This window comes from Asaia sp. VD9 (genome assembly GCF_037150015.1).
GTDB lineage: Bacteria > Pseudomonadota > Alphaproteobacteria > Acetobacterales > Acetobacteraceae > Asaia.
Genome location: NZ_JBBCQM010000002.1, coordinates 1 through 57,671, shown reverse-complemented (window position 1 = coordinate 57,671; position 57,671 = coordinate 1). Strand labels below are relative to the sequence as shown.

The 57,671-nt window shown below is 60.3% G+C and carries 42 protein-coding genes and 1 riboswitch (1 of these 43 running past the window's edge); of the genes, 22 read left to right on the top strand and 20 right to left on the bottom strand.

Annotated features, from left to right (window positions below):
* Both cls and WFJ47_RS02670 read right to left on the bottom strand, forming a co-directional pair.
* Nucleotides 1-909, bottom strand: the 5' portion of a protein-coding gene (gene cls / locus WFJ47_RS02675; protein WP_127102041.1) for a cardiolipin synthase. Its footprint begins 540 nt before the window's first position; only the first 909 of its 1,449 coding nucleotides appear in the window; it begins with the start codon at nt 907-909; its stop codon lies beyond the left edge, outside the window.
* A 61-nt stretch (nt 910-970) separates the two neighbouring features.
* Nucleotides 971-1,492, bottom strand: a complete 522-nt coding sequence (locus WFJ47_RS02670; RefSeq protein ID WP_127102040.1) for a hypothetical protein — start codon at nt 1,490-1,492, stop codon at nt 971-973.
* 242 nt (nt 1,493-1,734) lie between these two features.
* Between WFJ47_RS02670 and WFJ47_RS02665 the strand changes: the two genes are divergently transcribed.
* From WFJ47_RS02665 to cyoD, 4 genes are read left to right on the top strand one after another with little or no spacing between them, the layout of a single operon-like run.
* Complete coding sequence (locus WFJ47_RS02665; RefSeq protein ID WP_336760722.1) at nt 1,735-2,700, top strand: cytochrome ubiquinol oxidase subunit II; 966 nt, start codon at nt 1,735-1,737, stop codon at nt 2,698-2,700.
* Nucleotides 2,701-2,737: 37 nt separating this feature from the next.
* Nucleotides 2,738-4,801, top strand: a complete 2,064-nt coding sequence (locus tag WFJ47_RS02660) for a cbb3-type cytochrome c oxidase subunit I (RefSeq protein WP_336760720.1) — start codon at nt 2,738-2,740, stop codon at nt 4,799-4,801.
* Entirely contained in the window at nt 4,801-5,454 is a 654-nt protein-coding gene (locus WFJ47_RS02655; RefSeq protein WP_336760718.1) for a cytochrome (ubi)quinol oxidase subunit III, read from the top strand. Before WFJ47_RS02660 ends, WFJ47_RS02655 begins: the two co-directional genes overlap by 1 nt.
* Nucleotides 5,451-5,768 (top strand): cytochrome o ubiquinol oxidase subunit IV, encoded by a 318-nt coding sequence (cyoD, locus tag WFJ47_RS02650; protein WP_127102037.1) that lies wholly within the window; start codon nt 5,451-5,453, stop codon nt 5,766-5,768. The genes WFJ47_RS02655 and cyoD overlap by 4 nt, the downstream gene beginning before the upstream one ends.
* Here cyoD and WFJ47_RS02645 read toward each other — a convergent pair.
* From WFJ47_RS02645 to WFJ47_RS02630, 4 genes are all read right to left on the bottom strand, one after another.
* Nucleotides 5,753-7,849 carry a Hint domain-containing protein gene (locus WFJ47_RS02645; protein WP_336760717.1) on the bottom strand — a complete coding sequence of 699 codons (2,097 nt, stop codon included), beginning with the start codon at nt 7,847-7,849 and terminating at the stop codon, nt 5,753-5,755. The genes cyoD and WFJ47_RS02645 overlap by 16 nt on opposite strands.
* Before the next feature lie 433 nt (nt 7,850-8,282).
* Nucleotides 8,283-9,161 carry an SDR family oxidoreductase gene (locus tag WFJ47_RS02640; protein WP_336760716.1) on the bottom strand — a complete coding sequence of 293 codons (879 nt, stop codon included), beginning with the start codon at nt 9,159-9,161 and terminating at the stop codon, nt 8,283-8,285.
* A 174-nt stretch (nt 9,162-9,335) separates the two neighbouring features.
* Nucleotides 9,336-10,952: an FAD-dependent protein gene (locus tag WFJ47_RS02635; protein WP_336760714.1), complete on the bottom strand. Its 1,617-nt coding sequence runs from the start codon at nt 10,950-10,952 to the stop codon at nt 9,336-9,338.
* Nucleotides 10,953-11,052: 100 nt separating this feature from the next.
* Nucleotides 11,053-12,741, bottom strand: a complete 1,689-nt coding sequence (locus WFJ47_RS02630) for a M20/M25/M40 family metallo-hydrolase (protein WP_408868605.1) — start codon at nt 12,739-12,741, stop codon at nt 11,053-11,055.
* 643 nt (nt 12,742-13,384) lie between these two features.
* Here WFJ47_RS02630 and WFJ47_RS02625 point away from each other — a divergent pair.
* From WFJ47_RS02625 to WFJ47_RS02610, 4 genes are all read left to right on the top strand, one after another.
* Entirely contained in the window at nt 13,385-14,530 is a 1,146-nt protein-coding gene (locus WFJ47_RS02625; protein WP_408868604.1) for a cation diffusion facilitator family transporter, read from the top strand.
* Nucleotides 14,524-15,423: a cation diffusion facilitator family transporter gene (locus WFJ47_RS02620; protein ID WP_127102032.1), complete on the top strand. Its 900-nt coding sequence runs from the start codon at nt 14,524-14,526 to the stop codon at nt 15,421-15,423. Before WFJ47_RS02625 ends, WFJ47_RS02620 begins: the two co-directional genes overlap by 7 nt.
* 153 nt (nt 15,424-15,576) lie before the next feature.
* Nucleotides 15,577-17,055 carry a chloride channel protein gene (locus WFJ47_RS02615; protein ID WP_336760712.1) on the top strand — a complete coding sequence of 493 codons (1,479 nt, stop codon included), beginning with the start codon at nt 15,577-15,579 and terminating at the stop codon, nt 17,053-17,055.
* A 166-nt stretch (nt 17,056-17,221) separates the two neighbouring features.
* On the top strand, nt 17,222-18,217 hold the full coding sequence (locus WFJ47_RS02610; RefSeq protein WP_336760711.1) for an LLM class flavin-dependent oxidoreductase: 996 nt from the start codon (nt 17,222-17,224) through the stop codon (nt 18,215-18,217).
* 284 nt (nt 18,218-18,501) lie between these two features.
* On the opposite strand, the gene WFJ47_RS02605 is transcribed toward WFJ47_RS02610, so the two are convergent.
* Both WFJ47_RS02605 and WFJ47_RS02600 read right to left on the bottom strand, forming a co-directional pair.
* Nucleotides 18,502-20,334, bottom strand: a complete 1,833-nt coding sequence (locus tag WFJ47_RS02605) for a glycoside hydrolase family 15 protein (protein ID WP_336760710.1) — start codon at nt 20,332-20,334, stop codon at nt 18,502-18,504.
* Nucleotides 20,335-20,421: 87 nt separating this feature from the next.
* Nucleotides 20,422-21,933 carry a carbohydrate porin gene (locus WFJ47_RS02600; RefSeq protein ID WP_127102028.1) on the bottom strand — a complete coding sequence of 504 codons (1,512 nt, stop codon included), beginning with the start codon at nt 21,931-21,933 and terminating at the stop codon, nt 20,422-20,424.
* Nucleotides 21,934-22,782: 849 nt separating this feature from the next.
* Between WFJ47_RS02600 and WFJ47_RS02595 the strand changes: the two genes are divergently transcribed.
* On the top strand, nt 22,783-24,981 hold the full coding sequence (locus WFJ47_RS02595; RefSeq protein WP_336760707.1) for a Hint domain-containing protein: 2,199 nt from the start codon (nt 22,783-22,785) through the stop codon (nt 24,979-24,981).
* Between the two features lie 86 nt (nt 24,982-25,067).
* Here the strand turns inward: WFJ47_RS02595 and WFJ47_RS02590 are convergent, their stop codons facing one another.
* From WFJ47_RS02590 to WFJ47_RS02565, 6 genes are all read right to left on the bottom strand, one after another.
* A complete protein-coding gene (locus WFJ47_RS02590; RefSeq protein ID WP_408868612.1) occupies nt 25,068-27,551 on the bottom strand; it encodes a TonB-dependent receptor plug domain-containing protein in 2,484 nt (827 codons plus the stop codon).
* Between the two features lie 136 nt (nt 27,552-27,687).
* Nucleotides 27,688-28,311 (bottom strand): histidine phosphatase family protein, encoded by a 624-nt coding sequence (locus WFJ47_RS02585; RefSeq protein ID WP_336760703.1) that lies wholly within the window; start codon nt 28,309-28,311, stop codon nt 27,688-27,690.
* On the bottom strand, nt 28,308-29,621 hold the full coding sequence (locus WFJ47_RS02580; protein ID WP_336760701.1) for a cobyrinate a,c-diamide synthase: 1,314 nt from the start codon (nt 29,619-29,621) through the stop codon (nt 28,308-28,310). Before WFJ47_RS02580 ends, WFJ47_RS02585 begins: the two co-directional genes overlap by 4 nt.
* Before the next feature lie 37 nt (nt 29,622-29,658).
* Nucleotides 29,659-32,937: a cobaltochelatase subunit CobN gene (gene cobN, locus WFJ47_RS02575; protein WP_336760699.1), complete on the bottom strand. Its 3,279-nt coding sequence runs from the start codon at nt 32,935-32,937 to the stop codon at nt 29,659-29,661.
* A gap of 3 nt (nt 32,938-32,940) precedes the next feature.
* Nucleotides 32,941-33,954 carry a cobalamin biosynthesis protein CobW gene (gene cobW, locus WFJ47_RS02570; protein WP_336760697.1) on the bottom strand — a complete coding sequence of 338 codons (1,014 nt, stop codon included), beginning with the start codon at nt 33,952-33,954 and terminating at the stop codon, nt 32,941-32,943.
* On the bottom strand, nt 33,951-34,559 hold the full coding sequence (locus WFJ47_RS02565) for a DUF1636 domain-containing protein (RefSeq protein WP_336760695.1): 609 nt from the start codon (nt 34,557-34,559) through the stop codon (nt 33,951-33,953). Before WFJ47_RS02565 ends, cobW begins: the two co-directional genes overlap by 4 nt.
* A riboswitch (cobalamin riboswitch) is annotated at nt 34,523-34,729 on the bottom strand. (Overlaps the previous gene by 37 nt.)
* A gap of 118 nt (nt 34,730-34,847) precedes the next feature.
* On the opposite strand from WFJ47_RS02565, the gene WFJ47_RS02560 reads away from it, so the two are divergent.
* The 10 genes from WFJ47_RS02560 to WFJ47_RS02515 all read left to right on the top strand — a co-directional run bounded on the left by WFJ47_RS02560 (nt 34,848) and on the right by WFJ47_RS02515 (nt 45,199).
* On the top strand, nt 34,848-35,564 hold the full coding sequence (locus WFJ47_RS02560; RefSeq protein WP_336760694.1) for a response regulator transcription factor: 717 nt from the start codon (nt 34,848-34,850) through the stop codon (nt 35,562-35,564).
* On the top strand, nt 35,561-36,940 hold the full coding sequence (locus WFJ47_RS02555; RefSeq protein ID WP_336760692.1) for an ATP-binding protein: 1,380 nt from the start codon (nt 35,561-35,563) through the stop codon (nt 36,938-36,940). The genes WFJ47_RS02560 and WFJ47_RS02555 overlap by 4 nt, the downstream gene beginning before the upstream one ends.
* A 133-nt stretch (nt 36,941-37,073) precedes the next feature.
* The gene (locus WFJ47_RS02550) at nt 37,074-37,814 is read left to right on the top strand and encodes a DUF3313 family protein (protein WP_336760690.1); all 741 of its coding nucleotides are present in this window, start codon (nt 37,074-37,076) and stop codon (nt 37,812-37,814) included.
* An 80-nt stretch (nt 37,815-37,894) separates the two neighbouring features.
* On the top strand, nt 37,895-38,044 hold the full coding sequence (locus WFJ47_RS02545) for a hypothetical protein (protein WP_199751961.1): 150 nt from the start codon (nt 37,895-37,897) through the stop codon (nt 38,042-38,044).
* Between the two features lie 689 nt (nt 38,045-38,733).
* Nucleotides 38,734-39,813, top strand: coding sequence for a multiple monosaccharide ABC transporter substrate-binding protein (gene chvE, locus WFJ47_RS02540; protein ID WP_127103616.1), 1,080 nt, complete (start codon nt 38,734-38,736; stop codon nt 39,811-39,813).
* Nucleotides 39,814-39,817: 4 nt separating this feature from the next.
* Complete coding sequence (gene mmsA / locus WFJ47_RS02535; RefSeq protein WP_336760688.1) at nt 39,818-41,419, top strand: multiple monosaccharide ABC transporter ATP-binding protein; 1,602 nt, start codon at nt 39,818-39,820, stop codon at nt 41,417-41,419.
* Nucleotides 41,420-41,421: 2 nt separating this feature from the next.
* Nucleotides 41,422-42,678, top strand: coding sequence for a multiple monosaccharide ABC transporter permease (gene mmsB / locus WFJ47_RS02530; RefSeq protein ID WP_336760686.1), 1,257 nt, complete (start codon nt 41,422-41,424; stop codon nt 42,676-42,678).
* Between the two features lie 142 nt (nt 42,679-42,820).
* Nucleotides 42,821-43,111, top strand: coding sequence for a hypothetical protein (locus WFJ47_RS02525; RefSeq protein ID WP_336760684.1), 291 nt, complete (start codon nt 42,821-42,823; stop codon nt 43,109-43,111).
* Between the two features lie 5 nt (nt 43,112-43,116).
* The gene (locus WFJ47_RS02520) at nt 43,117-44,301 is read left to right on the top strand and encodes a glutathionylspermidine synthase family protein (RefSeq protein WP_336760683.1); all 1,185 of its coding nucleotides are present in this window, start codon (nt 43,117-43,119) and stop codon (nt 44,299-44,301) included.
* A gap of 523 nt (nt 44,302-44,824) precedes the next feature.
* Entirely contained in the window at nt 44,825-45,199 is a 375-nt protein-coding gene (locus tag WFJ47_RS02515) for a hypothetical protein (RefSeq protein WP_336760682.1), read from the top strand.
* Nucleotides 45,200-45,507: 308 nt separating this feature from the next.
* Here WFJ47_RS02515 and WFJ47_RS02510 read toward each other — a convergent pair whose 3' ends face one another.
* Entirely contained in the window at nt 45,508-46,383 is an 876-nt protein-coding gene (locus WFJ47_RS02510) for a peptidylprolyl isomerase (protein ID WP_336760681.1), read from the bottom strand.
* 242 nt (nt 46,384-46,625) lie between these two features.
* Between WFJ47_RS02510 and WFJ47_RS02505 the strand changes: the two genes are divergently transcribed.
* On the top strand, nt 46,626-47,609 hold the full coding sequence (locus tag WFJ47_RS02505) for a hypothetical protein (protein ID WP_336760679.1): 984 nt from the start codon (nt 46,626-46,628) through the stop codon (nt 47,607-47,609).
* 148 nt (nt 47,610-47,757) lie between these two features.
* On the opposite strand, the gene WFJ47_RS02500 is transcribed toward WFJ47_RS02505, so the two are convergent.
* From WFJ47_RS02500 to WFJ47_RS02480, 5 genes are all read right to left on the bottom strand, one after another.
* The gene (locus WFJ47_RS02500; protein WP_336760677.1) at nt 47,758-48,102 is read right to left on the bottom strand and encodes a TfoX/Sxy family protein; all 345 of its coding nucleotides are present in this window, start codon (nt 48,100-48,102) and stop codon (nt 47,758-47,760) included.
* A gap of 95 nt (nt 48,103-48,197) precedes the next feature.
* Entirely contained in the window at nt 48,198-51,353 is a 3,156-nt protein-coding gene (locus WFJ47_RS02495) for an error-prone DNA polymerase (RefSeq protein WP_336760675.1), read from the bottom strand.
* Complete coding sequence (locus WFJ47_RS02490; protein ID WP_233582230.1) at nt 51,350-51,616, bottom strand: hypothetical protein; 267 nt, start codon at nt 51,614-51,616, stop codon at nt 51,350-51,352. Before WFJ47_RS02490 ends, WFJ47_RS02495 begins: the two co-directional genes overlap by 4 nt.
* Nucleotides 51,616-53,199: a DUF6504 family protein gene (locus WFJ47_RS02485; RefSeq protein WP_336760673.1), complete on the bottom strand. Its 1,584-nt coding sequence runs from the start codon at nt 53,197-53,199 to the stop codon at nt 51,616-51,618. Before WFJ47_RS02485 ends, WFJ47_RS02490 begins: the two co-directional genes overlap by 1 nt.
* Nucleotides 53,090-53,875 (bottom strand): hypothetical protein, encoded by a 786-nt coding sequence (locus WFJ47_RS02480; RefSeq protein WP_336760672.1) that lies wholly within the window; start codon nt 53,873-53,875, stop codon nt 53,090-53,092. Before WFJ47_RS02480 ends, WFJ47_RS02485 begins: the two co-directional genes overlap by 110 nt.
* A gap of 402 nt (nt 53,876-54,277) precedes the next feature.
* Between WFJ47_RS02480 and WFJ47_RS02475 the strand changes: the two genes are divergently transcribed.
* On the top strand, nt 54,278-54,949 hold the full coding sequence (locus WFJ47_RS02475; RefSeq protein ID WP_336760670.1) for a YetF domain-containing protein: 672 nt from the start codon (nt 54,278-54,280) through the stop codon (nt 54,947-54,949).
* 138 nt (nt 54,950-55,087) lie between these two features.
* A complete protein-coding gene (locus WFJ47_RS02470) occupies nt 55,088-57,253 on the top strand; it encodes a TonB-dependent siderophore receptor (RefSeq protein ID WP_336760668.1) in 2,166 nt (721 codons plus the stop codon).
* Nucleotides 57,254-57,671: the final 418 nt, after the last annotated feature.

Below are 57,671 nucleotides of genomic sequence, written 5' to 3'. Positions count from 1 at the left end.
TACGAAGCCTTCCCCCTCTACCAGGGTGGCAGAGGCAAGGAGCGGTCCCAGATCCTCATCCGTGTGCGCCATCCAGTCCGTTGCGAAGAGATGCTGGTTCTGCAGTACTACCGGCCCTTCGAAACGGGTCATCAGGTCCACCCATGGCGCAAAACGCGCCTTGGGGCGGAATTCGGGGTCGGCGCAGTTCTGGCTGCCGCAATAGGTCAAACGATTATCGATCACCACGATCTTGCGATGATTGCGCATATCCATGCGCCCATGCAGTGGCCAGGTTACGATGTTACCGAGCGGCATGGCACGCACTACATGAGCACCAGCGCGCTCCATTTTCTTCCATGCTTCATGATGGATGAGATGACGCGAGCCAAGATCATCGGCCATGATCCGGCACCGGACGCCGCGGGAAGCCGCGCGGCACACGGCTTCGACGATCTGCATCCCGTTATGATCGGTGAGCCAGATATAGAAGCAGATATGCACGTGGTCCCGGGCGGCGTCGATATCCCTCACCATTGAGGCGATCGCAGCGTTCGAGTCAGGCAGGAGACTGGCCTTGTTACCCCCTTCCGGCGGATAACCGCTGGCGGACTGGCCCACCCGGAAAAGCGGTGCGAGACGGGGTGGAAGGCGGTATTTCTCCTCCGCGTCGATAAGGGCTTCATCGGCTTTACCGGGCACGCGCAAGGTCTTGCGGGCCTCGGTTATCCGGCTGACGAGGCGCGATCCCATATTGGTTTCACCAAGCATGAGATAGGCGAGCGTTCCGAGCACAGGCAGGGCCGCGATGATCGCGACCCATGCGACACGCGAGGCTGGCTGCCGATGCGGCCTCATGAGTGCACGGCCAATGAAGATCAGCTGGATGATGAAGCTCAGCGCCGCGCCCGTGACGCGCCAGCCGGTCATTTCCATTCCGGGTCACCCTTGCTTGTCAGTGAATGCGTTCAAATCTCTGCCTGGGGGAAGCCTACTGAGCAGCGAGCTTCTCGGTCTTGTCCGGCAGCAGACGAAAACGCAACCGCATGACCGAGGCACCGACATGAGCGCCCTTGATCGACATCCTTAGGTCAAGCTTCACACCGTACTGGTTCTCCAGTACTGCGGCCCCTACGCCAGAGCCAATCGCCGCATCGGCCTTCACTGTCCAGTAAGTGCCATCGAATTGATCGAGACGGGTGAGATCCTTGACCGTGCCCGTGCCCTTGACCGCGATATAGCCGATGGAGGCAATACCACCGCCCCCGATCTCGAACGCGTAATCCTTGCCATTATGATGCAGCGTGCCTTTTCCCCACTCATAACCGAGCCCACCACCCACTTCTTGCAACGTGAAGTTGATGGCCGAATCCTCGGCCGGCGTCGCATTGCTGGCAGGCGCGGAGGCCTGAGGCGTGATGGGCGTTGTGGCACCCGGTACCGCATAGGCGGAAACCGCAAGAAGGCAGAGCGGGACTGAAGCGGCAAAAGCCGCAAAAGAACGTGGGAACATGACCTTCGCCTCCTTCTTGTTCGACCAGGCTTGGTGTTCAGACGCGGGAGTCCGGTCCGGGTTGCCTCAGCGCCATCTTAGCCCCGAAATCCCCCTCTGCAAATCAGTCCTGCGTCAGGACAGGCGCGCCTTCCGCGTTCATGGGTGCTGACATGAAAAGACATTTTAAGATGGGAACGGGGAAACGCTGATCACGATCGCGAGTTACTCTGGGCGAACCCTTGCGATGGAACCCAGAGCACGTGCCGAGACCGATACAGACCACGTCGGCCCTGCGTCAGGGCCTCCACGCCCTTCGCCTGACCCTGACCATGGCTGTACCTTTGTGCCTGCTCGCCGGGTGCCAGACTGACCATATCTCCTTCCTCGACCCGGCCGGTCCCATTGCCGCCTTGCAACGTTACTGGTTCGGACTGCTGGTGGGGGGGCTCACTCTGGTCATCCTGCCTGTACTGATCGGTGTACCTTTCTGCCTCTGGCATTATCGTGCCAGTAACAGCAAGGCCACCTTTCGTCCGGACTGGGATTTCGCACTCCCCCTCGAGTTTCTGGTCTGGGGCTTCCCGGCCATCGTGGTCATCGCCTTCTCCCTGCTGGTCTGGGGGCCGGAACGTCGCTACAGCCCCGACCGCGCCATTCACGACGAGCCGGCCATGACCATCGATGTGGTCGCCCTCAACTGGAAATGGCTGTTCATCTATCCTGACGCCCATGTGGCGAGCCTGGATCATCTGGTGCTACCTCAGGGACGCGAGGTCCTGTTTCGCCTGACCTCTGACGCGACCATGCAGTCCTTTCTCATTCCTTCGCTCGGCAGCCAGATCTACGCCATGGCAGGAATGGTCACGCGATTGCATCTGCTGGCAGATCGCCCCGGGCGATATCTGGGCGAAAACACCCAGTTTAACGGGATGGGATTTCAGGACCAGAAATTTGCCGTCGATGTGGTGGCTCCTGATCATTTCGAGCAGTGGTTATCCCAGGCGCGTGCCAGCACCCTGCATCTGGATTCCGCCACCTATGCTCTCCTGAGACGTCAGGAAAACGGGCGCCAATCCGCGCAGACATTGATGCATGACCCGCGCGCAGCCACGCCGAGCTTTTCGGAAGTGCCGGTTCACTTCTTCCATGACATCGTCAGTCGGTACGATCCCTCCATGACTGTCACCTCGGAACCCCTCACTTCCGTCCCCCATACTCCTGGCTGATCGAGCCTGACCCTCGCGCTGCCCACACAGCGCTTCCATGACCGGAGATCAGCATTTGCGCCATTTTCTGTTCGGCAATCTTGGCTATGACGCCCTGCCCTTCTACAGCGCCATCGCCACGGGAGCCGCCTCGGTGGTAATGCTCGGCGCTCTGGCCGTGCTGGTCTTCGTAACCTGGATCAAGGGATGGAGATCGCTCTGGACCGACTGGCTGACCAGTGTCGACCATAAACGCATCGGCATCATGTATGTAGTGGTGTCATTCGTGATGCTGGCGCGCGCTGTGGTCGAGGCAGCCGTCATGCGCTCGCAACAGGCCGTCGCCTATAACAACCCCGGTTTCATACCGCCCGAGCATTTTGCGCAGCTTTTCACCACGCATGGCACGATCATGATCTTCTTCATGGCCATGCCGTTCCTGATCGGCATCTACAATTTTGCCATGCCACTTCAGATCGGCGCGCGAGACGTCTCCTTTCCGGCCATGAATTCCATCAGCCTCGGCCTGACCAGTGCGGGCGCGGTGCTGATGATGATCTCACTGTGCATTGGCAAGTTCTCGACCGGTGGCTGGACTGGGTATCCCCCCTATACCGAGCTCTCTTTCAGCCCCGGTGTCGGAGTTGATTACTGGATCTGGGCTCTGACACTGAGTTCGATCGGCAACACGATGACGGGCATCAATTTTGCCGTCACCATCTACAAGAAGCGCGCGCCGGGCATGACCCTGTTCCGCATGCCGCTTTTTGCATGGACGGCTCTGTGTATTTCCATCCTGATGATTTTTGCCATGCCGCCGCTGACGGTCGCCACGCTCATGCTGGCGATGGACCGCTATCTGGGGATGCATTTCTTCACCAATGAACTGGGCGGGAACATGATGAATTACATCAACATGTTCTGGCTGTTCGGTCATCCGGAAGTCTACATCCTGATCCTGCCCGCCTTTGGCGTCTATTCGGAAACCATCGCCACGTTCTCGAACAAGCGGCTCTATGGCTACACTTCACTGGTCTGGGCCACGATCTCCATCGCCGTGCTGTCCTTTACGGTATGGCTGCATCATTTCTTCACCATGGGGCAGGACGGGAATGTCAACGCGATCTTCGGCATCGCCACCATGCTCATCGCCATTCCGACCGGTGTGAAAGTCTATGACTGGCTTCTGACCATGGTGCGCGGGCGCATCCGCATCAGCGTGCCCATGCTCTATGCCTGCGCCTTCATGGTGCTGTTCGTCGTCGGTGGCGCCACGGGCGTCATGCTGGCCAATCCGGGTTTCGATTATCAGGTGCACAACACGCTCTTTCTCGTGGCCCATTTTCACAACATGCTGATCCCCGGTCTGCTTTTCGGGATGCTGAGCGCCTATCATTACTGGTTTCCCAAGGCCTTCGGTTTCCGCCTGCACGAGGGCTGGGGACGGATCATCTTCGGCTGCTGGGTTGGAGGCTTCATCCTGGCGTTCATGCCGCTCTATATCGTTGGGGCGCTGGGGATGCCCCGTCGTAGCCAGGAATTTTTCGAGGCCGTCTATCGGCCTTATCTCTGGGTCGCCCTCTTCGGCGCGCTGCTCGTGCTTTGTGCACTGGCCAGTATGGTGATCCAGCTCTGGACCAGCATACGTGACCGCCAAAGCCTTGCCGTACCGGCGGGCGATCCATGGAACGGGCGTACTCTGGAATGGTCGATTGCCGCCCCACCCCCAGAGTATAATTTCGCGCTCATTCCGCAGATCGACAGTGTCGATGCGTTCCATCAGGCCAAAAAGCAGCATACGGCCTGGCGTGCACCGGAACATTATTACGATATCGAACTCCCCTCGAACACACCGGTTGGCTTTGTGTGCTGTGTGGCAAGTGGGATCTTCGGCTTTGCCCTGACATGGCATGTCTGGTGGGCTGTGCTGTTGGGCGCAGGGGTGTTTTTCGGAGCGATCATCGCTCGCAGCTTCAACCGCGATACGTTCCGGATCATCCCCGCCGCCGACATACGTGAGACAGAAGAACGCTGGCTGCTGACGCTGCGTGAGAGCCCAGCCATCGCCAATGACGCGATGTTCACTGCCGCCAATCGCGGCCTGGTCAGGGAGCCCGTGTGATGGCGCAGGCAATACACGGCAAGGGTCCGAGCCATATCGGTATTCGCATGAGCAATGCGGCGCCCGAGTCCCGCAAGGAAGCTGCGCGCTCCGAGGCAGAGGAGGCGCTTTTTGGCTTCTGGGTCTTTCTCATGAGCGACCTCATCATTTTCTCGATGCTGTTCGCCACCTACGCAACGATGGGCCATTCCCTCGCAGGGGGGCCGGGTCCGCACGAGCTCTTCGATCTCGGTTCGGCAGCCTGGGAGACTGTAGCGCTGCTGCTCAGCAGCTTCACATGCGGCCTTGCAACACTTGCGATGCGCTATGACCGATCGACCGCAAAGACGCTGTTCTGGTTTGGCGTCACCCTGATGCTCGGCCTGGCCTTCCTGTCGCTCGAGCTGCACGACTTCTTCACCATGGCGTCAAAAGGCGGTGTGCCCTCGCGGTCGGGCTGGCTCTCGGCAAGCTGGGCGCTGATTGGGACCCATGGGTTGCATGTGACGAGCGGCTGTATCTGGATGGTGATCATGTTCGCCCAGGTCGCGAAGTTCGGCCTCGACCCGCTGGTGCAGACGCGCTTCATGCGCCTCGCCCTGTTCTGGCATTTTCTGGATATCGTCTGGATCGGAATTTTTTCGATCGTCTATCTGCTGGGAGTTCTGTCATGAACGATGATCATGCTGCGGAACGCCGGCAGGAGTTGCACGGCTATATTATCGGGCTCGCATCCGCCATCCTGCTTTCCGCCATTCCATTCGCCGGGGTCATGCTGGGGTTGTTCTCCCCCGGTGCCCTGATTTGGGTCATCGCTGTCGCAGGACTCGTGCAGGTCATCGTGCATTTCCGGTTTTTCCTGCACATCGATCTGTCGCGCTCCCATCGCGACGATCTGCAGCTTATCCTGTTCTCGCTGCTGATCGTCGTGCTGATGGTGGGCGGTACGCTCTGGGTGCTGACAAACCAGCGTCACATGATGGGGTGAAGCACCCCGCCGCGCCGGGGGGATTCACGATAAGGCCCGCCAGCGAGGACGTGGATCGACAGCATCGCGGCCGCGCATTCATCAGCATGGTCGATTGGAAGGGTCGCGTAGCCCGAGGTCCAGCGGCATCCCTGCTCCGGTCCCTCGTCCCAGCCCGGCAGGTCCGCGCCGTCGAGATGGCTGCGTATCGCATGAGCTGCGTCCGAGCGATAAAGTGTGACCTCACCGACCAGAACGCCCAGCCTGCGACGATCATCCACAAATGACCCATATGTATCGCATGGTCGTGCGCTGCGTGACACCAACCGTACACGCGCGATGCCCGGCGGCAGCGTGAACAGGAAATGGTTTCCCGCCCGGCGCTTCAGATCGATACGCAGCCCTTCATCGGTCAGCAAATGCAGATCGTGTTCGTGTTCGACCCGTGAATCCTCGCGTGCCGAGGAACCACAGCGCGCCAGAATCTCATCATAGATCGGCTCGACGAAGTCACGATCAGTCCGCAGGGGCGCAGCGCCATGGGTTGCCCAGCGCCTATAAGACGGGGCTTCTCCATTCTGACCCTCCCCAAGTCTTGAGACCGTGTCGAGGTAGCTTTCAGTCAGCACCTTGTTCGCGCGGATAATGCCATGGGTCGCGAGTTCGACATGGTAGTAGTCATACTGCCTCAGCGCGCGTTCGTAACGAATGGATTCCCCGTTGACGAGCATACGGACTGGGATGAAGCCGCCGGCGAAGTAGAGGCAATGTTCAGCCGTAACGAGCAGATCGCTATCGGGAAGATCACGTCCGAGGCTATGCGCACAGATCCGGACCGGATAACCGGCAAGATCGTCTTCCCGCACATTCTCGACGATAGCCTGTCCTTTGCTGACGCGCATAATCGTCTCGATGCAGGGATATTCGTCGCGATAGACGATGATCTGCTGCCCGGCAGTGAGAGTCTCGACGGCTACCGGTCCCTGGGGTGTTTCGATACGGGCTCCGGAAAGGAAGCAGGTCGTGGCAGTGCCACCATAGATCGATAGCTGCCCCCCCGAAGTTACAGCCGGGTTGATGATGGTCGCCCCGCTGCTGACCACTACGGGAGCGCCTTCCGATATCTGGGGATTGATCAGCGTTGCACCGTTAAGCGCCGTGACCGTGTCGGCGCCATAACCGCTATTGAGAAAGATGTCGTTGACCGAACTCGCGCCGGAAGAATAGGTCATCGGGTTCGAGTTCATCAGATTGCCGCTGGTGACACCGCCGCTGGCGATCGTGACATAGCCATTATGCACCTGGGAATTGAGCAGCGTTCCCCCGTTATAGACCGAGATCGTCGGATAGCCACCCGAGGCAAGCAGACCGGACACGACGGCACCGCTCATGATGTAGAGTGTCCCGCCATTCAGGCGCAGCGGTGCTTCAAGCTTCGCTCCTGTCCCGCTCACATAGACCGTCTTGCCGCCACTCATGACGGCGGACCAGGTACCTGTCACAGTGGTGACGTTACTGGAGGGCATGACCGGTGGCGTGGTGTGGGGCGTGCTCATGACAGTGCTGATAAATGCCGAACCGCCAGGCTGAATCGACAGATTGGACACCACCGAGCCCGCGCTGAACGTCACAACGCCACCTGCGGAGACGGTAACGCCATTGACGGTCGCACCCGAATTGAAAACCATTGGGCCACCGGATAGCGTAACGGCGTTGCTCACCACGGATCCGGCACTGAAATAGGCTGTGTCGGCACCATAACCGGGACCCGCGTAGAAACTATCCCCGATCGACGAGGCCCCGCTGAAGAAATAGACCGGGTCGGAGCTGAACATGTTGCTGCTGGTCGTGGCGCCCTGCAAGGCAGAGACATAGCCATTCACGATGGTTGAGCTGAGCAGAGTGCCGCCGGATGACACGACAACGTTGGGAATATTGCCGGAATTCGTGACGCCTGACGCCACGGCGCCACTCGTCACATAAAGCGTCGCTGCGCCTGTGAGCTGCACGGGTCCATCATAGGTCACACCGCCACTTTGATAGACAGTCACGCCACGGTCATTAAGAACGGCAGACCACGTACCGGTAATTTTTGTCGCCATTCTCAGAATCCTTCAATGCTCTGAATGCGCATTGGCGCCATAACCGCGACGGCAGGGCGTGAGATCGCGACGATTTATTCAATAATAATCGCGAATACTTCCAAAGCGCAGAATTCGTGGCGAAAAGAGACACAACGACCGGGGATACGCTCTCCCTGACCTTTGACGTCATCCTCTCGCTTTCTTGAGCATGACTTACCAACATGGTTCCGAAACGACAAACGTTATATAATGAGGAATTATGTCAAAAACGGCTGGGCCGGGCGATATCGCGTTTAACGTTAGGTCAACGCAACGATGCGGGGCCGCGTCGAGTTTTCTGTCTCGCCTGTCCCATTCCGTGAACAGACGACATGCCATCACGCTCCCAAAAAAATACCCGATACGCCTCATTACGCATCGGGCATATTTCGGACTTGAGAGATCCGCAGGGCTAAAGCTGCGGCATGCCGCCATGCACAGGGAGGAGCGCACCTGTTGTGTAGCTGTTATTAGGATCAGCCAGGTAGACATAGGCGCCAGCCAGTTCGGCGGGCTGACCCGGACGGCCCATCGGCGCCTGAGATCCAAAATCCTTGTGCTGCTCGGGTGGCATGCCGGTTGCGATGAACGGGGTCCAGATCGGGCCTGGAAGCACTGCATTCACCCTTATGCCCTTTTCCACGAGACTCCCGGCAAGCCCGACCGTGAAATTGGCGATGGCAGCCTTGGTCATGGAATAGGGAATAAGAATGGGCATTGGCGTACGCGTATTGACCGACGACGTATTGATGATCGATGCGCCCGGCTTGAGATGCGGCAATGCGGCCTTGGTCAGGTAGAACATGGCGTGGACATTGGTATCGAAGTGACGACGCCATTCCTCGTCCTCGATTTCGAGGAAGTTCTCCCGCGGATGCTGGAAGGCTGCGTTATTGACCAGGATATCCAGCCCGCCAAACGCCTCGACCGTCTCACTGACCAGCTTCTCGCAAACAGGTTTTTCGCGAATATCGCCCGGCAGAAGCAGACAGCGCGCGCCGGCCTTCTCGACCGAGGCCGCGATATCCTGTGCATCGGTCTGCTCGGCCTCGAGATAAGAGAGCGCGATATCGGCCCCCTCCTTGGCGAACGCCACAGCAACGGCGCGGCCGATGCCGGAATCACCGCCTGTGATCAGGGCAACAAGCCCCTTGAGCCGCGCGCTACCACGGTAGCTTTCGTCGCCATAATCGGGCTGGGGCTTCATCTTGGCGGAAACGCCGGGAAATTCCTGCGGCTGAATGTCGAAGGGCGGGCGCGGATAGCGCGAGCGGGGATCGATGAGCGTCATGATGCTTGTCTCCACGGAAGAGGAACAAGCCTGCAACGGCGCCAGTCGTTGACGGTTTTATGAGGATATTATCCGGATTTTACGAAACTTTTATGAGCGCTCACCAAATAATAACGGTCCCGGAAAGATTTTTTGCTGAGAAATTACGCGGCACTCATCAAGGCACCCCGTGGATCAGCCGATTGATTGGCGCGTATCATGCGCCCCTATGACCCATTCCGCCGCTCTGATCCCGTCGATCCCGGCCGAAAGAATACCGCCCGCATACCCTGCACCCTCACCGGCAGGGAAAAGCCCGATCAATCCGGGGCTCTGTCCCTCGGCGGTACGGGGCAGACGAATGGGGGATGAGGTTCGCGTTTCGACGCCGGTCAGCACGGCGTCGCCCATCGAGAAACCCTTGAGCTTGCGCTCGAAAGCCGGCAGCGCCTCACGAATGGCCTGCACGGCAAAATCCGGTAGGCAGAGAGACAGATCGGTAGGGGTAACACCCGGCTTGTAGGAGGGCACAACGTCGCCCAGCGTGGTGGACGGTCGACCGACTAGGAAATCTTCCACACGCTGCGCAGGCGCCTTGTAGTCACCGCCTCCGGCGATGAAGGCTGCCCGCTCCCAGTGACGCTGGAAGGCAACGCCCGCCAGAACATCATCGGGGTAGTCGCGCTCCGGCGACACATCGACCACGATCCCAGCATTCGCGTTGCGCTCGGCACGCGAGTACTGGCTCATGCCATTGGTCACCACCTGGTTGGGCTCCGAAGTCGCCGCCACAACGGTCCCTCCGGGGCACATGCAGAAGGAGTAGACGGCACGACCATTACTGGCATGATGTACCAGCTTGTAGTCAGCGGCGCCCAGAAGCGGATGCCCTCCCTGATCGCCAAATCGCGCGCAATCGATCAGCGATTGCGGATGCTCGATCCGTACACCGATCGAGAAGGGCTTGGCCTGCATCGGTACGCCCGCTTGGCGCAACATCTCGAACGTATCGCGCGCGCTATGCCCCACCGCCAGAATGGCGCGGTCAGTTTCGAGCGTCGTACCGTCAGAGAGCACCAGACCCGTGAGTCTGCGGGGGTCTCCTTCGGTTACCAGCCCATCTACCCGCACACCGAAACGATACTCCCCGCCCAGCGCCTCGATCTCGGCACGGATATGTTCGACCATGGAAACAAGGCGGAACGTGCCGATATGAGGCTTTGAGACATAGAGGATCTCTTCGGGCGCCCCGGCCTTGACGAATTCCTCCATCACCTTGCGGCCAAGGTGGCGTGGGTCGCTTACGCCGCTATACAGCTTGCCGTCAGAAAACGTCCCGGCCCCGCCCTCGCCGAACTGGACATTGCTCTCGGGCGTCAACTCGGACCGACGCCACAGGGCAAAGGTATCGATGGTGCGCTCACGCACGATCTTTCCGCGCTCGATCACGATGGGGCGCAGCCCTGCCTGCGCCAGAATCAACGCTGCCATGACCCCGCAAGGCCCGGCACCGATCACAACCGGGCGTAACGCACCCGGGCTTGCCGTGGGCAACACATACTGCGTGTCGGGGCTGGGCATGATGGAGGGGGTGTTTTCGTGACGGGCGAGCAGAGAAGCTTCGTCGTCAACCACGCAATCGACGCTGTAAACCAGCACGATGCGCCCGCGCTTTCGCGCATCATAGCCGCGACGGGCCATGGTGAAGTCGTGCAAGGCGGAATCGTCGATGCCAAGACGCGTGACGATGGCGGCGCGCAGTGCCGTGTCATCGTGGTCGAGCGGAAGCCTGAGTTCGGTAAGCCGGATCATCCCGGCTGGAAGTCATGCCCAGGGGTTGCTTGTCAAGAAGAATAGCAGCGTGCGCGCGAGCGGACAGGGGGCCGGGACGCGCCCGGCAGTCCCCCAATCCTTACAGAGCCGGGCGCTCGGCCTCGGTACGATCGCGAACCGCCTTGAATTCCGAGCCCTGCTTCCACACAGGCCACATGCGCGAAAAAGCGAGGCTGCGTCCAACTTCATAGAGTGCAGCCGCGTCCTCAGCCGCACCACGCAGATCCCAGCTCGCGCTCCAGGAGTCGCATGGCTGGTGGTAACAGACCATATATCCCTCAAGCCATTTGCGCCCGGCGGGCACGCCGCCCTTCACGAGGTCGGGATAACCCGCCAGATCCATGATCGGCAGAACCGGCACGCCCGCCCGCGCAAAAGGCAGATGATCCGCGCGATAGAAGGCGCCTCGCTCGGGCAGGGCCTCCGGCTGGGTCACACGTCCCTGCGATTTTGCAATCGTGACGAAATCATCCTGCAGACTGTCCTGCCCTGCGCCCACCAGAAAGGCATTGTGCGACATGCCAGCCATCTGCAGCACATCGATGGTAAAATTGGCGACGGTCTTGGGCAGAGAGACGAGCGGGTGCTCGGCATACCAGGTGGAGCCGAGCAGACCGCGCTCCTCCGCCGTCCAGGCAGCAAAGAGGATAGTACGCTCCGGGGCCGGTCCGGATTTGAAGGCACGCGCAATTTCGAGCACCGCCGCAACCCCTGAGGCGTCATCGATCGCCCCGTGGCGGATCATCGTATCGCCATGCGGTCCCTTGCTCTTGCCGAACGCATCCCAGTGCGCGCCATAAATGATCGTCTCCTCCGGGTGGGTCGTGCCGGGCAGCTTGGCCAGAACATTGCGGCTCTGCATGTGCTGCGTCTCGACCTCAAGCCGCGTTGTCAGCGTCGCCCTGGGGAGAATGACCGGCCTGAAATCGGGACGCCGCGCCTGTTCGCTCAGCTTGTCGAGATCCAACCCCGCACGGGCAAACAGGTCATGGGCCGCCCTGCCCTCCACCCAGCCCTTGAGAACGAGCGTCTGGTCGGCATTCTTGCGATCAAGATCGAAAGTCTCTCCACCTGGCGCGATCACGGTGCTCCAGGGATAAGACGCGGCCTCTGTATCATGGATGATCAGCGCGCCCACGGCACCGCGTCGAGCCGCTTCCTCATACTTGTAGGTCCAGCGCCCGAAATAGGTCATGCCGCGCCCGCCGAAACGCTCCGCCACGGGCTCACCCGGCTTCGCCCTGAAATCCGGATCATTGATCAGGATGACAGCAATCTTGCCCTTCAGATCCACATCCTTGAAATCGTCCCAGTCGCGGCCGGGGGCATTCACGCCGTAACCGACAAAGACGAGGGGGGCCTCGGTGATCTCGATCCGGGAGGAGGGCACACTCGTGGTCAGATAGATTTCGCTGGCCTGATGGAAATCGATGGATCGATCCGATCCAATACGGAACTGGGCAATGGAGTCCGGCGCGATCTTGGTATGGATCATCGGCACTTCCTGGGTCCAGCCGCCATTCTCGCCAGCAGGTTCCAGCCCGATCGCCTGCAACTGGGCAACGAGGTAGTTCACCGTCTTGATTGCCCCGATCGTCCCGGGCGCCCGCCCCTCGAAGGGATCGGAGGCCAGCGTGCGAATAACCTCCGACATGCGGGCGGGGTTCATGGGCGCATAGGGGAGTGGCTCTGAAGCCAGCGCAGAAGACCCGCAAAGCATGGCGGTCAGCATCATGCCAGTAAGGGAAAAGCGCGCTGATCGCATCATGAAGTCCTTGTTCTTGTCATTGCGGCGACGAAGATTCCGATCCCCCCTCTCCGGGAGTGCGAGATCCGTTCCTGCATTCCCCCCTGAATGCCGCGGCTCAGTGGGGCTCATGCCTGAACTGCCGGAACAACACGCCGCATCAGTCGAGGAGACGCGTACACTCCTGCCGCAAAGCGAAAGTCATGAGCAGTAATCGACAAACACCCGGACATGTCAGAACCAACCAGAAAGCAAGCGGCAGCCGGAAGGGAAAAAATCCCCAGGTCATCCAGCTGTTACAATATCGTCAACATTTGCGCACCCTCGGTGGCGCTCCGCATACCAACCCAGCCGGACTGATAATTCAATAACGAAATTGACGATTTTCATGACAAACCCTTTCCCGCAAGATTAGAGAGCATGTGTTCATGAATAATCATTTCGTTATCAATCAATCTATATTAATGACTGTTTAATATCCTCAAACCATAAGCATAGTTTGATATATTGTGACTTTTTGTATATATTGAGCGGTTCCAGCACCTTAACTACTACATGTTAGACTACGACAGGCGCCGCAGAGCCCCATGCCGCCGAACCTTGGCTTTCAAGCGCCCGATGCCGTATAGGAACGGTCTGACGACGACTCACCGAAGGCGCCCCCATGGCCGAAAACCCATGCGCCCATGATTCCAACAGGGATCACGGCCCCCATGATCACGCCCGTACGGGTGAAACGCATGCCTGCCGTGATCACGCCCATGCCCATACGGCCCATGACCACGCCGAGTCCGGCGATCATGCGCAAGAGGGCGAAGACCATGACCATCACGGCCATGATCATCACGGCCATGATCATGGCGCGCATGGCCATCACCATGGCCCGGGCCATAATCATGTTCATGCTCCGGCAAGTTATGGATCGGCCTTTCTCATCGGCATGGGGCTGAATATCGCCTATATCGTCGCTGAGACCGTCTGGGGCATTCTGGCGCACTCCCTGTCACTGCTCTCGGATGCCGGACATAATCTTTCCGATGTGCTCGGTCTGGGCGCCGCATGGCTCGCGCACAGCCTGGCGCGACGCGCGCCCTCCGCACGCTTCACTTATGGCCTCAAACGGTCGACCATTCTCTCCGCTCTGGGCAATGCCGTTCTGCTCCTGCTCGTCACGGGCGGGATCATCTGGGAGGCCGTGACGCGCCTGGCCAATCCCGGCGAGGTGGCCGGGCGCGTGGTCATGCTTGTGGCCGCAGGCGGCATTCTGGTGAATGGGGGGACGGCGCTCCTCTTCATGCGCGGCGGGAAGGATGACCTCAATCTGCGTGGTGCCTTCCTGCATATGGCCGCTGATGCGCTGATGTCTCTGGCCGTCGTCGTGACGGGCTTCATCATCATGATGACCGGATGGACCATTCTCGACCCCATCGTCAGTCTGATCGTCTGCTTGACGATCATTTTCGGCACCTGGTCGCTGTTGCGGGCATCGCTTGATATGGCACTCGATGGCGTCCCGGAGCAGATCAGCCTCGAGGAGGTATCGGCCGCCTTGCGCGGCCTAGACGGGGTCGAGGATCTTCATCATCTGCATGTCTGGTCCCTGAGCACAACCGAAACCGCCCTGACCGTGCATCTGGTCAGCGAAGCGCCGCTCTCCGCCCATGACGCGCTTCTGCGTGCAGCGGGAAGCATGCTGTCGAAGCGCTTCAGGATCGGTCATGCCACCTTCCAGATCGAGGCGCCTGGTGTGGCTTTCCCCTGCGGTGCGCCCGGCGGGGCCGTTTCCTGCGGAACCGGCGCGTCATGCTGAAACAGCCGGAAAAAACGGCCTTCGGCTGGATGTCTCTGGCGGTCAGCCTTGTTGCGCTCAGTCTCAAATATATTGCCTGGCGCGTGAGCGGCAGCGCCGCGCTGCTTTCTGACGCGCTCGAGACGATCATCAATGTCGCCGCTGCCATCGGTGCGCTCTGGGCGCTGAAAGTCGCGCAGCGCCCCGCCGATGACAATCACACCTATGGCCATGACAAGGCCGAGTATCTCTCGGCCGTGACCGAGGCTGTGCTCGTGGTCCTGACGGCAATCGGTATCGCCTGGGTGGCGTGGAAGAGCTGGCTCGCTCCCAATATCGAGATCGCCCCGTGGCGCGGCATCGCGTTCAACGCGCTGGGCGGGGTGGTCAATCTGGTCTGGGGCCTGATCCTGGTGCGTCAGGGTACATTGCGCCGCTCCCCTGCGCTGACCGCTAACGGGCGGCATGTGATCTCCGACGTCTGGACCACGGTCGTTCTGGTTGTCGGGATCGCCTTCATTCCGCTGACCGGCTATGCGCGCCTCGATGCCATTCTCTCCGGGCTCGTGGCGCTCAACGTGCTGCGCGTCGGCTTTGACATGATGAAGCATTCCATCGCCGGCCTCATGGACGAGGCCCCCGATTCCGACACGCTCCAGATGATCCGTGCCGTGATTTCCGAACATGCGGAAGGCGCGATCGAGGCGCATGATATCCGGGTGCGCACAGCGGGCAGTGTCAGCTTCATCGAATTCCATCTGGTCGTTCCGGGTGCCATGAGCGTGTCGGCCTCGCATGATATCTGCGATCGCGTGGAACATGCGCTGCGCCGCCATATCGGCCGCGCCATCATCCATATTCACGTTGAGCCCGAGGAAAAAGCAAAACAGACCGGGATACCGGTTCTGGCCTGAGCCGGGGCGGGTGAACCCGACAGGGTCACGCCCGTTACGTTCTCCTCGGAAAAGAGTTTCCTGATCAGTCGTTTCTTGACCAGTTGCCCGGTGTGCTGGCAGGAGCATCCCCCATCGGTCGGTGCCTCCCGATCACCAGACAGGCGAGACTTCATGCGCCCCAGCACCGCATTGCGTCAGAAGAACCGGATACAGCATCTTCGCCGTTCCGCCCGCCGAACCACCTCGCAATGGCGGCGCACCCTGACGTATTGGCTGGGTGCCATTCTTGTAGGCGTGGTAGCCGTGGCCTTTGCCGGGACGGCAGACTGGGCCGCGCGCGCGCGCGGACGCCTGCTCCATTGGGACCCCTACGTAATGCTGGTGGTTGTTCCCGCCGGTCTGGCGCTCTCGACCTGGCTCACACGCCGGTTCTTCGCCGGGGCCCAGGGAAGCGGCATTCCGCAGACAATCGCCACCCTGCACATCGAGAATTTCTCGATCGTCAATCGCGTGCTGTCGCTGCGTATTGCCTTTGCCAAGATCATCCTCACCTGTTTCGGGCTGCTGGTCGGCGCCTCAATCGGCCGCGAAGGACCGACCGTGCAGGTAGGGGCAGCCATCATGCATGGCTTCTCGCGCCTTCTGGGGACATCCAGCGTGGCTGCGCGACGCGGGGCCATTCTGGCTGGTGGCGCTGCGGGTGTCTCGGCCGCGTTCAACACACCTCTCGCAGGGATCGTGTTCGCCATCGAGGAATTATCGCATTCCTTCGAGCAGAAGACCTCGGGCACGATGCTGACCGGCGTCGTGCTCTCAGGTGTCACGGCCATCGCGCTCGTGGGAAATTACTCCTATTTCGGTCATACCGATGTGGATGTGCCCATCGGGACGGCCTGGATTGCCGTGCTCACCTGCGGCATTGTTGGCGGTGTCGCAGGCGGCACCTTCTCGGCCCTGCTGATCCGCTTTTCCAAGGGCATACCGGGACGGCTCGGCGCGCTCATCAAGGCGCGGCCCGTTGCCTTCGCCGCCCTGTGCGGTCTGGTTCTGGCAGGGCTCGGGATTGTGTCGCATGGCGCGACCTATGGTACGGGTTACACCCAGGCGCGCGCCATCATCGACGGGTCCGAGCACTACCCGGCCTCGTTCTTCGTACTGAAGTTCATCGCCACCGTCGTATCCTATTGCTCCGGCATTCCTGGCGGGCTTTTCGCGCCCTCCCTTTCCGTCGGTGCGGGGATCGGGGGCTGGATCGAGCAATATCTCCCCCATACGACAGCCGGTGCCGTGGTACTTCTGGGAACGGTCGCCTATTTCTCGGCAGTGGTGCAGGCCCCTCTGACCGCCACCGTCATCGTCATGGAGATGTGCGACAACCAGCAGGTCACCCTGGCGCTCATGGCCACCTCCTTCCTCGCCTTCGGTGTATCGCGCATGATCTGCAAGCAGGCGCTTTATGGCGCTCTGGCCGATCGCTTCATGGAAGCCGCCCATAGCGCGGCCCCTACCCCCATCTACACGCGCAGCAGCGCGAGCCCCGCCATCGAAACGCTGTTGGAAGAGGAGGAGGCTGAGCGCACATCACAGACCACGCCCAGGAATGATGAGGCTCGCGGGGATGAGCTCCCCAAGCCGCCCCCTCAAGCCTGATCCCGCCCCGTACCGGCCTCGCCCAGACTGCCATCATGAGGCATAGCGCGCAGAGGAAAGAGGAATGCGACTTTCGCTGGTCGTCTGGCCCCTTGCAGAAGCCGGCCCGGAGGGGCTTCAGACCAGACCTCTTTGACGACGAGCTACCCCTCCCCATATCGGGAGGATGATACCGCTCTCCGTCCTCGATCTCTCCTTCATCCGTGACGATGGCACCGTCAGGGAAGCCCTGCTGGAGTCGCGCGATCAGGCGCTCCATGCCGAAGCGCTTGGCTATCATCGCTACTGGGTGGCCGAGCATCACGCCATGCCGGGCATCGCCTCCGCCGCGACAAGCGTGGTTATCGGTCATCTGGCCGCTGCCACCCAGCGCATGCGTGTCGGCGCCGGAGGCATCATGTTGCCCAATCATGCCCCGCTCGTCATTGCCGAGCAGTTCGGCACGCTCGAAGCCCTCTTCCCCGGTCGTATCGATCTGGGCCTGGGCCGCGCCCCCGGCTCGGACCAGCGCACAATGCGCGCGCTTCGGCGTCACGGCGATCATGCAGAGCGTTTCCCCGATGACGTGCAGGAGCTCATGGCCTACTTCACGCCTTACGGCGCCCCGAACGGGGTTGTGGCCACGCCGGGTGCCGGGGCCGATATTCCCGTCTGGCTGCTCGGTTCGTCGTTGTTCTCTGCCCAGCTCGCTGCGGCTCTCGGTCTTCCCTTTGCTTTCGCATCGCATTTCGCGCCGCAGATGATGGAACAGGCGATCGATCTCTATCGTACAAGTTTCCGGCCATCGGCCCATCTCGCAGCGCCTCATGTCATGCTGGCCATGAACGTGATCGCTGCCGATACGGCTGAGGAGGCCGATTATCTGGCAACCTCCCGTCGTCTTTTCGTCGCAGCCCTCCGCCAGGGCCGTCCCGGTCGCGTGCTGCCCCCCATTCTGCCCGAGGACCTTCCCTGGTCCCGCGAGATCAGCCAGCAGCTGGACACGGTGCAGGCGACGAGCCTGATCGGAACCAGGGAACAGGTCGCGGAGGGCATGGCAGCCTTTGCCGCGCGCCATGCTCCTGACGAATTGATGATCAGCGCGCCGATCTATGCGCCCGAGGCCCGGCTGCGTGCGCTGACGCTGGCACGTGAGGCGTGGCACATGGCGGGGCTGGACTGAGGCCCCGCAACGCCTGTCCGGGCAGGAATCGTTTTATCCTGGCAAAGCTTAGGCACGTCTGCCCAGAAAGAAGGATCGCAGCCGCGACAGCCGATCGCTCGAAGGATGGTTCTTCCCGGACGCCCCCTTCTCGACCGAGGCGTCCGTGGGTCGATTCCCATACTCCTTTGGGTCATTCGGCTCCCTCATGGCCCCGCGGTTCGAGGGGCCCCGCATGACGTCGATGCCCCAGACAAGAGGCCTCCACGTTATAGCCGCCGGGCGGGGTGCCGCCCGGCCGGTTTTCAGGATAGATCGAACGCCTTCATCTTGTTGCCCGCCAATGCGCAAGCCGCATGAATCACGCCCAGATGGCTCAGACCTTGCGGCGTATTCCCCAGATACATGCCTGTCTCGGGGTTGATCATCTCGGCAATCACACCGGTATTACGGGGGAGGCGTTCCAGAAAAGCGGCGTAAAGCTTCTCGGCCTCATCCTGTTCGCCCAGCAGGGAGAGTGCCTCGACCATCCAGCAGGAACAGGCGAGAAAGGCCCCCTCTTCTTCCCTCATCCCGGTGTAGCGGAACAGGAACGGACCATGGCCCAGCTCCTCGCGTATGGCCCTGAGCGTGGATAGCATGCGCTCCTTGCGATCGAGCCCGAAAGGCACGGCCAGAGCAATCGAGGCATCGAGCCCCTCAGACCCTGGATAGAAGAGATAGGCCTTGCGCTTCTCGCACCAGCACTCACTGTCGATCCAGTCCAGAATACGGTCGCGTTCGCGCGCCCAGCGCGGGGCGCGGTCCTTGGACAGATGCCCGCGCTGGGCCATCTGGCAGGCGCGATCCAACGCCTGCCAGCAACTGATCTTGGACATGGTGTAATGCTGGTCCTCAGTCAGTTCCCATATACCGGCATCTTTCTGACGCCAGTGATCGGCGCAGCGATCGGCCAGATCCGCCAGAAGCTGTGCCGTCTTCTGGTCCAGCAGATTGCCACGCGACACAAAGAGCGCAGCCGTCTCGAATATATCGCCGTAGATACCGTGCTGGTGCTGCCCGGAGGCGCGATTGCCGCTGAGCACGGGCTTGATCCCGCGATACCCCTCGACCTCGTCGTAGATGATCTCGTCCTCGACCTTCTGGCCTGAAAGTCCATACATCACGAGAGGACCTTCCTCGCCCAGATGATGCACAAGCCAGGCCAGCGCGGCCTTCACTTCGGCCACGGCACCCAGCCGGAGGAACGCGTTGGCCACATAGGCGGCGTCGCGTATCCAGGCATAGCGGTAATCCCAGTTCTTTCCGTCGCGCAGTCGCTCGGGCAGCGAGGTCGTGGCCGCTGCGGCGATGGCGCCGCTCGATGAGTAAAGCAGCAGCTTGAGCGCCAGAGCGCTACGCCGAACCTGCTCCCGATACGGGCCCTCGTAATGCAAGGAATGTGCCCAGCAGCGCCACGCGGCATCGCTGGTCTCGATACGTCCGTCGATCTCCTCCACGGAGGGCACGGCCAGTGGCTCGTTCTCGGTGGCGACGAGCGCCACGAGGGCATGGGTTTTCTCCCCCACGACGATCTCGGCTTCGATCGCCTCGTCCTCCTCGCGCAGGATACGCATGTTGGGCGTATGAACCATATGCGCCAGCACGGAGCCCACGTGAAAGATATTGCCATTCTGGGTGGACTGGATCCAGGGAGCCACTGTGCCGCAGCGCGTGCCGAGGCGAAAGCGCACGATGAACGTCATCCGGCCCGAAATTCCCTCGATACGGCGCGCAAATTCGGTCCAGGGCAGACGTCCGGCAAAGGTGCTGTTCAGTGATTCCGTGAGACGGGCCGTACCGGTCTCGGTTTCGATCAGGGTTTCCAGCACGTTGCTGTCTTCACGGTACCGGCGGGTGGCCTTGAAGGCGCCCACAGGTCGGATCTGAAAGAAACCGCCGGGGCGATGCAGCAACCGGTCGAACATGGGCGGGGAGTCGATATTGGGAACGCAGAGCCAGTCCACGCTGCCATCGGGCGCCAGCAAGGCGACGCAGCGCCCGTCACCAAGAGCAGCATAATCCTCGATGGGCCAGAACCCATCGAGGGGCCCTTGCGGGGAAAGCTCTCTGGCGAGGGCGGGCAATTCATGAGTCATGAATGTCTCTTTCGATCGTGCAGCGCTGCAACCTGTGAGGGCACATGCAACAATCGAAAGCGGTGCCGGGTTTCGCCCGGCAATTTTTCAGAAGATTTCTATATGGCTCTTGAAGCCCAGCATCGCCTGATCCCGAAGCTGCTTTTGTCCACCAGGATTGAAATAATACTGGAAATCGGGCGCGAAGGTGACCCCGCGCAGCACATGAATCTGATACGTCGCTTCAACCACATAGGCGCTGGTCTGCGGGAAGAGCGACCCGTTGGGCAAGGGCAGACCCTGCGCTGCATAGAGACGCTGCGAGCGCGTCAGATCGTCGGAAACATGGGTCCAGGAAAAATTGACGCCGATTGCATCGAGCGGGCGCGATTTCCAGAAGCCGCGATCAAGCACACCAAGTGAAAGCTGGTCCGCGCGGGTGGAGGTCTGGGCCTTGTTGAAATAGGCGGCTCCGATCAGGGTCACACCGGCATCGGGCGCCTGGCCCGGATGATGATACACCATCTGGTCGACCAGCCCCCAGGCCGCCCAGGCGCCGTGTACATTGCGTGGCTTGAGCCCGCTCAGGGCAAAGGGATTGCCATTGCCGTCGTAATAATTGTCCTTGTGGTCCGCCGTATCGTAGGCGAAGCCCGCCTTGTAATGGCCCGGCAGGGAATGGTCGTGGCCAAAACGCGGCTCCCAGATGAATTCGACCGGCATGGCCTCACCATCGATCGTGGCGCCGTTGAACTTGAAGCCGGTGCGCATCTGGGCATTGCCGTAAATGGCCTGTGTCTGGGTGAAGTAGACACCGAACTGGAAGATGGTGTTATCGGTCGGTCTCAGGCGGAACCGAGCTGCCCAGTTGGCATCGGGATAGGAGGCATGGGCGGTATTGTCGCTCGATGCCTTGGGATTGCCGCAGAACGCGTTGTTCATGAAGTTACAATAGAGCGGATTGGCCGAGAAATCCGACAGGAAGGACATACGTCCGGCCGCCACATCGAAACGATCGTTGAACAGTGTTTCCTCGCCATAGGCATAAACCAGATGGACCACCACGTTACCGCCACCGCCATAGATTTCCTGGCTGGGGTTGAGGTTGTCACCGAACATGCGACTGGCGGGGATACCGTAACGCCCGACGATCACGTCATGGGTCGAGAACCCGGTCCAGCCTGCCAGACGCTCCCAGTCGATGTCGTTCTCCATCGAGTACTGGCCAGCATTACTCGCGCCCTGACGCAGTCCAAGGCCTTTCGTCGGGGCATTGAGCATGCCTGACATTTCATTCGTGTTGTCGAGCAGGATGGCGATGCCGCGTTCACGCAGCCAGGCATTGACGCCCAAGGGATTGACGAAAATTGCCTCGGGCTTCGGCAAGGGCGCAACCGTCGTATCCTTGTGAAGCTCGGATAACGACGTCTGGGTCAGGGCAGAGGGCTGCTGGCCTGCATTGATCGCTCCCAGCCCGGCGGGCGCTGGCGCGCCATCAGGCGTCGCTCCGGAGGACGCTACGGATGTCGTCTCCTGGGCATAGGCGCCAGAGACCAGACAAGGCACGGCAAAACAGACGGAAAAGAGGCGCAGGACGGAAGAGGACAATGTCTGGCTCAAGCTCCCTGTGGACGGATGACCGTCTTTTAAGAAAACCGACAGGTTTTTTGGACCCTGAGAGTCGTCATTTTATGCCGGTTTCGTGAGCAGAGCATCATTCAGCGGGAAAAAACACCGTTAAATCTGACATCAAGACATCATGACAAATCATTGCTGATCTCTCTTGCCATCCCTCCAAAGTGAAAAAGCGCTTCCTGCATACCGCGTCATTGATTGAGATTAACGTGTTCCTGAGCTCCTTCTCCCCCGGATAACGATGATCCGATAACGCGCCCGCCAATCGGGAGGAGATATGCGGGGGGGGGGGACATCGTGATGCCCTTCGAACGGCCACGAGCCGGAATTACCGGCAGATACGATCGTCCTGCTGCAGTGCCCGTCTTATCGTCATCGATCGAGGGCACAACCCCGCCCTGCGCTGAAATCGGGGGGCCTCAGGCCCTCGGCGTGAATCAAGCTCGGATGCTGATTTTCTACATCACACGCAATCGGGCTTTCTCTCCCGACATTGTCCTGGAGGGTTCAGGTTCGGATGTCCGCAGTCTTATCGGGCGAAAAGAGCATGACAGTGCTGTGTTTGCCACCCTTGGGTCAGGACTGAGCCTGTCATGCCCTTCGCACATCCGCTCCATAGGCGCGTGCATGCTGAAGATCACACTCACAACGACAAGGCCCCGATGCGCCAACCAGAAAGACAGTTCAGGTTACCCCGAACCGGGAATCAGACAAAAATCGGGTATAAGAGTTTCTTTTTGTTTCCAAACTAAAGCATGGAATTGTTTTTTATTTGCAATCAGTTTTTATGCAGAACAAAAATAGTCTCACTCATCGAAAAAGAAGAACCGTGCAATGGTCAATTATGTCGTACAGTCCGGTATAACTAGCGATCTCTCTTTCGCCAAAGCGGGTGACAGCTGCACTGTCATGAATGGCGGGACAGTCTCTGGCGCTTATATTCGCGCTGGCGGGACCTTGAACGTCTACCCCGGTGGCACAATCGCAAATCGCATCGATATCGGCAGCGGCGGCTCGCTGAACATGTCGGGTATCCTGAACGCAAATCCATTTATCATGGCCAATGGTGTGATGAATATTGCGCCCTACATGCAGAATCCCACCAACCTGCAGATCAATCTGGTCGGCGGGACGGTCAATATGGGCGTCGCGACGGGGATCAAATGGGGCCAGTATGGCGGGACTGCCAACATCATGGCGGGTGTCACCTATAACTGTACCAGCCAGGTGGCGGCAGGAAACGCGCGTATTGTCGTCCTCAACGGCGCCAATCTCGGGACCTGTCAGCTTTCCGACGGCAACGCCATCGTCATATCGCAAGGCGGCACCTTGCTGGCCAGCCAAACGCTCCCAGGCAACACATCCATTGATGTTGCTGGCACATTGCGGGCCAGCGTGACGGTCTCCAACGGAGCAACAGCGATTATCCGATCGGGAGCCACCCAGGCGTCCGGCAGTTTCAATCTGCGCGGTGGCGTTGTCAGCGCGTATCAGAACATGCCGTTTACCTGGGATGGCACGGGATCGACACTTTATCTGATGAGCGGTGCCCAATATGCCCCGGCTTACGGACTGGCCGCCGGTCCGAACAGGATTGTTGTCAGCGCTGGCGCAGGTCTCAATGGAGCGTCCATCCCCAACCAGAACACGATCAGTGTCGTCTCAGGAGGCATCCTGTCCGGCGGTACGGTTGGATCCGGCGCCAGCGTCATACTCGATAATGGCGCATCCATTCAGGGCACGGTCAACCTTGCCGACGGGGCTTCTCTGACGACGTGGGCGGATGCCGGTGGGTCCGTCAATCTTCTCGGCTCTACCAATCAGTCTCTGGTCATTTCCGGATTGGCGGACGGCGGAACGCTGCAAACCCAGATTCTTGGCTTTGATGGCCAGAGCGCCGGTAATTCGGACGTGATCCAGTTTGTCGGTTTAACGAAAGACGCGGTGCAGTCGGTCATCTTCCCCGATCCCGACAGCGTGTTTATAGCCTTGAAGAACGGAAAGGGTATCTGGTTTGCAATGCCCGGAGCGGAGGCCTCCGGTTATACTCTGAGCACCCGCGGCGGTAATCTGGCTTACGAAGTATGCTTCCTGCCTGGTTGCATGATCCGCACACCGGAAGGAGATCGCGCTGTCGAATCCCTGCGGTGCGGTGACATGATCTGTGCCATCGAGGCCGGTTATCCTGTTCGAATCAGCCGGAACGCCCTGGCGGAAGGCGTTCCCAACGCCGACATGCTCGTCACCGGGGAACATTGTCTCTTCCTCGAAGGGCGCTTCGTTCCTGTACGCACGCTGGTGAATGGTCTGAGCATTGCTTATGACCGGTCCCATAGCTCCTACGTCTATCACCATATAGAGCTTGAGGATCATGCGGCGATCTGGTGCAATGACGCGGCAACCGAGAGCTATCTGGACTCCGGAAATCGCGCGCTCATGACGGAGATCGAAACAGATCAGCCTGCCAGACTGCGCACACCCCAGAGATCACCATTGATCGACACTGATCCGGCTTTCGTCACCCCTCTCTGGCAGGAAATCTTCGCACGATGCGGCGCAGAGGAAGCACCGGTCATCCCGTCTCCGGCCCTGCTGACGCATGATCCTGATCTCACGCTCATCATTCCCAATGGATCACGTCTGAAGCCCGCATCGGTCGATGAACGAGGCTATCGTTTCGTTCTTCCCTCCGGATCGAAATCAGTACGCATTGCGAGCAGACGGACCCGGCCCTGCGACGCAATTGGCCCTTATCACGACGATCGTCGGATGCTGGGTGTCCTGGTGGGTGAAATTCGATACGGGATCGCGGGAGATGAGTTCGCTACACAGGCTCATCTCACGCCCGATCTTGCAGGGTGGCATGCCGCCGGGCACGACACTGCGCGATGGACCAATGGCGACGCCCAGCTGCCACTTCCTGAAGGCAGCCTGACTCAGCCTGTGACCCTGACCATAACGCTCCTGGCGACAGGGCCTTATCTTGCCGGTCACCAGCAAGCAGTGACAGAGAAGGTAGCCTGCGCTGCCTGATCCGATCAGGGCGGAGCTTCACGCTCCGCCCTGCAATCAGTCACGCCCGGACATTCTCTCATGAGCGGGCGGAGTGATCCTGCGGATCAAAGGTCGTAATTGACCCGGAAATAGTAGTAGCCCCCGTTAATACCGAGCTGCGACGTGCTCATGTAGTATTGGGGCGCACCCAGATAGCGGTTCCCGTCAGGCACGCGGTTCGGATAGGCGGAGAAGATGTTGTTGCCGCCGATCGTGGCCGTCCAGCGCGGGGTGATGCGATAGCTCACGTCCAGATTGGTCGTCCATTTCGGCTTGTTCTGGTATTCCAGAAAATGCGTCGTGCTGAACTGATAGGGGCCGGGCGCATAATAGGTGAGCTGGTTGGTCGTCTGGCCCCAGCGGATCTCGTGCAGGCCGACGATCCATTTCGCATGGGTCCAGTTGCCACCAAAGATGATCTTGCTGCGCGGATAGGCCGTCGTCAGATAGGCAATCGAGGCCGCATTGAGCAGTGGCGCACCGGTCAGAGGATTGGTGGCCTGATGCGACAGGCGGGTACGGTTGAGATTGATGGCCGCATCCCAGTCGATACGCCCGAAAGCGCCGAGCTTCGTCAGATAGGTGACCGTGATATCCAGACCCTGCGTGCGGGTGCTGGCCACATTGCCGAACCAGTTGGCCGTGATCGCGCTCTGATTCCACGTGCCGATATCGGATGGCAGCGCAAAACCGTTGAGCTGCATGGCCTTGATTGCCGTTGCACCCGAGATATTGCCGCCCGGCATGATCCGGTCGCGCATGTTGATCTGATAGATATCGGTCGTGACATGCAGGTTGCGGATCGGCTCGACAATGAATCCGCCTTCCGCATTGGTCGAGCGCTCGGGCTTGAGGCCAGACGACCCGTTGGCAAGTGCACCGGGCGAGCCCGCGCCGATCAGGCCACGTGCGGCAGTCGGCGAGATATTGAGTGCCGAGTAGTATTTCTGGGCGAGCGTCGGCGCATGAAACCCGTTGCTGATCGTTCCACGCAGCGCGATGCGGCGCGTGATGTCATAGCGCAACGAGACCTTGCCGTTCTGGGTGTTGCCTACATCGGTGTAATGCTCGTAGCGACCTGCCAGATCGAGCTGCAGCCCCTTGGCCAGATAGGTTGAGATATCAAGATAGCCTGCGGCCACGTCGCGGCTGTAATTGCCTGCATTGCCGGGATTCGTGCCTGCCAGAGCATCCGAGCCGTTGCCATAGAGTGAATCCGGCGAGCCCGTACCGACCGAATAGCCCTCATAGCGATAGGACGCGCCACCGGCGAAATTCACGCTGTGCGGCCAGCCACTGAACTCGAACTTGCGGCTGAAATCGAAATCATTCGTCCATTGCTGGTTATTGAAGCCCTGCACGTCAAACGAGGTGGGTGTGCGGCCTGTCGCCTTGTTGATCGAGAGATTCACCGAATTGATCAGGCCGATATCGTCGTAATCGCGGCCATAGACGCTCGAGACGTCCCAGTGCCAGCCCCGGAAATCGCCCTTCACCCCGGCCTTGAGCTCGAAATCATTCTCGTTCAGCGTCTCGACCGGCGAATACCCCCAAGGGTAGATCGCCTTGTAGGCGGGATAGGCGTTCAGTGACGAGGCCAGACGATAATTCTGATAGGACTCGGCATGACGATGGGCATAGGTGCCCAGAGCATAAAGCTGGATATTATCCGTCAAATCATATCCAGCATTGACGGCAACACTCTCGCGCGTCTGCTCGGGCTGGCTCAGGATGTTGTTCTGATAGGTGCCTGTGCGGTTATCGGCAGCGCTGCGATAGGTGTGATCCTGATGGACGAAATCGCCGCTGACATGCACGAAGCCGCGCGATCCAAGGCTCGCCCCCCCATCGAGATACACGCCCTGCTGGAAGCCATCGCCCTCCGAGGTGATGCCCGTGATGTTCTGGGCATGGAAGCCGCGCGCCTGCTTCTTGAGGATGATATTCACGACACCGGCCACGGCATCCGAACCATACTGGGCGGAGGCGCCGTCACGCAGAACTTCCACATGGTCGATGGCGGACATCGGAATCATGTCGATATCGGACGCCGTCGAACCCTGCTGTGGACCCGGGTTTGAATAGATATTGGCCGTGTTGTGGCGACGCTTGCCATCAACCAGAACCAGCGTCTCGTTCGGGTTGAGGCCACGCAGACTGATGGTGTCGGTCATGGCGCCCGCATCGAAACCGGCTGTCGGCGTGGTGAGCGAAGGCAGCAGCAGCGCAAGCGCATCACGCAGCGTGCCCTGACCGGTTGCCGCAATCTGCTTGTGCGAGATGATGTCGAGCGGCGCGATGGAATCACGCGCCTTCTTGCCGATCTCACGCGTACCGGTCACGACAATGGCCTCGCTCCCGCCCTCGGACTCACCCGAATGGATCGGGGCCGACTGGCGCGTACGCAGTGCGTTGCGGGTCTTCGCAGCGGGCTTGCCAGTTACGGCGCGTGGGCTGGCAGCCTGAGCCGCCTTGCCCTGTACCCGGCTCGGCACGGCATCTGCCGAGGCACTCGCGCTCTGCGCCAGCGCCGCCCCCCCGCATGACATCAGGCACGTCGAGGCAATGAGGATCAACCCCCCTTTGCGTGCAGCTGATGGCAGGAAGGACCGGGAGCGTAACAACATGATAAACCTTACCGTTGATTCAGGATTCACCTACTCCTCTTTGCTCCGTTGCACTCTGTCAACGGATGGGGGGTATTCGCGCAACAAACCGTCCGTGATTGTTGAAAAAATGCAACAGAACGGCATGGCCCTGCGCGGGGGCCCTGTCCTCCATCCGGAAAGACCGCCCCTCGGCGAGAGCCAGCAGAACGCGGAGCGGCCCTCCATGCGTGATCACGCAGCAGGGCTCCGCCGCCTCGATCCGCTCCTCCCAGAATGCGGTCACACGCTCGATCAGGGAAGTCACGGTCTCTCCGCCGCCGGGCCGATAGCCTAGAGGGTCGGCCGCCCACTCATCGAGTGCTCCCCGGTCGATCTTTGACCAGGCGCGTCCTTCCCAGGAACCGAAATCCATCTCGAGCAGACGCGCATCACTGGTGATCGACGTGAAGTCGGGGAGCGAGGCCAGGAGAGCCTGCGCCGCCCTCCTGCAGCGTGTCGAGGGTGACGTATAAAGCGTTCCCTGCTCCCTGCCCTTCCAAAGCGCCGCCCATGACGCAACATGATCGTGCCACCCCGTAGCAAGGGGAAGATCGGACCTTCCATAGCAGAGCCCGTCCGCGCCCTCGACGGGAGGATGGCGCGCCAGCAGAACTGAGAACGCCGGCGCCGTTGCAGGGCGCTCATTTGACCCGGTGCTCATCCCGCTTCGCAGAGCACATGAAAGAACGAGCCTGATATCCTCCCTCTCTGAGCACCTGCTGCTTGGAGGGACGTGCCCTCGCCATCGCGCAATTCCGCAAGGGGCGCGTCCTGACCTTCCTCGGTTACACTGGCATAGTGGAACTCATGGCCGCGCAGTCGTGCACCCGCTTTTCCGAGCACGCCATCCTGCAAAAGCATCGCCTCACGGTAGCCAAGCACCATCTTGCGTCTCGCAAAGGATGTCTCGTGAGACAACAGCCCAAGCATGGCATGGCGTGTCCCGGTCGCATCAACCAGCCCCTGCCCCATCACCATGAACCCGCCGCATTCTCCGTGAACCGGATTTGAGGCCGCGAACCGCGTCATGCCCTCGCGGAAATGCGTGGCAGCCGCCAGACGCCCCGCATGGAGTTCAGGATAGCCGCCGGGGAGCCAGCAGCAATCGGCGCGCTCATCGGGCACTTCGTCCTGCAGGGGTGAGAAAGGCAGAATCTCAGCCCCCGCCTCGCGCCAGCCTGCGGCCAGATGGGCGTAGAGGAAGGAAAAAGCGGCATCATCCGCGAGCGCGATGCGCTGACCCGGTGGTTTGAGCGGAGCAACATGCGAAGCCTGTACCGGGAGACTCTCCCCAATCGGACGCGCGAGAGACAGGATCCCGTCGAGATCGAGTTCACGCTCCGCCTTATCGGCCAGAGACGCGAAAAACCCCTCCAGATCGCCCCTTTCGCGTGCCTGTACGAGTCCGAGATGCCGCTCCGGCAACACAATGGACCGGTCACGACGAAACACCCCAAGCACGCTCTGGCGCATCGCGGCGCGGCAGAGTTTTTCATGACGGTCCGAGGCAATGTTGTTCAGCACCACCCCCCCGATCGATACGGCTGTCGACCATGTGGCCATGCCTTGAGCCACGGCCCCGACACTCTGCCCCTGCCCGCTGGCATCAAGCACAAGCAGAACCGGCAGACGAAAACGGGCGGCGATATCGGACGCGGCACCGCGCTGACCATCCTCAAGCGCGAGACCATCAAACAGCCCCATCGAGGATTCGATGATCACAAGATCGGCCCCGTCGCCAGCGCGCGTCAGCCCGGCTGCGAGAGCGGCGTCCGACATGGCCCAGCTATCGAGATTGGCGCAGGGCATGCCTGTCGCCTCCTGATGGAAGGCGGGATCGATATAATCGGGCCCGGTCTTGAGCGCACGAACCCGCAGGCCGCGCCGTCTGAAGGCGGCGAGAAGGGACAGGGTCAGTGTGGTCTTACCCGATCCAGAACGCGGGGCAGCGACCATCAGAATCCGGCTCATCGGGCATCCCCTACGCAAGGAAAAATCTGGCAGACCCTCATGAGTCGAGCCTGTGCGCCACGCTGTTGCGCCTGGACTGCCACAACCCGCGCGCCATCAGCCCGCCGAAACGCTTTTTCATATCGGCCAGCGCCTCGGGATTATGCGCCTGCAGAAAGGCGAGGCAGGTGTCATCATCGAGCAATGCAGCAAAGGCCAGATCGATCTGGGCATCCAGACGGATGGGCAGGGTCGCGGCACAGGCCTCAAGGGCCGCAACGCCACGCGCCATCTCCGCCGCCCCGCGATAGCCATGGCGCATCATGCCTGCGATCCAACGCGGGTTGGCCAGTCTGCCCCGTGTCACCCGTGCCACCTCCTGCGCCAGATCGCGCAATCGGGGTGTTTCGCTCTGGCTGGTATCGCCATGAACCAGATGCGGGGCCCGGCCCAGAGCGGCGGCAGCAGCAGCAAGTCCGCCTTCATGAACGGCGTGGCCCGTGCCATCCAGCAGATCGGTCTCGGCATGATCCTGCACATGAAGCAGCATCTCGGCCCGACCGATACGGCGTATCAGAGCGTCCTTCTCGGCGATGCCATCCTGACCATTGCCATAGCTCCATTGCGAGCCCTCAAGATAAAGGTGCCCGAGCGCGTCCCGATCCTTCCAGCTCCCTTCTGCAAGGGCCGATTCCAGGCCCGTGCCATAGGCGCCTGGGGCCGCGCCGAAAATGCGCGACGTATCCGGATCGAGGGTCAGGGGATTCCAGTCCGGCTCTTCCGCGCGAGCGGCGACGGCCCGTGCCACCTGATCGAACAGCGCGATCAGCCCCGGAAACGCATCGCGAAACAGGCCGGAAATCCGCAGGGTTACATCCACACGCGGCCGGTCGAGCACGGTCAGCGGCACGATCTCGAAACCGGTCAGACGACCGCTTGTGGCGTCCCAGCGCGGCTGCACCCCCATGAGCAGGAAAGCAAGCGCCATATCCTCGCCCCCGGTACGAAAGGTGGCGCTTCCCCAGAGATCGAGCACCAGATGACGCAGAGGCTCGCCCTCTTCCTGCATGTGGCGGGCCAGAAGGAGGGCGGCCGTTTTATGGGCCAGCAGCAAGGCCGCGCGTGTGGGCAGCATGCGCGGATCGAGCGTGGTCAGGTTGCGCCCCGTGGGCAACACATCAAGCCGGCCGCGTGTGGGTGCACCTGAAGGCCCGGGCGGAATGAAACGCCCGTCCAGCGCAGCCAGCAGCGCCAGACGCTCGGCCTCCGGGCAGGCATCGAGACGATGCGTCACATGGTCGGGCGCGACGTGCGCTGTCTCCGCAAGCATGGTCACCAGAATGCCGTGATGCGGCGGGGTACGACCGAACACATGCAGCCCGTCGCGTATCTGCAGGTCCTTCACATCGCAGAGATAGGCATCGAGCCGGGCCAGCGCCTCGGCTTCGTCCTCAATCCCGCTTGCCACACCGCTCTCAGACAACACGCCCAGATCAGCGGCGCGGTCGAGGATCTGCCGACGCAGCACCGTGCCGCGTCGGCGGTCAAGCCCGTCAGCTTCGGCATATTCATCGATCAGCCGTTCCAGATTGGCCATGGCCGTATCCAGACCGGCACGCTGTACGGGCGGGGTCATATGTCCGATCATGACCGCATTGAGCCGCCTCTTGGCAGCAGCGGCCTCGCCCGGGTTATTGACGATGAACGGATAGATCACGGGCACGCCGCCCAGCAACACACAAGGCGCACAGCTTTCCGACAGGGCGACAGTCTTGCCTGGCAGCCATTCCAGAGTGCCATGTGTGCCCAGATGGATCAGCGCGCTGATATCGCGGACCTGGCGCAGCCAGAGATAGAACCCGATATAGTCATGGCAGGGCGGGATATCCGGGTCATGATACTGGGCCTTGCGCTGCTGGGGCAGACCGCGTCCCGGCTGCAATGTCACGACCAGCTTGCCGCAGGCGATAAACCGCACCGTGACCGGTCCTGACGGCGGTCCCCAGGCCGCCATGACGCGCGCGCGAAACGCCTCCGGCAGCGCCTCGAAAGCTGCGCGATAATCGGCCTCATCCAGCACGATTGCCGGAGCCGACCGGCACAGGGCATCGGGCAAAGCCTGTGCTTCGAGCGGGGAGAGATCGTAACCCGCTTCATGGAGCATGCTGGTGATGGCGGCGACACTGGCAAAGCTGTCAAGCCCGACCGCATGGGCCGCCTGCCCTTCCGCACCGGGATAATCCGACAGCACAAGGGCGAGACGCCGTTCCTGCGGGGTCTCGGCCGCAAGACGCAGCCAGTTCCGCGCCTGCGCGACCATCAGGTCGATACCCGGCGCATACGGAACGCGCCGTGCGGGCAGGCCGGGAGGCGCCTCGTCACGAAACGAGATGGGCGCCCCGTTCAGGCGACCATCGAGCTCGGGCAGCACCACCTGCATGGCCAGATCGGAGGGGGAAAGCCCGCGCAGCGCCTTGGCCCAGCCTGCCTCTGTCGTGCTTGGTTGCAGGATCTGAAGCACCGGCACACCGGCCGCCTCAAGCACGGAAACCGTCCCATCCTCACCCCGCGCCGCGAAGAAGGTGGCGTTCAGAATGATGTCGGGCGGCGTGTTGACCAGCCAGTCATCGAGAAAAGCCTGGGCCTCGGGAGCGCGCAACGAGGCCGCATAGACCAGATCGACCCCGATACCGGACGCGTGGAGCGCATCGGCCAGCGCATCGATCCCCGCCAGGTCGGCGGCCAGAAGATGGGCGCGATAGAACACGATCAGCGCCCGTGTGCGTCGTGACGGCGTAAGACGCCGATACAGCGCGCAGCCCGGCAGAGGCTCGACCTCAGCGCCATCATCCTCGCCCAACCCGGCAAGCGCACGCATCACTGTGAGGGCACAACGCAGGTTTCGTGCCCCCCCTTCGCGAAACAGCGCATCGAGTCGCGTCCACTGATCGGGATCAATGCTCGACAGCGCCTGGAGCGCCGGGTTGGGCGTCGCCTCGCCCGTAATGAAGGCGAGCGGGATACCGGCTGCGCGACAGGTCAGGCGCAGTTCATCCACGCCATAGCGCCAGTACTCCGTGCCGCCCAGCAGGCGCACGACCACACAACGGGCACCTGCAATGGTCTGCTCGATATAGAGATCGACCGAAAGGGGGTGACGCAGGCGCGACAGGGTCGCGACCTGAAGACTCGGATCCCGCGTTTCATGGATCGCCCGCATCCCCAACAGATCGCTTTCGGAAAAAGAGAGCAGGATCAGATCGGCAGGCGCATGGGCGAGATCCTCGGCCTGTGCCTGCCCGTCCAGATCATGCGATTCCCGAAAGAGGATATGCATGGATCAGGCTTCGTCGAAGCTGCGCTGCACCGCCACGGGGTCCAGACCGTGCAGCCCGATCACCACGAGTTGGCCAGGGGACGCCTCGCCCTGTTCGAAGGCATGACGAATACGCGCGCCCACGGCCTGAACGCCCAGACGCAGTCTCTTGCCCGCAATGCGCGCATAGCCCTTCATACGCAGCACGTCATGGGCGCGCGCCACATGCTCCAGCCGTGCGATGAACGCCTCGACACTTTCCTGCTCGCGGAGCGGCAGGACAAAACTGGTGAAATCGTCATGTTCATGCTCATCCGCTCCGTCATGATGCGAAGGGCGCGCAGCGAGATCGTCCTCAGCCGCGGCGGAGAGGCCCAGAATGACGGCAGGATCGACGCGCCCTTCGCGTGCACGGATCAGGCGAACGCGCCGGGATCGCGTGGCGAGCCCGGCCTCGATCGCTGCCAGTTCTGCCTCATCGAGTAGATCAGTCTTGTTGAGTACCACCAGATCGGCGCAATCAAGCTGGTCCTCATAGACTTCCTCGATCGGGTTGTCGTGATCGAGCGAGTCATCCGCCTCGCGCTGGCGCGCGACCGCCTCGGGATCATCGGCGAAACGGCCATCGACTACGGCCGGAGCATCGACCACGGTGATCACGCCATCCACCGTCATGCGCGTGCGCACGCTCGGCCAGCCAAAGGCCTTGAGCAGCGGCTTGGGCAGGGCCAGACCCGAGGTTTCGATCACGATATGCTCGGGCGGTGACGAGCGATCCAGAAGGGCTTCCATAGTCGGGATGAAATCATCCGCCACCGTGCAGCACAGACAGCCATTGGTCAGCTCGACAATATCTTCTTCCGGGCAGTTGGGCAGGCTGCATCCGCGCAATGTCCCGCCATCGATACCCAGCGAACCGAATTCATTGACGACGATGGCGATGCGCCGCCCGTTCGATTTCTCGATGAGATGACGCAGCAACGTGGTCTTTCCGGCGCCGAGAAAGCCGGTGATGATGGTAACGGGTATCTTGCTCATGCGAGGTTTCCGGAAGCTTGTGGGGAGATCGTGCCATCCGCAGGAGAGGCCTTGCCGGGAGCAGCGTCGACCATGGAGGGAAAACGCCCCAGGATAACGTTACCCAAGCTCTCAGGGCGACGCGACGGCATGACCGTACCGGAGGGCGAACGCGCATAGGCCTGTGCATAGAGCAGCAGATCGGGCGCCAGTCCGGGATGAAGACGGCCCAGAAGCCAGGACCATTTCCCCGGCATGGAAAGCGTCGCCGTGCACCCCTGCTGGCAGGCCGCCAGGCAGCGCACCCCCTGAACACGCACGGCAGTTTCCCCTGCCAACGCGGCCAGCGCATCATGCAGGGCCTCGCCTCCGTCACGACAGGTCTGGCAGACATGCAGAACAGGCGTCTCGCCTGGTGAAAGGATCGGTTCGGCCATGGGCCCTCCCGGACCGGGCCCGGCGTCCCGAAAAATCCGGGCGACGGGCAAGAAAGGCGCAAAGTCGATTGCCGGCACGAACCAGCCCGCCCCGACCTGCACCTCTCGGCGCTGGACAGGATCCGTCTCTCTCCGGGCACCCCGCCGGACAGCGAAATCAGCGATATGACGGCAGGTCTCCTGGCTCATGGCACCGGTTTCCCGGAGCCGTCGCCCCCTTCCCGGAGCACACTCCAGTGGGATATGGCGACGGTCTTGCACCATCTACAGTTGCGGGGGCAGCGCGGGACTGGCGCGTCACCGCGCGCACCCGCTTCCCTTTTCACCCCTTGCAGGGCACCGTCGGCCCCTGTCTAGCAGGTTTGCCGAAACCGATGCAAAGCGGCAGAGCGCTGCGCCGATCATCCTGTTTCCATCTTGAAACATCATGTCGACCCCTGACATCATCGGCGCGCCACCCCATGATACGAGTGAGGGATGACCCCCATGCCTCATCTTCTTGTTGTCGATGACGATCAGGACATCCTGACGCTGCTCGGCACGTTCCTGCGCAAGCATCAGCATCGTGTCTCCACCGCGCAGGATGGCGCAGCGATGTTCGCCATTCTCGATACCGAGCCGGTCGATCTCATCATTCTCGACATCATGCTGCAGCATGAAGACGGCTTCAGCCTGTGCCAACGCCTGCGTGCCACGTCCCGCGTGCCGGTCATCATGCTCTCCGCCATGGCCGACCACACGGATCGGGTGGTGGGGCTGGAAATCGGCGCCGATGATTATCTGACCAAACCCTTCGACCAGCGCGAATTGCTCGCCAGGGTGAAAGCCGTGCTGCGCCGCAGCAATGCTGTGGACGACCCGGCGCCCTCCCTGCGCCCCAGCCTGCGTTTCGGAAGCTGGGTTCTGGATGTCACAAGACGCGAATTGCGCGCCTCCGATTCCTCACTGGTTCCCCTCTCAGGTGGCGAATTCGACCTGCTGCTTTCCTTTGCCGAGCATCCACAGCGTGTGCTGACACGCGACCAGCTCATGGATATGGCGCGCGGCCCCGACCATGCCGCATTCGATCGCAGCATCGACGTGCAGGTGAGCCGCCTGCGCGCCAAGCTGGAGGAAGACCCCAGAAATCCGACCTTGATCCGTACCGTGCGCAATGGGGGCTATCTGTTCGCCTCCGCGGTAAAACGCTCATGACGCGACGCTTTCTCATGCAGGACACGATATCGCGCCGCCTGATCGTGACCGTCGCTCTGGCGGCGGCGGTGACATTGCTTCTGCTCGAACTCTTTGTGGCCTTTGGCGGTCAATGGACAAAGCCCGATATAGAGGCCACGGGCATGGTGCGCGAGGTGGCGTCTGTCATTCGCATGACCGGCGCCGCGCCAGCAGAACACCGTCCCGCCCTGCTTCAGGCAGCCAATACGACCGAACTGCATTTCGCCTGGTATGCCCCACACTCTCCCCTCGCCCTCGCCCTGGAGCACGGCCATTACCGGGCGATGGAGGTAGGCGAATCCTGGCATTTTCTTAGCCCGCATCTGGGGCATCGGCCACGCCATATGGCCGTATTCCAGGAAGATAATCCGGTCTCGTTACTCCCTGGACTGCCGTATGACCGCTCTGTTTTTCACGATGCGTATTTTGCCGGGGTTCAGCTCGATGACGGAAGCTGGATCCTGTGCGTGGCCTTGCAGAGATTTTGGGGGCTCTATGCCTTTCAGCGTCTTTGCCTCGAAGGCGCCATGCTCGCCCTCTGGATCATTGCCGTTTCGCTCATCGCATCGCGTCAGCTCTCGCGTCCGATCGAACATCTGGCTCATGGCGTACGTCAGATCGCCGGCAAGCCTGCCTCGGCACACCTCCCCGAAACCGGCCCGCGTGAAATCCGCCTCGTTGCAGAGACGATCAACGCCCTTCAGGCCCAGATCGCGAAATTCGTGGCGGATCGGACGACCATGCTGGCCGCGATCTCCCATGATCTGCGCACGCCCCTCACCCGCATCCGCTTGCGCGGCGAATTCATCGACTGCACGGAGCAGCAGAGACTACTGTTTCGCGATGTCGACGAAATGCAGATCATGATCGATGGCGCGCTCTCCTTCTTTCGCGAAGATGCCGCGCGCGAGGAAAGCACGGCCTTCGATCTCTCTGGCCTGCTTCAGACGATCGCCTATGACTATGCCGATCAGGGGCATGATGTACGCTACGACAATCCGGGGCGTATCGGCTATCGAGGGCCAATCCATGCGTTGAAACGCGTTTTCTCCAATCTGGTGGAAAATGCCATCAAATATGCCACGCCACCCCACATCACCCTGACACATGAGGCCGAGGGCGCGCTGGTCGTCACGATCATCGATGACGGGCCCGGTATTCCGCCCGAAGCCCTGGATGCTGTTTTCGAACCTTATTTCCGACTGGATAAATCGCGCAACCGTCAGACAGGCGGCGTGGGGCTGGGCCTGACCTCGGCACGCACCATCATGCGCGCGCATGGCGGGGATATCATGATGCAGAACCGCCCCCAAGGTGGACTCTGCGTACAGGTTTTTCTTCCCGCCAGCCCATGAATCGTCAATTGTTTCAGCGTGGGAATATGCAGGACATCAAGCAGCAAGAACCGGCCGTCAGAACAGGGTAAGCCTGCGGCCCCGGGAAGATTCGATACAGGGCCGCTCCCCGAAAGATGGAGACGCCCAGTTCATGACCTGCCTTGCCCTTTCCCGACGTCACTCCCCTCATGCCCCGCTTTTCTGGCGCCGATTGATCCTGCCACTCACCATTTCCAGCATGGGTGCCCTGACCGCCTGCGCGGGACAGGGTACGACGAGAACAGGTTTCATCGCTCCCGAAACCTACGGCATGATGGTTCACCCCAAAGGACATAGCGATGATCTGGTCTATGCCGCCCCCGTTTCACCTGAGGAACAGTATCATTACGTGATGATTGATCACGCGCAGTGGCACCCCTCTGCCAAGGCTCCCCATCTGACCCCCAAGGCAGAAGCGCGCGTGACACAGGCCTTCGATGAGGAACTGCACAAGACGCTTGCCAAAGACTTCACGATCCTGCCGCCAGAGACACTCTCTCCTCCTCCCGGCACGCTGAGAATCCAAGCAGCAATCACCAATTTGCGCCGCAGCAAATGGTACTACAACGCCTTGCCCATCGTTGCCGGCTTTGCTGCAGGCGCGGCAGGCGGCGGCCTGCCGCCTATTCCACCCCCCGCACCGGGTGGCGCAAGCGAGGAGCTGATTGCCCTCGATGCATCGAACGGCAGGACGCTGATGGCCATCGCAACCTATAATAACGGCATGCCCTGGAACATGATGGGACAATGGCTGCCCTATGCCCATGCACGACGCGCCTTTCATCTCGCGGCGGTGCTGATGGACGAGCAACTGCACCAGACGGGCATCGCCCCGCCCCCCATTCCCGGCTGAAGAACCCGGCTATCCCCGAGCTCGAACACGCATACCCAGTCCGATCCCCCCCTGTTACGCCCATCGAAGGAGGAGAAACCATGCATCCGCTACGCCTAGCCATCAGACGCCACTGGCCTCTCCTGGGCCTGGTACTCAGTCGGGATACGCTGACGCTTCTCGAAACGCTCATCCCGGCCACTCTGGCGCGCCTCGCCCAATGGAGCGACAGTCTGGGACGTCGTATTTAGGCCCGCAGGAAGCCGCAGAGGAAGCGAAGCGCCATGACTGGATGTTGATACCGGGCCAGCCGGGCGTCAGCACCCAATGCCGGTCGGATCACCCCTGTCTGTGGCCCGTGCGACGGAGCGTTCTGAATACCCCCACCCTCTTTGGGACAGGATCCGTCTGTCAAACCCACGCATCGCATGTCTTTGGTGCCCTCCTCTGTTCCAAGCCTTCCCAACGCGGGCAGAAGGGAACGCGTCGGATCAGCGCACCGGCGCAAAACGGAAAAGGGGAACCTGGAGCCGGGCAAGGTTGCGCATCGGCCGCCTTGGCTCGCCGGACCTTGTCCTGCCCAGCGCCCCGAAATCGGAGTTAGGGCCGCTCCATGGAACGCGTGCAGGCGCGCGCCATGATCGCATCGTGACAGATCGTTTTCACGATCCCGTGAAGCGTTAATTCTGTTATTTCTAACATCGTAATGATATGATTATATCATGCAATGTTACGACGCGCTATGTCGATCCGTCGGAACATCCTCTGTTTCTCTGGACGCTCACCCCCACAAGGCACCTTTCCGGACAGCGCTCTCCGCATCTCCTCATAGGCGCCCAGTTATCGTTAATTCCCCCCGGGCCCCGCCCACATCATGTCGTTGCCCAGTCGCCGAACGCCGTTTACCCGCGCCGCCGACTGCATTTTGGACAGTCACACCATGAGCAGAATCAGTATTGGTCTCGCCTCTTTTGCGCTGGTCACGACGGCCCTATTTGGCCCCCTTGCCACAGCCTCGGCCACGGCGGAGGACAAGCCCGTTGTCGGTATCGCCATGCCCACGAAATCATCCGCGCGCTGGATTGCCGACGGCAACAATATTGTCAAAACCCTTCAATCGCGCGGTTATCGGACAGATCTGCAATATGCCGATGACGACGTGCCCAATCAGGTTTCGCAAATCGAGAACATGGTCGCCAAAGGTGACAAGGTGCTGGTGATCGCTGCCATCGACGGCACCACGCTCTCTGACACGCTGCACAAGGCTGCGCAGCGCGGGGTCAAGGTCATTGCTTATGACCGTCTCATCCGCAATTCACCCGACGTCAGCAATTATGCGACATTCGACAATTTCCAGGTCGGCGTGCTTCAGGCGAGTTCCCTGGTCAAGGCGCTTGGCCTGCCCGACGCCAAGGGACCATTCAATATCGAGCTTTTTGGCGGCTCACCGGACGATAACAACGCCTATTTCTTCTTCAATGGCGCCATGTCAGTCCTCAAGCCCTATCTGGATAGCGGCAAACTGGTGATCCCTTCTGGCCAGAAGACCATGGACAAGGTCTCGACCCTGCGCTGGGACGGCGCCACCGCACAGTCGCGCATGGATAATCTGCTGAGCGCCTATTACACCGACCGTCATCTCGACGCCGTGCTCTCCCCTTATGACGGCATCTCCATTGGCATCATCTCCTCGCTCAAGGGCGTGGGCTATGGAAGCGGTGATACCAAAATCGCCTATGTCAGCGGACAGGATTGCGAAATTCCTTCCGTCAAATCTATCCTTGCGGGCGACCAGTACTCCTCGATCTTCAAGGACACGCGTAAGCTGGCCGGCGTGACCGCCGACATGGTGGACGCCATGCTGGCGGGCAAGACGGTGCCGGTCAACGATACCAAGAGCTACAATAACGGTGTCAAGGTGGTGCCCGCCTATCTTCTGACGCCCGTCGTAGTCACTAAAGCCAATATCCGTCCGACCCTGATCGATAGCGGCTATTACACCGCAAGCCAGATCGAGTAGCGCCATGAGCCCCATTCTTGAAATGCGGGACATCGCCAAGCGTTTCGGTCCCGTAAAGGCCCTGAGCGATGTCAGTTTTTCGGTCGAGCCCGGCGAAATTCATGCTCTTTGCGGTGAGAACGGCGCAGGCAAATCGACCCTGATGAAAATCCTGAGCGGGGTCTACCCCGCCGGGAGCTATGACGGGCAGATCGTTTTCGATGGCGAGGAGCGCCGCTTTGCCGATATCAACGGCTCCGAGGCGCTCGGCATCATCATCATCCACCAGGAACTGGCGCTCATCCCGCTGCTTTCGGTGCAAGAGAATATCTTCATCACCCACCCGCCAGGGCGCTTCGGTGTGATCGACCGCGACGTGGCGCGGGTTCGAGCACGGGATCTGATGCGTCAGGTCGGGCTGACAGAGGCCCCCGAGACGCTTGTTACCCATTTGGGCGTGGCCAAGCAGCAGCTCGTCGAGATCGCCAAGGCCCTCTCGAAAAAGGTACGTCTGCTCATTCTGGACGAACCGACAGCCAGTCTGAACGAGCGCGACAGCGCGGCGCTGCTCGATCTGCTCCTTGCGTTCAAGGCCGAGGGGCTGTCGTCCATTCTCATCTCGCACAAGCTGAACGAGATCTCCCGTGTCGCAGATCGTATCACCGTGCTGCGTGACGGACGCAGTGTCGGCACGATTGATTGCCGCAACGGTCCCGCAGATGAAGACGAAATCATCCGCCTGATGGTCAATCGCGATCTGGAACACCGCTACCCGCCCCATACGCCACGGATCGGCGAAATGCTGATGGAAGTGCATGACTGGTCAGCCTGGCACCCGCTTCATGCTGACCGCCAGGTGATACGCAATCTCGATTTCCACGTCCGCGCAGGCGAGATCGTGGGCATTGCCGGCCTCATGGGTGCAGGGCGCACAGAGTTTGCCATGAGCCTGTTCGGGCGCTCCTTCGGCACACGCATATCGGGCGAGGTCACCATGCGCGGCAAGACCGTCGATGTCTCGACCGTCAGCCGCGCCATCGCGGCTGGGCTCGCCTATGTCACCGAGGATCGCAAGGAACTCGGACTGCATCTGAGCAACGAGATACGCCATAACATCTCCCTCGCCGAGCTACGCGGCATTGCCCGTCATGGCGTGATCGACGAGATCGCCGAGCTGCGTATCGCGCAGGATTACCGCGCCAAGATGCGCATACGCTCGCCGGATGTGCAGCAGATGGCGGGCAAGTTGTCAGGTGGCAATCAGCAGAAAGTGGTGCTGTCCAAATGGCTCTTCACCAATCCAGACGTGCTCATTCTGGACGAACCCACGCGCGGCATCGATGTGGGGGCCAAATACGAGATCTATGCCCTGATCCAGCAAATGGCCGATAGCGGTCGCGGCTGCGTGGTCATCTCATCCGAAATGCCCGAGTTGCTCGGTATCTGTGACCGTATCTGCGTGATGAATGAGGGGCGTTTCGTAGGCGAGTTCACCCGCGAAGAGGCCAGTCAGGAAAAGATCATGCGCGCCATCGTGCGCAGCACAACCGAGTCCATGCCCATTTCCACCATCCCGAGCGAAACAGCCAACCTCGCTGTGTCCTCACTTGCTGCGGAAGCATCATGACCATGAGCGAGCATATCCTTCTCCCCGGCAACCCGCTTTCTCCTGCGGGTGACACCAGCCCAACGGGTGGAGCGCCGGGCGGCCAAAAGCTGGGCAACAGCGCGATGGGGCGGTTTATACGCAACAATCTGCGCGAATACGGGATGTTCATTTCGCTGGTCGCGATCGGTCTGTTTTTCGAGATCATGACCAATGGCACATTGCTGCGCCCCCTCAACCTGACCAATCTGGTGCTCCAGAACAGCTATATCGTCATCATGGCGCTGGGCATGTTGCTGGTGATCATCTCGGGTCATATCGATTTGTCGGTCGGATCCGTCGCCGGGTTTACCGGAGCCGTGGCAGCTGTGCTGATGGTGCAGTGGCACTGCAATGTGGTGGTGACCACTCTAACCTGCCTTGCCACCGGGGCACTGATCGGTGCAGCGCAGGGCTACTGGATCGCCTATTTCAAGATCCCTTCCTTTATCGTGACTCTTGCGGGCATGCTGGTGTTCAAGGGGCTGGCGCTGGCCCTGCTGGGCGGACAATCCCTTGGGCCGTTCTCTACCGTATTCCAGAAGCTTTCATCCGGCTTCATACCTGAATTTCTGCCCAAGATTGGCCCCTACAACCCGACCTCGCTGATTCTGGGCGTCATCGTTGCTGCGGCGATGGTGGTTGGTGCGGCACGTGCCCGCGCGCGCTACCAGCGCAACGAAATAGATGTCGAGCCCATGCCCCTCTTCATCGGCAAGAATATCGCGGTGTTCGGGATCATCGTCTATCTGGCGACCCTGGTTTCCGGCTATCGCGGTCTGCCCAACGTGCTGATCATCATGGCCATGCTGATCGCGCTCTACAGCTTCGTGACCAGCCGCACCACGCTGGGAAGGCAGATTTATGCGGTGGGCGGCAATGTACGCGCAGCGGCGCTTTCAGGCATACGCACCGAACGCCTCACCTTCCTGACCTTTGTGAACATGGGCGTCCTCGCTGCCCTTGGCGGCCTGATTTTCGCGGCCCGCCTGAACACGGCCACACCCAAGGCGGGACTCGGCTTCGAACTCGATGTAATTGCCGCATGCTTCATCGGCGGCGCTTCGGCCTATGGCGGTGTGGGCCGGGTTGGCGGGGCCGTGATCGGCGCCATGATCATGGGCCTCATGAATAACGGCATGTCGATCCTGGGTATCGGCATCGACTACCAGCAGGTGCTCAAGGGGCTGGTGCTTCTGGGTGCTGTTTGCGTGGATGTCTATAACCAGCGCAGAGCCTGACCAATACGCGCCTTTTGGCACCGGCAGGTTACCGTGTGATGCCTCAGGTTTTACCTGAATGTCTCAAACGGTCGCTTGCCATACCTTCCCTGCCTCCGGTCTCCACGCTAGGTTAAGAGCCAGTGTATTCCGTCATCGGAGAATGAAAGGCAGGACGGTGGAGCGTTTGGGCGTGGGCCTTTTCATGATCGCTGCGGGGCTGATGATCATCTTTCCCCGCATCAATCCGATCGGCTTTTTCGCCGCCAACGATGAATCCTGCTCCCATGACCGTGACGGCGCCTCGTCCCAGCAGGAATGCGACAAGGGCAACGGGCCTGCTGCTGGCGGCGTAGGCAGAGCCCGCGAGAATATGCCCGCCGAAGAAGTGCGATCCGCTGGCAATGCTGGTTTCGGTGAAAGTGCTTCTGCCCATGTCTCGGGTGGCGAATAGCCACCATGGTCCTCCTGCGCCGCGTCAGGATACGCCCGCGCCCGGACTGGACAGACCAGGCCGAACATCTGGGATACACCTATTATCGCAATGATGATGGCAGCAATGCCTGGCGCGAGGATGTTCGATACGAATTTGATCATGCTGCGCTCAGCCTCATCGCGAAAACGGCGGAAACACTGCACCGTCTTTGCCTGGAACTGCTCGCTGATATCATCCCGCGTCCCGGCGGTCTGGACGCATTTCATATTCCGCGCGCGGCGCAGGATGTGGTGAGAGATTCATGGTATCGCGGCGACCCGTTCCTCCTCGGCAGGTTCGATCTCGCGTGGGGCGATGGGCAGCCGAAGCTGATCGAATATAATGCCGATACGCCGGCAACCTTGCCGGAGAGCACGCTTATGCAGACGGCATGGCATGTAGAATGCGGCGATACCCATGCGCAGGCACCTCTGGACTCCGCCGCGATCGTGGACAGGCTGACTGCCCTTTATAAGGGGGGGCATCTCGACCGCATCGTCCATATCGTTCCTTATCCGGACAATCTCGAGGATATTGTCCATGCACGGTTCTATGAACGCTGGGTTGCTCAGGCGGGTCTGGAGCCCATTCACTGCGCGTTGCGGGATCTTGAGATCTCCACCGGAGGGCAGCTTCTGTACCAGGGGGTGATCGTGCGCAGCATGATCCGCATGTATCCATGGGAACTCATGTTCAGAGACGAAGGGGTTCGCCACCTACGCTCCTGCAAATGTCATTTCCTGAACCCACCCTGGACCTCTTTGCTCTCCAACAAGGCGCTCCTTCCTGCCATGTGGGAACGTTTTCCCGGCCATCCCAATCTGCTCGAGGCGTCCACAAGCCCCGACCGTCTCAGGGTCGTCCCCCCGGACTTTGTAGTCGAGAAGCCAATTCATGCCCGCGGAGGTGAGAATATCCGTATCCTCGACAGCAGCGGCGTTCTCCATGCGGAGGGGGGGAGCTATGGCGACTATCCGAAGATATATCAGAAATTCGCCGATCATCGGATTGATGGCGTTACCGCCTCGATCGGTGCCTGGATCATCGGCAAGCGTTTCGGAGGGGTAACCATGCGTGAGAGCGCAGACACTGTCATCCGGCACAGTTCACCGATCGTGCCGCATATCGTTCTCAAGCGCGCGGGGCTGGCAAAGTTTTTCGGTGCCTGAAGAGTGCGTCAAAGCAGAAAACGGGGATGTGAGCAAAGCCCCCTCGGTCCGGGCGCGAAACGACATCACCATGGATCGCATTGATAGACTGCGTGAGGCAAACGACGCGCATTCCGTATCCAATACGAACAGATTTCCTATTTGCGAGATTCAACCCGAACCCAACGCCCAATATTCTGGCTCGACGACACGTTCATACTGTTGCATTCGGGAATCACGGGAGATGCGTTGGCGCTCGACCTGAGTCGCTGCAGCAGGGGCGATGTCTTGACCTCTTCTCGAACATCTCCTCCATAAGTGCTTTTGATCAAACTGATCTTTCTCAAACCATAATAGTCTTCGAGACGAAGCCCTATGTCACCATCCTGGCAAAGCCAGAGCTGGTTACTGCTCTGAAAACCAATAAGAATAGTGAGCGAGACATTCATGAACACCCACCGTAGCTGGACTTTGATCGCCGCTGCCTGTTGCAGTCTTCTGGCCGCGCTGATGCATCTGGATTGGCCCCAGCTGGTACCGCACCATGGGTGCCGGCGAAACCATTGCCCGGATGGCTGCCGCCGGTGATTCGTACCCGACGGTAATCACCTTGATAATCGCCACGATACTGACAGTCTGGGGCGCTTACGCCCTTTCAGGCGCGGGTGTGCTGCCAGCGCTACCGTTCTTGCGACCCGCGCTTTGCGCCATCACAGCCTTCTATCTTTTACGCGGCGTCGCATTCGCGCCTATGCAACTCTGGTTTCCCGGCTGGAGCGCGCATTTCTGGCTATGGAGCTCCTCTATCTGCTTCATCATCGGTGTTCTCCATCTTGCAGGCTTGCACCAGATATGGAGCAGGCTCAGAACTTCAGGTTCACGGGTTGATCATGATGCTACCGCCGGGACCGATGGCTAAAAAAGCCCGACCAACTATCTGTCCCATAATGGATCAAACAATATTCTGCCCCAGGGGAGAACGAGAAGCGCCTCGAGCATGAACGCCATCTGACAGGCGGATCACAGCGCTCCGTTTGGGCCTCTCTCCCTACTCGGACTCTCTGCCCGCGCCCTCTTTCATCATCGCTCTTCCCCACCGCTCTATCGTCTGAGAGTGTTTGGTCAGAGGCCACAACTCTCCCCCCATATCAGCGAAAATTGCGGGCGGTCATGTAAGCCCTCTTCGCGTGACATCCTCTGTCGCCCCTTCCCTTCGAAAGGTAGGGCTTATTTTTTCTCCCGCGCCGGAACGGGTACATTACAGAGCGCAACCCCTTTTGCCGGGCGGACGAAAAAAGGGTCATGCCGTGCGGCACGAGCCGCCATATAAGCGTGAAAAGACGGGCTGTCCGTGCGCATGACCTGCATGGTCGGCCGCAGGGATGCGGGAAGATCGGCGGCAAGCGTCACGCCTGAAATCGTCACGTTCTGACGTGAATCAGTATAAAATCCGAGCGGCCCGGTGCCGCGTGGCAGCGCGCCCAGACGCTCCATGCCTTCAAGCACGCGCCCGATAACCGCGAGGTTACGATCGAGTTGACGCGGGGCCTCACCGTTGACCACATAGAGCTCACGTCCGTCTCCCGTATCGGGGGGCATGTCCCGACCGACACCGACCACGCCATAGCACTGAGCTGGCCAGATTTGCCCGCCCTCCCGGCCGACCAACCAGCCTGAGGCAATGCCAGATTGTGCGGCATAAGGGTCCGGATAGGGCAGCGCCATATAATCAAGTCCGGCAAGGGGGCGCTCATATTCTGCGCCCGGATGCGCAACAAATCCGTTGGGTAAAGGTGCCGCCTCATCGCGTACGCGCCATTGCACCACATAATTATCCTGCACACGAATGATGGCGCCCTGGTCCCACTGATGGGACTGGGCAAGACGCACGACATTGGCCACATGCACAGGGGCAAATTCAGGCGCGAGTTCGATCACGACCCGCCCGCCATCGGCCAGCTTCATGACCAGGAGACGCTCCGGCGCGACATCACGCCAGGCAGCATTCGGTGCCTGGGCGACAATTTCAGCCGGACTTGGCGCGGCTGCGGCAGCCGCCAGGCTAGGAAAAAGAAGGATCAGAGCAGGCAAGGTAAGGCGCATGTCATGACATTGCGCTCACAGGGCAATCCTGCACAAGACCTTGCAAACACAGACCATGTTCGAAATTCCTGCCCTGAGCGTTACTATTTTGCGCCTGAATGGCGGACCAGAGCCTCTCACCTCGAAGGGAGGCTGATTTTTCTTGCTCAGGCTTTGATCCACTCACTAACCTCAGCGATCTTGTGCAGCATATCCCAACGGAATTCCCGTATCAGCCTCCCAGGAAAGGCCCCGTCGAGCCCATGAAGAAAAAACGTGCCGCCCTCACCGCGTGGCTGCTGATTTTCTACTCTTCACAACAGGCTCGATCTGCCGAGATTACCATTCCGACAGTGTATGAGGCGGGGCATTTCTTCGCAGTGCCTGTCACCGCCCAGGGTCAGACCCTTCGCTTTGTTGTGGATACAGGAGGGGGAGGTGGAGCGGGCTTGATGTTGATCACACCAGAAGCTGCCGAGAAAATCCATGCTCCCACTTATCGCTGCGACGATGTTGCTACAGGCCGGATGATCATGAAATGGCCGGAATTCACGGACGCAGCGGGGTTACCTCACCCGCCGTTGCAGACACCCTGCAATGCCATGGCTCTTGTTGTACCCATCAAGACAGGCAGGTTCGTCGAAGATGGCATAATCGGCGGAGGGTATCTGCCCCAGTTCCGCGCCTGGCATTTCAATTATCCTGATAGGCGCCTCTCGGTTGAAGATGCCGACTGGAAAATACCGTATGGGAAAACAGTTATCCCGCTGGGATTTCCGAAAAATGCGCAGGGAATAAATACTGGCCCATTCCCGAGCGTCGAGATGCAAGTCGACGGACATACCATTGCCATGCTGCTCGATACAGGAGCCACTGCCATGCAGACTGCGGCGGGCTTGAAGGCGACCGGTGCCCCTCAGATGCATGGGCAAGGAACGACTTCATACATCACAACAAGCGTCATGAACGCATGGCACAAGATGCATCCGGACTGGCCCATTGTCGTGAATGGTGACAGCTTGATGCCTGCACGGTTGATTGAGGTCCCACAGATAAAGTTCGGCCCCTACCCCATCAGTCACGTGTGGTTCACCGAACGACCGGATGGAAATTTCGGCATGCATGGCGTGGGGCAGTATATGGATCGTGAAATTCAGGGTGCTTTAGGCGCAAATGTCCTGAGCCATTTCGATATGGTCATCGATTATCGTCACGATTGCCTTGTTTTTTTAAGCAAGCCGATTTGAGGAAAGTAAGGCCACCATCACCAAGCACGCATCACCACCGGGCCAAAAACCCGATGAAAATCACGCCCCATAGACCGCGCCAATACCGAGCCCTGGAGGCGTCAGATCCTTTTCTAGACGCCACCTGAAGAGCCCATGCCTCCTTCCCCTATCGACGCGGCTTTCTGGCAGGCAGACCGATGACAGAGCGCGCTACCCAGATTTTCAGCTCATCAGGGCGCGTATGCAGAGACTCCGGCACAACGACATAGGTCTTGCTGGGAGCGCTTTCAGGCTCATAACGCAGGGCACATGCACAGGGGAGTGCCAGAAGGGCCTCACGATCCTTGCCGCTCATCTTCAAAGCCAGACCGATATCAGAGAGGGAGGCAAAAACCTTGCCGCCCGCATAGCCCATGATCCCGCCGAACATGGGCTTGAAGGACAAATCAAATTCCGCCAGCTCCGGGATCATCAGTATTGTCTGCAGATTTGCAGGATCATAAATCGTCATATCACCCCATCCCTAACATTTTTTCTTTTGAATAAGTAAAGTAACAAAAAAAGATATTGGGATCTTCTTGTAAATTTTACAAATATGCATGCGTTTTAATGGAAATCGCGGGCCTTTAACCGCGGTGATACCGATCCCTCCTCTGCCTCAGACACGGCAATAGAACGCATCAGAGGTGTCAGATCCTCCAGACGCTGCATCACCACGTGAATGACCTCTCCTTCACGCTGGAGCATACCATGACAGGCCACCGCATTGACGCCAATCACGATGCGACGCTGGGCTTCGGCGCGGTCTTTCCAGATGATGATGTTGGCTGTGCCGGTCTCATCCTCCAGCGTCATGAACATCACGCCATGGGCCGTTCCAGGACGCTGTCGCATGAGCACCAGACCTGGTACCACCACGCGACTCCCATCGCGCAACCGACGCAGATCGGCGCAGGTAACCATGCCACGCGCGGAAAATCGGGGACGCAGAAAAGCCATCGGGTGCTGGCGCAGGGTCAGGCCGAGCGTGTTGTAGTCTTCCACGACTTCACGGCCTTCGCTCATGGGGCGGGGCGTATAATCGGGTTCGATCATTTCGGGCCCGGGTCTGTTGAGCTTGCGATCGGCCGCGGCAAAAAGCGGCAGAACCGTATCGGCTAGCCCCTTGATGGCCCAGAGTGCCGCCCGACGATCAAGGTCGAGGCTGCGAAAGACATCGGCAGCCGCCAGCGCTTCGAGCGCGGAAACAGGAATATTCGCGCGACGCCAGACATCATCGAGGGATTCATAGGCTGGAAAGCGATTGGCGATCAGTTTCGCCGCATGCTCGTTCGAGAGGCCTTTCACAAAGCGAAATCCCAGACGAACGGCCAGTGTCGGCCTGCCCCGGTCAGGCTCAAGCGCACAATCCCAGCGCGAGGCATTGATGTCTATGGCATGTACGGTTACCCCATGTTCGCGCGCATCGCGCACTACCTGGGCTGGGGCGTAAAAACCCATGGGCTGCGAGTTGAGCAGGGCCGTACAAAAGACATCGGGATGATGGCATTTCAGATAGTTAGAGACATAGGCCACAAGTGCGAAACTGGCGGCATGGCTCTCGGGAAAGCCATAGGACCCGAAGCCCTCAAGCTGGCGGAAGGTGCGCTCGGCAAACTCGCGGTCATAATGATTGGCGACCATCCCCTCGATCAGCTTTGTCCGAAAATGCGACACTCCACCGGTAAATTTAAAGGTCGCCATGGAGCGGCGCAGCTGATCGGCCTCACCTGGGGTGAACCCGGCGCAGGCGATGGCCACCTGCATGGCCTGTTCCTGAAAAAGGGGCACGCCCAGCGTCTTGCCAAGAATCTGCTCGAGTTCCGGCTTGGGATAATCCGGTAGTTCGACACCGTCACGACGACGCAGATAGGGATGCACCATATCGCCCTGAATAGGACCAGGGCGCACGATGGCTACCTGAATGACCAGATCATAAAAGGTCTTCGGCTTGAGGCGCGGCAGCATGGACATCTGGGCGCGGCTCTCGATCTGGAACGTACCCAACGTATCGGCACGACGGATCATGGCGTAGGTGGCGGGATCTTCAGGCGGCACCGAGGCCATGTCGAGCTGACGGATGCGATGCTGGGCCAGCAGCTCGAAACCACGGCGCAGACAGCCCAGCATGCCGAGACCCAGAACATCGACCTTCATGAATTTGAGAATATCGATATCGTCCTTGTCCCAGACGATGATCTGGCGGTCTTCCTTGGCAGCAGGCTGAATGGGCACGAGTTCGTCCAGCCGGTCGCGCGTCAGCACGAAACCACCCGGATGCGTGCCGAGCTGGCGCGGTATGCCCACAAGCTCGGCAGCCACACGCAGGGTCAGGGCCAGACGCCTGTCCGACAGATTGAGATTCAGCTCTGCCGCGCGCGCCTTGAGTTGCTCGGGGTCTCCCAGAGAAGAGGCGAGATATTTCGAGAGCAGACCCAGAAGATCCTCGCTCAGCCCCAGCACCTTGCCTGTTTCACGTAGGGCGCCCTTGGGACGATAACGCATGAGTGTAGCGCAAAGCGCCGAATGGCTGCGGCCATAGCGGCGATAGATCCATTGGATGATCTCATCACGCCGGTCGCTTTCGAAATCGACATCGATATCGGGCGGCTCGCGACGCTCTGCGGAAATGAACCGCTCGAACAGGAGCCCAGAGCGTACCGGATCGATAGCCGTGATGCCCAGCACGTAACAAATGGCGGAATTAGCAGCCGAACCCCGCCCCTGACAAACGATCTCAAGCGCACGCGCCTGATGCACGATGCTGTGAACAGTCAGGAAATAGGGCGCGTAATCGAGCGAACCTATGAGCGCGAGTTCATGGGCGATCTGTTTTCTGACCGCCTCGCTCGCTCCGGCCGGATAGCGCCGTGGCAAGGCGTCGCGCACGAGCCGGGCCAGAGTCTGCTGCGGGGTTTCGTCCGGCCGGTCGGTCTCCTGCGGATATTGATAACAAAGATCCTCCATCGAGAAGCGACAATGCGCCTCGATCTCGGCCACGCGCCCAAGGGCTTCGGGAAAGGCTTCATAGAGCTGCGCCAGAGAAACTGGCGTTTTGAGTGCGCGGTCAGCGTGAATTTCGCGCTGTCCGCCCAATGTCTCCAATGTGCAGTTCTCGCGGATAGCCGTCACGACATCCTGCAACACATGGCAGCGCGCCTCATGATAGAGCACGTCCCCCGTGACCACGGCTGCCACGTTGCAGGCAGTCGCCAGTATCTCCAGCTCCCGCAGCCGCAGCAGATCACCGGGCGCACTGCGATATGCCAGCCCGCAATAGACAGGCTGACCAAGGGCAGCCCTCATACGGGCAAGATGGCGGAGTTGCTGCTGCGCCTGCGCATCCGGCTGATCGGGCAGCAGGACCAGAACCAGATTCTGTGCCCCCTGGAGCAGATCGTCCCAGCCAAGCGAGAAAATCTCACGCGCACCCCGTCGATGCCCGAGTGTCAGCAGGCGACAGAGCGCCCCCCATCCTACCCGATCGACCGGATAGGCCAGAAGCGTCGATCCATCGAGCAGATCAAGTCGACACCCGGGCAAGAGCCGCACGCCGCTTTGCCGCGCCGCATCATGCGCACGCACCATGCCCGCCACGGAATGACGATCAGTCAAAGCCAGCGCCCTGTGACCCTGCGCATGGGCAACGGAAAACAGGTCATACGGGGAACTGACGCCACGCAAAAAGGAATAATAGGAGGTCACATGGAGCGGGGTCGTCATGCCCCCTTCCCTCCTGACGAATCATGGGGATGATGGTGCCCGCTCGTATCATGCGCCACGGTATCGGCACGCTTCATGAGCACAAAACCACAGCGCGCCAGATGCGCCACCAGGCGCTCGGCCACGAGGGTTGCCATGAGTTCATCAGCATCATGCACGCGGCGGCGGCCGTCAAAACGCAGCGCATGGGTCAGAGCATCGGCTATTTCCCGTGGCTCGGCGGGACGCATGAGCGACAGGAGGAAAGCGAGATCCTGCGTCATCAAAACACCCCATGGACGAACCAGGCGCCGTCGCCCGACCACGGATGCTGACCGTCACCCCGGCGAAAAAGCCAGAAACGGTCTCCTTCTTCTGTTTCCACAATCCAGTAATCGCGTATGGCCCCGGCCTGAACAGGATGCTGCCACCAGGCCCCATGCAACCGCTCCGGTCCGTCTGCCCCGCGGACACGCAGCATCTGCCCCTGCCAGACAAAACGCCTTGGGCTGTCATCCTCGGCCAGGGCGGGCGGCGCAATGGCACAAGGCGCGGCAAAAAGGCGGACAGGACGCGGCCAAAGGCGAGGAAAACCGTCCTGGGCCGTGCCGGACCAGGAGGAAGCCGGTGTTCTGGAAACAGTCGGAAGACGCGCCAATCTGACGACAGGCTTCTGGGCCTCTTCTGGAAAAGGACTATCCGTTGCTGCCAGATGGTAGATCCCCCGCAATCCCGGCCTGTTGCGCAGACGCTCCGCCAGTTCGACCAGCATGGCCGGCATCTGTTGCTCCTCCGGGTCGGTGAGAGCAGAGGGATTCAGGGCGGGGGTTTCATCTGCGGGCTGGCGAGGCTCCGCATGATCGACATGCAGGCTCATCACTTCAATGCCAAAGCCCGGATCGATCGTTTCAATACGTTCCTGAAACAGACGACTCAGACGCGACGGGTCACTGACTGGCTCCGAGGTTCCCACACGAATGGCCTGGGTCACGTCATCCACGCGCTGACAGAGCAGATCGAGCCTGCGTGCCCCCAGCCCCATTTTCTGCAACAGGGCTGCCATGTCATCGCACAGAACCGTCACGACATGGAGCAGGCTTTCGGCTGTGCCAATCGGCTCCAGCAGAGCACGTTTCACGTGCAGCGCTGCGACAGGCCGATCGAAACACAGCGCCTCCTTCTCCTGCCCCAGCGCCTGATCGAGCCGGAACAGAGGCTCCATGCCAAAACGCCGCGTCAGCGAGGCGCGTGGCACGGCGCGCAGATCTGATACGCGCGTAATCCCCATAAGACTGAGCCCCGCCTGTATCTCAGGGGTCAGACGCAGGGCGGCAACGGGTAGTCCGGCCAGAGCCAGAGCACTCTCTCCCGGCGGAACGCAAGTCAGTTGCTGATCCCCATGACGCGCCAGAGCATGAGCGGCCCCTGCAGTATCGGCCAGAGCCGCACGCATGTCGTGGCCGCGCTCGGCCAGACGATCTCTCAGAGCCTCCAGCATGCGCGCCTCGCCGCCGAAAAGATGCGCGCATCCTGTGCTGTCGATCCAGAGCCCTTCAGGTGGATCGGCTGCCACAAGTGGGGAAAAGCATCGGCACCATTCGGCCAGCTTCTGCAAGCCACGTGCATCGCGCTCAGGTGTGACGGGATGCGTGGCCAGATCAGGTACAAGGCTGCGCGCCATGGCGAGAAACTGCCCTTTTTGCACCCCAGACTCCAAAGCGGCCCGATTGACCGCCACGATCTTGCGGCTCTGGCCATCACGCCCATACAGCGCCAGCGGCAAGGCCGGGTCGCTGTGGGGATGGGCCTTGTGCCAGAGCGTCGTGTGCCAGTGCGGCAGCCAGAGGGAGAGCAGACGGCGCGGCATGATCTGTACCGATCCTCCAGAACAGGGCCTCGCCCCCGCGACGACGCAGCAAGGACAAGGAAAAGGCTTCGGCAAAAGGCAGCAGGGCACGACGCCCAAGAAAGACAGGATCAGAAGGCGCCGCACCTACGCGCCAGCGTGTCCAGCACGCATTGGGGGAGAGCGGCCGGTCATGCCGATGCAGCACGAAGCCGGTTGCTGCGGAATTCTCGGCCGCCAGATGCAAACGGCGCGAGGCCGTCAGGGAAAGAGGCTCGATGAGATCGGCCACCACGGCCGTGATGCCACGCGTACGCAGCACATCTTCCATGGTGCCCACCAGACGCATGGGCTCTGCCTCAACACAAAGCAGACGCCCGGAATCCAGACCGGCGGCTTCCAGACCGGCCAGGGTCAACGCCCCCTGCCCCGATGCCGCAGGAACGATCCAGATGACCGGCCCCGTCGCCCGCGCCAGGACGCGAGCAATGAAATAGGTCGGCCTGGCACAGAGCACGCGATCATGCCCCGCTCCCAGAAATTCATGCACGACGCCACGACGCAATCCGCCCCTGAGCGCGGCATCCACCGGCGGAAGCCCCGTTTCCAGGTAAAGCGCGGCAAAATTCTTCTGATAACGCTGCTCTATCCGTGCCACGCTGTCGCGCAGCAAAGCCATGCCTGCCTTGTTCTTCATGACTGGAGCCTCCTTTCGATTCTGGCCGTATCATACGAACAAAACAGGAACAACCATCTTGGTTGCATGGCATCGGGACGCGGTATCGTGAGGCGCCGCCAAGACGCCTCCGGTTGTTTTTCAGAATCAGACAGTTGGATGCCCTTATGTCAGGCGGGATGCTTTCGAACTGTCAGCCACTTTTTTCAGGAAGCGTTGAAATCGCAACGTGCCCTGGCGCGCCTTAAGGCAATTCTGCCCCTGACCGCGACGCGCAAGGCAGAACACATACGCACCGGAGTCCCGCCAGATGCCCCTGCCTCGCTCAGGTCAGGAGGGAGGAAAGGCGTCCGATCCCAAGCAACCTCTCCCCCATAGAGGGGTTGATCCTTCAAAGAGGCAAAAAACAAGGACAGGAAACGCGTGATCACCCTCTATCTCTGGGTTATTCTCAAGCTGGTGATCGGCTTTTCGCTGATCATTTCCTATCTGAACATCACAGGACGCAACCAGATTGCCATGATGTCGGCGGTCGATCTGGTCGGCAATTTCATTCTGGGCGGGGTCGTGGGGGGCATTCTCTATAACGACAAGCTACCCATCCTGCATTACATCGCCCTGCTGATCCTGTGCATCCTGCTCATGGCGCTATTCAATTACCTCTCGCGCAAGATCCCCGATCTGCGCAAACGCACCATTGGCGAGCCGATCACCCTCATTCGAGACGGACGCTTCCTGATCGAGAATTTCGAGGAAAATGCGAGCCGCATCGATCTCAAGGATGTGGCGACCGCGCTGCGCATGCAAAACATCTTCAGCTTCGACAATATCGATTTCGCCCAGATCGAAACGACAGGCCATGTCAGCGTGATCATGAAAGACGACGCCAAGAAACCGTCACGCTTTCTGGTGCATCGCGGCGATATTCTGGAGGAGGAACTCAAGAGCCTCGGACGCGACGAAACATGGCTCAGAGGGGAATTGCGGGCGCTCGGCCTGCAGAAACTCGAAGAGGTTTTTCTGGCGGAATGGGTTGGGGACCACATGCTCGTCGTCCTGATGGATGGCACAACCCATAGCCGGATTGCACCCTGAGAACCTGCTGGCGCAAACCATCCCTATGGCTGCGCCTGTTTTCGTTGACAGCACGGAAGGGAGTACCTATTCAGCCCTGAATTGCAAATGACATTCGTTCTCAATTGAGAAAATGTCCCTGCCTCTTTCCGGACCCTGATGACCCGCTCCTTTCGTACCCTGCTCTGCCTTTCCTCCATCATTGCCTTCTCGCATCATTACACAATGCGGGCAGTGGCCCAGACGCTTCCTCCAGCCGGGAGGAAACCGGCCTCTCCGTCTGTGCCCCATCAGCAAGACCGACATGAAATCATCCGGGTCAAGGCACAACGTGCGGCCTTTCTTCCCCATGCCAGCAGCGCGGCGACAAAAACCAGTACGCCGCTCGATCTGACACCCCAGGCCATAACAGTCATTACACAGGAGCGCATGAATACCCTCAATGCACGCTCGCTGTCAGAGGCCATACGCTATACGGCAGGTGTTTCCGATTACGGCTCCAAGGACGATCCACGCGGCTATTTCGGCACGATCCGCGGTTTTTCGCCAGACATCTATCTGGATGGCACCCGTACGCCTGATGCCAGCACCTCTCAATCCTTCAGCATCGAACCCTGGGGACTGGAAGAAATGGACGTGCTGCGTGGCGCGTCCTCAGCACTGTATGGCTCGGGTCAACTTGGCGGGCTGATCAATGCCGTCAGCAAACGGCCACGCGCGGATCAGACCAACGAGCTAGCCCTTCAGACAGGCTCCTATGGACGTATTCAGGGCGCAGCCGATCTGGGAGGCGCCCTGAGCGCCAGCAAATCCGTGCTCTGGCGCTTGAACGGTCTGATCCGCAAATCCGATACCTATGCCAGGAACATCAAGAATAACGAGATCTATGTCGCGCCCAGTCTGAGCTGGAGGCCCGATGACAAGACGGTGTTGACGCTGATCAGTTCTTTCGAGCAGCTCGATGCCGGATCAACCGCACAATTCCTGCCGGCAATCGGCACGGTTCTCCCGTCGCGCTATGGCCAGTTACCGCGCAATTTCCTGAGCAGCGATGCCGATTACGACGTTTATTCCAAGCGTCAGGCTGCAATAGGCTATGCGATCACCCGCCACCTCCTGCCCAACTGGACGCTCACACAAAACATGCGTTACGCGCATCTGGACGTGGAATACCGCTTTGTGACCACGGCCTCGCTTTCTGCCGACCAGAAAAGCCTGAACCGTACCGCCCTGCGTCAGGAAGGCAATTATAACAATGTCACACTCGATACGCGCTCCGATCTGGCGTTCCATACCGGTGGCATTCGTCATGAATTGCTGAATGGTGTGGATTTCAGAAGCGATTTTCTAGCCAATCGGCGGGGGCAGCGCGCAGCACCGGCACTCTCCCTGTATGCCCCCGTCTATCGGGCGATTACCTGGCCCAGCTACGGCACCTATTCCAGCACCAATGAGACAGAGACCGATACCGGGCTGTACATCCAGGATCAGGCCAATTGGAAGCGCTGGTATCTGACCCTTTCGGGGCGTGGCGATTTCACCGAGAGTCTGATCGTCGATAATCTGGGCAAGGGTCGGACACCCCAGTCCAATAACGCCTTCACCGGGCGTGTCGGCCTGCTCTATGCCTCAACGATCGGGCTCAACCCCTATGTCTCCTACGCGACCTCATTCCAGCCGCAGGTCGGTACGACCTTCGACAACACGCCCTTCATCCCCACGACCGGAAAACAGATTGAGGTTGGGCTCAAATACCATCCTGTGCATGCCCTGCACTGGGTCGAAAATTTCATGCTCACAGCTGACCTGTTCAATCTGGTCCAGAATAATGTCCTGACCGCAGATCCGAATAATACCGCTTTCAGCGTTCAGACAGGCCAGCAGCGTACGCGTGGTTTCGAGTTCGAAGGGATGGGGCGTCTGCCCTATCGGCTCGATTTCGTTGCGAGTTTCACCTATCAGGACCCGCGTATCACAAAGTCCAATACGGCGAGCCAGGTTGGACAGCGCCCGGTTGCCATCCCTTCCCATATGGCCTCGCTATTCCTCAAGCGCGACTTTGCCCTGACGCAGAAAATCCAGGCCGGGCTGGGGTCAGGAATGCGCTACACAGGCAATACGGCAGGCTCTCTGCCTCTCACTTTCTCGGTTCCGTCGCAACTCGTCTGGGATCTGCAGGCCCATCTGGACTACGGACGCTCGCGCATCCAGTTCAATGGCACCAATATTGCCAATCGCAAATATGTAGCGACATGTACCCGCAATATCGCCTGTGCCTGGGCTCCCGGGCGCGCGGTCTTCGTCACACTCTCTCAGCGCTGGTAAGAGGGACGCTGAGGTTAGAAGAACAATGCTGCGTTTTTGCTTACCGGGTCTGGCGCGGCCTTCTTCCTCACATCCTGGCGTGATGTGAGGCAGGCCGCTCATATCGCGAGGTGCGTGACAGGTTCCCTCGAGATCAGGCGAACAGGTCTCTTATCCGCAGCGCGAATATGGGTCTCTCGTGCATCCGACACGCTCATACGGCTTCGTTATGTCGAGTATTGTGGCGCAATTCCCACCTTGGGCCAGTCAGAAAGCTGGTTCTCATCTTTCTGAGATCCATATAGCCTAAGGCATTGCATGACCTAATGGACGCCTGAGCATACATCGAGCCTATGGCGGTTCCTTGCCTTAGCGGCGCACTCCTGACGTGTTTCTCTTTTTTTTGCTGTGTCTTAGCCCTGATCCAGGCAGGGGTGGG

What these genes read in the sequence shown, in the direction of transcription:
- WFJ47_RS02670 (WP_127102040.1), bottom strand. Translation starts at nt 1,492, where the DNA reads ATGTTCCCACGTTCTTTTGCGGCTTTTGCCGCTTCAGTCCCGCTCTGC.
- WFJ47_RS02660 (WP_336760720.1), top strand. Translation starts at nt 2,738, where the DNA reads ATGACCGGAGATCAGCATTTGCGCCATTTTCTGTTCGGCAATCTTGGC.
- WFJ47_RS02655 (WP_336760718.1), top strand. Translation starts at nt 4,801, where the DNA reads ATGGCGCAGGCAATACACGGCAAGGGTCCGAGCCATATCGGTATTCGC.
- cyoD (WP_127102037.1), top strand. Translation starts at nt 5,451, where the DNA reads ATGAACGATGATCATGCTGCGGAACGCCGGCAGGAGTTGCACGGCTAT.
- WFJ47_RS02645 (WP_336760717.1), bottom strand. Translation starts at nt 7,849, where the DNA reads ATGGCGACAAAAATTACCGGTACGTGGTCTGCCGTTCTTAATGACCGT.
- WFJ47_RS02640 (WP_336760716.1), bottom strand. Translation starts at nt 9,161, where the DNA reads ATGACGCTCATCGATCCCCGCTCGCGCTATCCGCGCCCGCCCTTCGAC.
- WFJ47_RS02635 (WP_336760714.1), bottom strand. Translation starts at nt 10,952, where the DNA reads ATGATCCGGCTTACCGAACTCAGGCTTCCGCTCGACCACGATGACACG.
- WFJ47_RS02630 (WP_408868605.1), bottom strand. Translation starts at nt 12,741, where the DNA reads ATGATGCGATCAGCGCGCTTTTCCCTTACTGGCATGATGCTGACCGCC.
- WFJ47_RS02625 (WP_408868604.1), top strand. Translation starts at nt 13,385, where the DNA reads ATGGCCGAAAACCCATGCGCCCATGATTCCAACAGGGATCACGGCCCC.
- WFJ47_RS02620 (WP_127102032.1), top strand. Translation starts at nt 14,524, where the DNA reads ATGCTGAAACAGCCGGAAAAAACGGCCTTCGGCTGGATGTCTCTGGCG.
- WFJ47_RS02615 (WP_336760712.1), top strand. Translation starts at nt 15,577, where the DNA reads ATGCGCCCCAGCACCGCATTGCGTCAGAAGAACCGGATACAGCATCTT.
- WFJ47_RS02610 (WP_336760711.1), top strand. Translation starts at nt 17,222, where the DNA reads ATGATACCGCTCTCCGTCCTCGATCTCTCCTTCATCCGTGACGATGGC.
- WFJ47_RS02605 (WP_336760710.1), bottom strand. Translation starts at nt 20,334, where the DNA reads ATGACTCATGAATTGCCCGCCCTCGCCAGAGAGCTTTCCCCGCAAGGG.
- WFJ47_RS02595 (WP_336760707.1), top strand. Translation starts at nt 22,783, where the DNA reads ATGGTCAATTATGTCGTACAGTCCGGTATAACTAGCGATCTCTCTTTC.
- WFJ47_RS02590 (WP_408868612.1), bottom strand. Translation starts at nt 27,551, where the DNA reads ATGTCATGCGGGGGGGCGGCGCTGGCGCAGAGCGCGAGTGCCTCGGCA.
- WFJ47_RS02585 (WP_336760703.1), bottom strand. Translation starts at nt 28,311, where the DNA reads ATGAGCACCGGGTCAAATGAGCGCCCTGCAACGGCGCCGGCGTTCTCA.
- WFJ47_RS02580 (WP_336760701.1), bottom strand. Translation starts at nt 29,621, where the DNA reads ATGAGCCGGATTCTGATGGTCGCTGCCCCGCGTTCTGGATCGGGTAAG.
- cobN (WP_336760699.1), bottom strand. Translation starts at nt 32,937, where the DNA reads ATGCATATCCTCTTTCGGGAATCGCATGATCTGGACGGGCAGGCACAG.
- cobW (WP_336760697.1), bottom strand. Translation starts at nt 33,954, where the DNA reads ATGAGCAAGATACCCGTTACCATCATCACCGGCTTTCTCGGCGCCGGA.
- WFJ47_RS02565 (WP_336760695.1), bottom strand. Translation starts at nt 34,559, where the DNA reads ATGAGCCAGGAGACCTGCCGTCATATCGCTGATTTCGCTGTCCGGCGG.
- WFJ47_RS02560 (WP_336760694.1), top strand. Translation starts at nt 34,848, where the DNA reads ATGACCCCCATGCCTCATCTTCTTGTTGTCGATGACGATCAGGACATC.
- WFJ47_RS02555 (WP_336760692.1), top strand. Translation starts at nt 35,561, where the DNA reads ATGACGCGACGCTTTCTCATGCAGGACACGATATCGCGCCGCCTGATC.
- WFJ47_RS02550 (WP_336760690.1), top strand. Translation starts at nt 37,074, where the DNA reads ATGACCTGCCTTGCCCTTTCCCGACGTCACTCCCCTCATGCCCCGCTT.
- WFJ47_RS02545 (WP_199751961.1), top strand. Translation starts at nt 37,895, where the DNA reads ATGCATCCGCTACGCCTAGCCATCAGACGCCACTGGCCTCTCCTGGGC.
- chvE (WP_127103616.1), top strand. Translation starts at nt 38,734, where the DNA reads ATGAGCAGAATCAGTATTGGTCTCGCCTCTTTTGCGCTGGTCACGACG.
- mmsA (WP_336760688.1), top strand. Translation starts at nt 39,818, where the DNA reads ATGAGCCCCATTCTTGAAATGCGGGACATCGCCAAGCGTTTCGGTCCC.
- mmsB (WP_336760686.1), top strand. Translation starts at nt 41,422, where the DNA reads ATGAGCGAGCATATCCTTCTCCCCGGCAACCCGCTTTCTCCTGCGGGT.
- WFJ47_RS02525 (WP_336760684.1), top strand. Translation starts at nt 42,821, where the DNA reads ATGAAAGGCAGGACGGTGGAGCGTTTGGGCGTGGGCCTTTTCATGATC.
- WFJ47_RS02520 (WP_336760683.1), top strand. Translation starts at nt 43,117, where the DNA reads ATGGTCCTCCTGCGCCGCGTCAGGATACGCCCGCGCCCGGACTGGACA.
- WFJ47_RS02515 (WP_336760682.1), top strand. Translation starts at nt 44,825, where the DNA reads ATGGGTGCCGGCGAAACCATTGCCCGGATGGCTGCCGCCGGTGATTCG.
- WFJ47_RS02510 (WP_336760681.1), bottom strand. Translation starts at nt 46,383, where the DNA reads ATGCGCCTTACCTTGCCTGCTCTGATCCTTCTTTTTCCTAGCCTGGCG.
- WFJ47_RS02505 (WP_336760679.1), top strand. Translation starts at nt 46,626, where the DNA reads ATGAAGAAAAAACGTGCCGCCCTCACCGCGTGGCTGCTGATTTTCTAC.
- WFJ47_RS02500 (WP_336760677.1), bottom strand. Translation starts at nt 48,102, where the DNA reads ATGACGATTTATGATCCTGCAAATCTGCAGACAATACTGATGATCCCG.
- WFJ47_RS02495 (WP_336760675.1), bottom strand. Translation starts at nt 51,353, where the DNA reads ATGACGACCCCGCTCCATGTGACCTCCTATTATTCCTTTTTGCGTGGC.
- WFJ47_RS02490 (WP_233582230.1), bottom strand. Translation starts at nt 51,616, where the DNA reads ATGACGCAGGATCTCGCTTTCCTCCTGTCGCTCATGCGTCCCGCCGAG.
- WFJ47_RS02485 (WP_336760673.1), bottom strand. Translation starts at nt 53,199, where the DNA reads ATGCCGCGCCGTCTGCTCTCCCTCTGGCTGCCGCACTGGCACACGACG.
- WFJ47_RS02480 (WP_336760672.1), bottom strand. Translation starts at nt 53,875, where the DNA reads ATGAAGAACAAGGCAGGCATGGCTTTGCTGCGCGACAGCGTGGCACGG.
- WFJ47_RS02470 (WP_336760668.1), top strand. Translation starts at nt 55,088, where the DNA reads ATGACCCGCTCCTTTCGTACCCTGCTCTGCCTTTCCTCCATCATTGCC.